The 46,177-nt window shown below is 69.4% G+C and carries 33 protein-coding genes and 1 pseudogene; 23 read left to right on the top strand and 11 right to left on the bottom strand.

What is annotated here, in order from left to right; genetic code table 11:
• The 3 genes from KRR26_RS33090 to KRR26_RS33100 all read left to right on the top strand — a co-directional run.
• Positions 1 to 595 (top strand): tetratricopeptide repeat protein (locus KRR26_RS33090; protein WP_217081776.1); only part of this gene is annotated, 595 nt, incomplete at its 5' end.
• A 14-nt stretch (positions 596 to 609) separates the two neighbouring features.
• Positions 610 to 1,590 (top strand): serine/threonine-protein kinase, encoded by a 981-nt coding sequence (locus KRR26_RS33095; protein ID WP_321202777.1) that lies wholly within the window; start codon positions 610 to 612, stop codon positions 1,588 to 1,590.
• 95 nt (positions 1,591 to 1,685) lie between these two features.
• On the top strand, positions 1,686 to 1,859 hold the full coding sequence (locus KRR26_RS33100; protein ID WP_199723805.1) for a hypothetical protein: 174 nt from the start codon (positions 1,686 to 1,688) through the stop codon (positions 1,857 to 1,859).
• A 28-nt stretch (positions 1,860 to 1,887) separates the two neighbouring features.
• Here the strand turns inward: KRR26_RS33100 and KRR26_RS33105 are convergent, their stop codons facing one another.
• The 7 genes from KRR26_RS33105 to KRR26_RS33135 form a co-directional block, all read right to left on the bottom strand.
• Positions 1,888 to 3,054 (bottom strand): cysteine desulfurase family protein, encoded by a 1,167-nt coding sequence (locus KRR26_RS33105; protein WP_217081777.1) that lies wholly within the window; start codon positions 3,052 to 3,054, stop codon positions 1,888 to 1,890.
• Positions 3,051 to 4,172 carry a DHH family phosphoesterase gene (locus KRR26_RS33110; RefSeq protein ID WP_120206845.1) on the bottom strand — a complete coding sequence of 374 codons (1,122 nt, stop codon included), beginning with the start codon at positions 4,170 to 4,172 and terminating at the stop codon, positions 3,051 to 3,053. The genes KRR26_RS33105 and KRR26_RS33110 overlap by 4 nt, the downstream gene beginning before the upstream one ends.
• A 206-nt stretch (positions 4,173 to 4,378) precedes the next feature.
• On the bottom strand, positions 4,379 to 5,218 hold the full coding sequence (locus KRR26_RS33115) for a Fic family protein (protein WP_120206844.1): 840 nt from the start codon (positions 5,216 to 5,218) through the stop codon (positions 4,379 to 4,381).
• A gap of 120 nt (positions 5,219 to 5,338) precedes the next feature.
• Positions 5,339 to 6,676 carry an ATP-binding protein gene (locus KRR26_RS33120; RefSeq protein ID WP_120206843.1) on the bottom strand — a complete coding sequence of 446 codons (1,338 nt, stop codon included), beginning with the start codon at positions 6,674 to 6,676 and terminating at the stop codon, positions 5,339 to 5,341.
• A 54-nt stretch (positions 6,677 to 6,730) separates the two neighbouring features.
• Positions 6,731 to 7,678 carry a branched-chain amino acid transaminase gene (locus KRR26_RS33125; protein WP_217081778.1) on the bottom strand — a complete coding sequence of 316 codons (948 nt, stop codon included), beginning with the start codon at positions 7,676 to 7,678 and terminating at the stop codon, positions 6,731 to 6,733.
• 94 nt (positions 7,679 to 7,772) lie between these two features.
• Positions 7,773 to 9,188 carry a patatin-like phospholipase family protein gene (locus KRR26_RS33130; protein WP_328707251.1) on the bottom strand — a complete coding sequence of 472 codons (1,416 nt, stop codon included), beginning with the start codon at positions 9,186 to 9,188 and terminating at the stop codon, positions 7,773 to 7,775.
• Positions 9,189 to 9,215: 27 nt separating this feature from the next.
• Positions 9,216 to 10,157 carry an AAA family ATPase gene (locus KRR26_RS33135; protein WP_217081779.1) on the bottom strand — a complete coding sequence of 314 codons (942 nt, stop codon included), beginning with the start codon at positions 10,155 to 10,157 and terminating at the stop codon, positions 9,216 to 9,218.
• A 218-nt stretch (positions 10,158 to 10,375) separates the two neighbouring features.
• Here KRR26_RS33135 and KRR26_RS33140 point away from each other — a divergent pair, with 218 nt between their 5' ends.
• Positions 10,376 to 10,570, top strand: coding sequence for a hypothetical protein (locus KRR26_RS33140; RefSeq protein ID WP_233577073.1), 195 nt, complete (start codon positions 10,376 to 10,378; stop codon positions 10,568 to 10,570).
• A gap of 117 nt (positions 10,571 to 10,687) precedes the next feature.
• Here the strand turns inward: KRR26_RS33140 and KRR26_RS33145 are convergent, their stop codons facing one another.
• Complete coding sequence (locus KRR26_RS33145) at positions 10,688 to 14,974, bottom strand: response regulator (protein ID WP_217081780.1); 4,287 nt, start codon at positions 14,972 to 14,974, stop codon at positions 10,688 to 10,690.
• Positions 14,975 to 18,067: 3,093 nt separating this feature from the next.
• Positions 18,068 to 19,438 (bottom strand): annotated as a pseudogene (locus KRR26_RS37905) (glycosyltransferase); the annotation flags it as partial.
• A gap of 225 nt (positions 19,439 to 19,663) precedes the next feature.
• Between KRR26_RS37905 and KRR26_RS33155 the strand changes: the two are divergent.
• The 3 genes from KRR26_RS33155 (at position 19,664) to KRR26_RS33165 (ending at position 24,229) form a co-directional block, all read left to right on the top strand.
• Positions 19,664 to 21,019 (top strand): DUF4912 domain-containing protein, encoded by a 1,356-nt coding sequence (locus KRR26_RS33155; protein ID WP_217081782.1) that lies wholly within the window; start codon positions 19,664 to 19,666, stop codon positions 21,017 to 21,019.
• A gap of 26 nt (positions 21,020 to 21,045) precedes the next feature.
• Complete coding sequence (locus KRR26_RS33160; RefSeq protein WP_120206837.1) at positions 21,046 to 22,638, top strand: glycoside hydrolase family 57 protein; 1,593 nt, start codon at positions 21,046 to 21,048, stop codon at positions 22,636 to 22,638.
• 100 nt (positions 22,639 to 22,738) lie between these two features.
• Positions 22,739 to 24,229, top strand: coding sequence for a Do family serine endopeptidase (locus KRR26_RS33165; RefSeq protein WP_120206836.1), 1,491 nt, complete (start codon positions 22,739 to 22,741; stop codon positions 24,227 to 24,229).
• A 93-nt stretch (positions 24,230 to 24,322) separates the two neighbouring features.
• Here the strand turns inward: KRR26_RS33165 and KRR26_RS33170 are convergent, their stop codons facing one another.
• Positions 24,323 to 26,239, bottom strand: a complete 1,917-nt coding sequence (locus KRR26_RS33170; protein ID WP_120206835.1) for a GGDEF domain-containing protein — start codon at positions 26,237 to 26,239, stop codon at positions 24,323 to 24,325.
• Between the two features lie 184 nt (positions 26,240 to 26,423).
• Here KRR26_RS33170 and pgeF point away from each other — a divergent pair, with 184 nt between their 5' ends.
• The 8 genes from pgeF (at position 26,424) to KRR26_RS33210 (ending at position 35,184) form a co-directional block, all read left to right on the top strand.
• Complete coding sequence (pgeF, locus tag KRR26_RS33175; RefSeq protein ID WP_120206834.1) at positions 26,424 to 27,188, top strand: peptidoglycan editing factor PgeF; 765 nt, start codon at positions 26,424 to 26,426, stop codon at positions 27,186 to 27,188.
• A gap of 73 nt (positions 27,189 to 27,261) precedes the next feature.
• Positions 27,262 to 28,092 carry a tetratricopeptide repeat protein gene (locus KRR26_RS33180; RefSeq protein ID WP_217081783.1) on the top strand — a complete coding sequence of 277 codons (831 nt, stop codon included), beginning with the start codon at positions 27,262 to 27,264 and terminating at the stop codon, positions 28,090 to 28,092.
• 29 nt (positions 28,093 to 28,121) lie between these two features.
• On the top strand, positions 28,122 to 29,333 hold the full coding sequence (locus tag KRR26_RS33185) for a LysM peptidoglycan-binding domain-containing protein (protein WP_120206832.1): 1,212 nt from the start codon (positions 28,122 to 28,124) through the stop codon (positions 29,331 to 29,333).
• 138 nt (positions 29,334 to 29,471) lie between these two features.
• The gene (locus KRR26_RS33190; RefSeq protein ID WP_217081784.1) at positions 29,472 to 30,596 is read left to right on the top strand and encodes a DNA-processing protein DprA; all 1,125 of its coding nucleotides are present in this window, start codon (positions 29,472 to 29,474) and stop codon (positions 30,594 to 30,596) included.
• A 22-nt stretch (positions 30,597 to 30,618) separates the two neighbouring features.
• Positions 30,619 to 33,165 (top strand): type I DNA topoisomerase, encoded by a 2,547-nt coding sequence (topA, locus tag KRR26_RS33195; RefSeq protein ID WP_217081785.1) that lies wholly within the window; start codon positions 30,619 to 30,621, stop codon positions 33,163 to 33,165.
• A 162-nt stretch (positions 33,166 to 33,327) separates the two neighbouring features.
• Complete coding sequence (locus KRR26_RS33200) at positions 33,328 to 34,071, top strand: MotA/TolQ/ExbB proton channel family protein (protein ID WP_120206830.1); 744 nt, start codon at positions 33,328 to 33,330, stop codon at positions 34,069 to 34,071.
• A 7-nt stretch (positions 34,072 to 34,078) separates the two neighbouring features.
• Complete coding sequence (locus tag KRR26_RS33205; RefSeq protein ID WP_120206829.1) at positions 34,079 to 34,597, top strand: ExbD/TolR family protein; 519 nt, start codon at positions 34,079 to 34,081, stop codon at positions 34,595 to 34,597.
• A 2-nt stretch (positions 34,598 to 34,599) separates the two neighbouring features.
• Positions 34,600 to 35,184, top strand: a complete 585-nt coding sequence (locus tag KRR26_RS33210; protein WP_120206828.1) for an ExbD/TolR family protein — start codon at positions 34,600 to 34,602, stop codon at positions 35,182 to 35,184.
• A gap of 40 nt (positions 35,185 to 35,224) precedes the next feature.
• Here the strand turns inward: KRR26_RS33210 and KRR26_RS33215 are convergent, their stop codons facing one another.
• A complete protein-coding gene (locus tag KRR26_RS33215) occupies positions 35,225 to 35,620 on the bottom strand; it encodes a TraR/DksA family transcriptional regulator (RefSeq protein ID WP_120206827.1) in 396 nt (131 codons plus the stop codon).
• Positions 35,621 to 35,890: 270 nt separating this feature from the next.
• Here KRR26_RS33215 and trmFO point away from each other — a divergent pair, with 270 nt between their 5' ends.
• The 8 genes from trmFO to KRR26_RS33255 all read left to right on the top strand — a co-directional run.
• Positions 35,891 to 37,267, top strand: coding sequence for a methylenetetrahydrofolate--tRNA-(uracil(54)-C(5))-methyltransferase (FADH(2)-oxidizing) TrmFO (gene trmFO / locus KRR26_RS33220; protein ID WP_120206826.1), 1,377 nt, complete (start codon positions 35,891 to 35,893; stop codon positions 37,265 to 37,267).
• Complete coding sequence (locus KRR26_RS33225; RefSeq protein ID WP_217081786.1) at positions 37,264 to 38,895, top strand: gliding motility protein; 1,632 nt, start codon at positions 37,264 to 37,266, stop codon at positions 38,893 to 38,895. The genes trmFO and KRR26_RS33225 overlap by 4 nt, the downstream gene beginning before the upstream one ends.
• 60 nt (positions 38,896 to 38,955) lie before the next feature.
• The gene (locus KRR26_RS33230; RefSeq protein ID WP_217081787.1) at positions 38,956 to 41,193 is read left to right on the top strand and encodes a kinesin; all 2,238 of its coding nucleotides are present in this window, start codon (positions 38,956 to 38,958) and stop codon (positions 41,191 to 41,193) included.
• Positions 41,194 to 41,206: 13 nt separating this feature from the next.
• Entirely contained in the window at positions 41,207 to 42,109 is a 903-nt protein-coding gene (locus KRR26_RS33235; protein WP_217081788.1) for a tyrosine recombinase XerC, read from the top strand.
• A 70-nt stretch (positions 42,110 to 42,179) separates the two neighbouring features.
• Positions 42,180 to 42,707, top strand: a complete 528-nt coding sequence (hslV, locus tag KRR26_RS33240; protein WP_120206823.1) for an ATP-dependent protease subunit HslV — start codon at positions 42,180 to 42,182, stop codon at positions 42,705 to 42,707.
• A 10-nt stretch (positions 42,708 to 42,717) separates the two neighbouring features.
• A complete protein-coding gene (hslU, locus tag KRR26_RS33245; protein WP_120206822.1) occupies positions 42,718 to 44,115 on the top strand; it encodes an ATP-dependent protease ATPase subunit HslU in 1,398 nt (465 codons plus the stop codon).
• Positions 44,116 to 44,160: 45 nt separating this feature from the next.
• Positions 44,161 to 45,375: an aspartate aminotransferase family protein gene (locus KRR26_RS33250; RefSeq protein ID WP_233577070.1), complete on the top strand. Its 1,215-nt coding sequence runs from the start codon at positions 44,161 to 44,163 to the stop codon at positions 45,373 to 45,375.
• A gap of 100 nt (positions 45,376 to 45,475) precedes the next feature.
• On the top strand, positions 45,476 to 46,177 hold a 702-nt coding region (locus KRR26_RS33255; RefSeq protein ID WP_217081789.1), incomplete at its 3' end, for a J domain-containing protein.

Below are 46,177 nucleotides of genomic sequence, written 5' to 3' on the forward strand. Positions count from 1 at the left end.
CAAGGCCGCGCCCCGAGGGGCCGCCCCGCCACCGGCCGAGGCGCCGCCCGCGGGTGCGCCCGCCGCCGCGCCGGCCGCTCCGAGCGGTGGTGGCGCGGGGCCCGCGTCCTCCGTGGCGGGGCAGCGCAGCAAGACCGAGGTGCAGGTGGCGCTGGCGTTGGAGCAGGGCCACCGGGCGCTGGCAGCGCAGGATGCTCGCTCGGCGTTGGCGCAGTTCGAGTCCGCGCTCCAGGCGGATGACCGGAACCTGTCCGCGATGCTCGGGCGCGGCGCGAGTCAGTTGGCGCTGGGGAAGGCGGCCGAGGCGCTCTCGACGGTGGAGCGCGCGCGGGCGTTGAACCCCCGGCATGCGGACCCATACTTCTGGTTGGCGTGCGCGCAGCTTCGGCTGAACAAGCGGGCCCAGGCGCTGGAGGCGCTCAAGGGCGCCGTGGGCCGCGGCTGGGCCGCGCCGGAAGGACACTGGCTGGTGGATGCGGAGCTCAAGCGCCTGTCCGATGCGGGCGCGGAGTTCCAGCCGCTGCTCAAGCAGGCGCGCAGCCGCAAGCGGCCCGCGAGCCGCGAGCCGCAAGGATTCGGAAGCGCCAGCCCGTGAACCCGACGCCCCCCGTGTCGAAGCCTGTGCGGGTCTTCGGCAACTACGAGATCCTCTCGGTGCTCGGCAAGGGAGGCATGGCCGAGGTGTATCGCGCGCGGGTGCGCTCCGGCCCTTTCGAGGGCTGGACGGTGGCGCTCAAGCGGCTCTTGCCCTCGCTGACGCGAGACCCCGCTTCGGTGACGCTCTTCGCTCGCGAGGCCCACCTGTCCCGGCAGTTGGATCATCCCAACATCGTGAAGGTGCTCGACGCGGGGATGCTCGAGGGCGTCTCGTTCATCGTGATGGACCTGGTGGACGGACGGGACCTGGGGCAAATCCTCCGCCGCTGCAAGGTCCGCGGCATCCCGCTGCCCATCGACTTCGCGGTGTACCTGGGCAAGGTGCTCATGGAGGCGCTCGCGTACGCGCACACCGCCACGGGGCCGGGCGGCGAGCCGCTGGGCATCGTCCACTGCGATGTGTCTCCCTCCAACCTGTTCATCTCGCGCGTGGGGGAGATCAAGCTGGGCGACTTCGGCGTCTCGCGCGTGCTGGTGGATGGCCAGCTCCAGGGCGGCGAGGTGCTCGGCAAGCCGTACTACCTGTCGCCGGAGTCTCTCCAGGGCGCGGTGAGCCCGGAGGCGGACCTGTGGGCCGCCACGGTGGTGCTGTACGAACTGCTCACGCTGCATCGCCCGTTCACCGGCGCGACGCCCGAAGAGGTGTTCGCGGGCATCCTGTCTCGGAACTACCAGCCGCTGCGCAGCCTGCGCCCGGACATTCCGGAGGCGCTGGAGGACGTGGTTGCCCGCGCCTTCTCCGAGCGCATCGAGGACCGCTTCCCCTCGGCGGAGGCGTACGCGCATGCCCTCGCGCCTCACTACGACGAGCGCGTGGGGACGCCGCTGGCCATCGCCGCGGTGGTGCGCGGCCTGTTCGGCGCGAGTGATGACACCGCGGGGGCGGCCAGCGCCGCGGGCGAGTCCCAGGGCCCCGGCAAGGGCGTGGGCTGAGCAGGGGGCGGTATGGCTCCTTGGTCTCGGTTGGAGGTCCACGTCTGGATGCGGACCTTTCCTTCCGCGTGCCCGAGCGCGCGTGGAGGAGAGCGATGGCAACCGAGCCCCGTCCCGACACCCCCGAGGTCGAACCCGAGCGAACCGTGAGGCCGCCCGGCTTCGAGAGGCATCCTCCCAAGCCCGGTGAGGCGAAGGAGGGCATCCCAGGCTACGGACAGCCCGACGAAGAGGTCCGCGAGCAGAAGCTCCCAGAGCAAGACTGGTAGGTGGGGCACGCCGTCCCGGTCGGACGGCTCAGGCGCTCCGACTGACCGGAGCCTCCGTCACGGCGCGGACGCGGGGCACATGGGTTCGCAGCGCGCGCACCACGTGCTCCACCTCCTGCCGGGTGGTGCCTGGCCCCACGCTGAAGCGCACGCTCGCGCGTGCCTGGGTGGGGGAGAGCCCCATCGCCAGCAACACGTGCGAGGGTGTCAGCGTCCCGGACGAACACGCCGCGCCCGACGACGCGCAGATGCCCTCCAGGTCCAAGGCCATCAGCAGCGTCTCCGCTTCGACACCCTCGAAGCGCACGTTGCTGGTGTTGGGAACTCGCGGAGCTCCGCCTCCGTTCACGATGACGCCCGGCAGGCAGGTGCGCAGCTCCCGCTCGAAGAGGTCCCTCAGCGCGCCTTGCTGCTCCGCGCACTCGCGTTGCTCGGTGGCCGCCAGCTCCAGGGCAAGCGCGAGGGCCTCCACGGCGGGCACGTTCTGCGTGCCGCCTCGGCGGCCTCCCTCCTGGTGGCCCGGGACGAGCGCGCGAAGGTCCACGCCCTTGCGCACCACCAACACGGCCGCGCCTTGCGGACCCCCGAACTTGTGCGCCGACAGCGACAGCAGGTCCGCGTCCACCTCGCGCAGCGTCAGCGGCACCTTGCCCGCGGCCTGCACCGCATCGGTGTGGAAGAGGATGCCTCGCTGACGACACGCGCGGGCCAGCTCCGCCACGGGCTGGAGCACGCCCGTCTCGTTGTTGGCCCACATGAGCGAGCACAGCGCGGTGTCCGGAGTGAGCGCCTCGAGCAGTGCCTCCAGGGGAACGTGGCCATCGGCGCGCGGGGCCACGCGAATGACCTCCGCGCCTTCTCGCTCCAACTGCGCGAGGGCGGCCAACGTCGCGGGGTGCTCGATGGTGGAGGAGACCACGCGGCGGCGCTCAGGATTCGCCCGCGCCGCGAAGGCGCCTCGGAGCGCGAGCGCGTTCGACTCACTGCCAGAGGCCGTGAAGCAGACCTCCTTCGGCTCACATCCCAGGACTCGCGCTACGCGCGCGCGGGCCACGTCCAGTTGCGCGCGGGCCTCGCGTCCCGCCGCGTGCACGCTGGAGGCATTGCCGAAGCCGCCCTGCGAATAGGTGTGCGCGAGCAGCTCGCTCACCTCGGGGCGCAGGGGCGCGGCCGCGTTGTAATCCCAGTAGATCACGTGTCCTGCGCCGACAGCAGCGCGACGGGCCGCTCATCCGAGACGCCGAACGACTCGAGGAAGCGCGCCACCAGCTCGCGCTTCAGGGCCTTGCGCTTGTTGATGTTGCCGGACAGCGGGAGCCGCGCGCCGGCCATGCTGCCGTGACCACCCGACGAGCCGCCGAAGTCCTCGCAAATCTCCCGGATGAGCCGCCCCGCGTTCATGCGCCGGTCCTTCACGCGCAAGCTGAGGAAGAGCTGGTTGCGGAAGGTGCCGTACGCGAGCGACCACTTCATGCCCTCGAGGAACATGAGGCGCTCGGCGACCTCGGCCACCATGTCCGGGGAGTAGATCTCCTCCAGGTCCGTGATGACGGCGGTTCCGTACACCTTCGCCCGCTCGATGGCCGTGTGGTACATCTGGAAGTAGCGCGCGGGCAGCTCAGGGTGCTCGATCTGCCCCAGCAGCGACTTGTCGCAGCGCGGGAACAGCCACAGGTAGCTGTCCACGTCCGTCTGGGTCGTCTCGCGGCCCAGGTCCCGCGTGTCCGCCTTGATGCCGTAGAAGAGGCCCGTGGCCACCTCCACCGAGGGCTCCAGGCGCGCGGCGCGCAGGTACTCCACCAGCATGGTGGACGTGGCGCCGAAGTCACCGCCCACGTCCGCGAAGGGCGCCTGCAGGCTCTCGTCGCGCAGCGGGTGGTGGTCCACCACGATGTCCGCGCGCAGCCGGGACGGCAGCGAGTGGTTGGCCACGGGCGGCTGCGTGTCCACCAGACCAAACAGGTCGTATTCGGTGAAGTCGATCTGCGACACGTGCGACACGGGCAGCCGCAGCACCTTCACGAAGGCGATGTTCTCGGCGCGGCCGATGATGCCGCCGTAGCCCACGTGGGCCTCGATGCCTGCCCGGCGCTCCAGCAGGTGAGCGAGCGCCACGGCGGCCGCGAGCGAATCCGGGTCCGGGTTGTCGTGCGTGAGGATGAGGGCCCGGTGGTGTCCCTTGGTCACTCGAAGCAGGCGCTCCAGCTTGTCGCGGGCGGGAAGATGGGCGAGCCGCGCTGGCGGGGGCTCCGTCAGCTCGCCGCCGGAGGCAACCGGAGCGCGACGGCTGTGGAGAGAGTGGGTCACGGGCATGGGTGCTCTTCTTTACTTCCTCCGGCTCGCGGTTTCGAGCCGTCGGATGTCCTCCCGATGACATTCGGGAAGCGGGTCTCTGGCACCTCAATGGTGTCGACGCGCCGCCCGACCTTCACCAGGAGCCCGACCGGCAGGGGCCCGGGTGCCCCCACGCCGGGCGGGCGACACGTCACCCCGAGTGGGGGGACATGTCGCCCCGTCGCCTACTCGATGGCCTTGTACTTGCGATTGAGGTCGCGGAAGTACTTCACGCCGTTGTCGAGCGAGTTCTCCATCGCGTCCATCAGCACCGTGCGGAACGCGGCCACGGGGCCCCGGAAGGACTCGTAGTAGCGCTGGCGATCAATGGAGTGGATGACGGCGGGCATGTAGCCGTTGCGCAGCAGGATGAGGTTGCTGCACATGCGCCCCACCTTCCCGCTGTGCTCGGTGAAGGGGAAGATCTGCAGGAACTCGTGCTGGACCGTGGCGGCCTGTTTGATCGGATGGAACTCGCGGAACTCGGCGCCGGCCGTGTAGTCCACGAGCTTCTCCAGCCGGGCCTGGATCTTCGCGGGCTGGGTGATGTCGTGGAAGTAGGTGCGGTGCAGCGGCATGTCCTTGCGGAAGCCGGCGCGGTCGCGCTCCTTGGCCAGTTCCTTCTCCGTGCGCTCACGGCGCTCCATGCGCGCGCGCTCGGTGAGGGCCTCGGGCGTGTTGCCGAGGAAGAGGTCGTGGATCCGCTTGATGGTGGTCAGCGTGATGGCGGCCTGCTTCTTCGCGCCCTGGGACTCCTCGCGGATGTAGTCGCAGGCGGCCTTGTGGTTCCGGACCTCCAGCACCACGGGGATCATGGAGGCTTCGGCACTGGTGCGCGCGGGGAACAGCGCCGCCATCAACTCCTGATGGGTGTAGACCACGCCCTCCAGCGCGGCGTCGTGGTAGATCCACGACATCTCGAACTTCTCGAGGAACTCGCGCGCGGGCGCCTTGTCCTTGTAGATGTCGAGGTACTCGCGGAGCGCCTCGTTCTTCTCGTCGATGTCCTGGTAGCGTTCCTTCACGGACTGCGGCTCCTTCTTGCTCCGGGCCTCCGCGGGCGCTGTCCGGGAGCGTGCGCCGGGCGGTACAACGGCACGCGGATTCTAGAAATTCCAAGCGTTTGGAACAAATAAATCCCCACACTACAGGTTGACGAGGAACACCTCGCACGCCTGGTCGAGCAAATCCTTGGACAGGGCGGGGGGGAGCTGGCGGTAGCGGGCGGCGTCCTTGATGAGGGACACCAGGTCGCGGGGATGGCAGGCGCGCAGGTGCATGCTGCGGGGCTTGTAGTAGTGCTCCAGCAGGTAGGTGACGGCCTGCTCCACGTAGGGGATGCCCGCGGCCTCGCAGACCCGGCGGAAGATTTCCCGGTACGTCTCCTCGTCCGGGTCGCCCACCTCAATCTTGTACTTGATGCGGCGCAGGAAGGCCTCGTCCACCAGCTCCTTGGGGTCCAGGTTGGTGGAGAAGACGAGGAGCTGATCGAACGGGATCTCGAACTTCTTGCCCGTGTGCAGGGTGAGGAAGTCCACCCGCTTCTCCAGCGGGACGATCCACCGGTTGAGCAGGTCCGTGGGGTGCACCTTCTGCCGGCCGAAGTCGTCGATGAGGAGCATGCCGCCGTTGGCCTTCACCTGGAACGGCGCCTCGTAGAAGCGCGTGCCCTCCGAGTAGATGAGGTCCAACGTCTCCAGCGTCAGCTCACCGCCCACCACCACCGAGGGGCGCCGGCACAACAGCCACCGGTGATCCATCTCGAAGGTCTGCCGGCGGCCGGATTGATCGCGTCCCATCTCCAGGGGCACGGGCGTGTGGATGAGCCGGTCGTAGACCTTGATGATCTGGTTGTCGATCTCCAGGCAGTGCGGGACGAACACCTCGCCACCGAACATGTGGGAGATCGCCTCGGCCAGACTCGTCTTGCCGTTGCCCGGCGCGCCGAACAGGAACAGTGAGCGGCCCGAGTTCACCGCGGGGCCCAGCTTGTCCATCAGCTCCGCGGAGACGGTGAGGTGGCTGAGCGCCATCACCAGGTCCTCCTGGCTGACGACGGGGGTCTCCTCGGTCTGGCTGCTGATGAGCGCGTTGTATTGCTCGATGGGCACCGGCGCCGGGCCCACGTACGTGCTGCGCGTGAGCGCGTCGCGCGCGTACTCGCGGCCCTTCTCGGTGAGGATGAACTCCACGGAGGCGCGGCCGAAGCCCTTGCCACCCCGCAGGTCCACCAGCTTCTCCGTCGCGAGGAAGTCCACCACCTGCTCGACGACGCCCGTCCACGGCAGGCGCATCTCGTCGGCGATGCCCATGCCCGTGCCGTTTCCCGTGTAATACAGGTACTTCAGCGCGATATCGGACAGCAGGCCCATCTTGAGCCCCGTGTCCTCCAACGACTTCGGCTCCCCCGGAGCGATGTCGAGGATGGCTGGGTTCTCAAGCTTGAATGGATTGTCTTCGAACGAATACCCGGCGGGAGGCATCGGGTGGGGTTGTACTCGATTTCCCCCCGCCGCCGGGATGTCACGGGGATGTCGTCAAACGTAGGTGAGCCAGTCGGCGTACTTCGGCTCCTGGCCGCGGACGACGCGGAAGTACGTGTCCTGGACGAACCGGGTGATGGGGCCGGGCTTGCCGGCGCCGACCTGGCGGTCATCCACCTCGCGCACGGGGGTGATTTCCGCGGCGGTGCCGGTGAAGAAGATCTCGTTGCAGATGTAGAGGGCGTCGCGCGTGAAGGTGACCTCCTCCACGGGGCGGCCGCTGTCGCGCAAGAGGCGCAGCACGGTGTCGCGGGTGATGCCGTCCAGGATGGGGGAGGAGAGGGGCGGCGTCTTGATGATGCCCTTCTTGTTCACCATGAAGAGATTCTCGCCGGAGGCCTCGGCGACGAAGCCGCTGATGTCCAGCATGATGGCCTCGTCGTAGCCGGCGAGCACCACCTCGTGTTTGGCGAGGATGGAGTTGACGTACTGGCCGGTGATCTTGCCGCGCACCATGTTGACGTTCACGTGCATACGGGTGAACGAGCTGACCTTGGCGCGGATGCCCTCGCGAATGCCCTTGTCACCCAGGTACGCGCCCCAATCCCACGCCGTGATGGCGGCGCGGGTGGGGTTGACCGCGCCCAGGCCCATGGCGCCGTCGCCCATGAAGACGATGGGCCGCAGGTACGCGCCGTTGGCGAACAGGTCCCGCTGCCGGCGCAGGAGCTCCAGCGTGGCCTCGACGAGGTCGTCCTCGCTGTACGGCAGCTTGAGCATGCAGATGTGCGCCGAGTCGAGCAGGCGCTGGATGTGCTCACGCAGCCGGAACACGGCCAGCCGCCCGTCGTGCGTCTTGTAGGCCCGGATGCCCTCGAAGACGCCGAGCCCATAGTGGAGCGCGTGCGTCATCACGGGGACCTGGCCCTCGTCCCAGGCGACGAACTTCCCGTCCAACCAGATGTGATTCGCGCGCAACGTGCTGTTGCTGGTCGAGCTCATGGGGGTTCCTTCCAGAGGGGAGGGGGAGGACCGCGCGACATCTTTCCCCGACCCATCAGGGAGGTCAAAGCGTGAAAGTCCCTCGTGGGGACATTCAGGCAATGGGTGGAAGCGGGGCGAGCATCCGGCGCAGGAAGGGCATGTCCTCGGCCAGGGCCTTGCGGCCGAAGTGCAGCGCCTTCGAGGCCAGCTCGACCGAGGGCACCACGTCCAGCGGTGACAGCGTGCGCGTGAACTGTTTGACGTGGTGGGCGTAGGGCAGGTTGGGCCCCACCGTCATCGCGGCCAGCCGCTGAAGTGGAATCCACAGGGGCGTGGCGAGTCGAGGCGCGAAGCCATCCAGCGCGAGGATGAACGCGTTGCGCGTGCCGATGCGGCCCTTCGCCACCGCGCGCCACGCGGCCTTGGCGGGCAGGTTGTCCACCAACCCGCCATCGATGAGGCGCGCCACGCCGTGCTGGGCCATGAGGCCATCCAGCAGGCCGTGCATGTGCGGATCCTCTCGCAGCACGTCGTAGTGGATGACGCCGGGCAGCGCGGACGAGAAGCCCGCGGCGTCCAGCGCGTCGAAGTCGGCCGTGTCGTCGTCCGCGCCCAGGTGCAGGCGCAGCGTGATTTCTGGCCGGGTGAACAGCTCGGAGATGGCGCCGACCGCGGCCTGGAGTCGCCGCGCGACGCTCGCGGGGTTGAGCAGTCCCAGGGGGCTGGGGCCCAGCAGGCGCTCGTAGTACTCGAGCGGGCGGGGGAGCATGCCGCGGCGGATGCCTCCCACGGCGATGAGCGTGGGCACCGGCAGATCCTTGAGCCGCATGCCGCTGCCCTCGGGCCCCGCGCCGAAGAAGCGGCCCAGGCCCGCGCGCAGGAACAGCCGGAGGGCCGCGGGCACGCCATACCGGCTCTCGGTGGAGATGAAGCGGAAGAGCTTCCGGAACGACAGCCCCCGGACGATGTTGATCATCTCCGTGGGGTCGAACCGGGACATGCGCGAGCGCATCAGCGCGAGGATGGCGCCCATGGACGTCCCCGCGAGCAGCTTGGGCTCCAGGCCGTGCTCGGCCAGGAGATTCATCGCGCCCAGGTAGACGAACGCGGTGCCGCCTCCGCCCCCCGCGACGAGCACGAGCGACTTGTGGCGGACCTCGTGGTCGATGGCCTCTCCTGACACGCGCGCGCGCATGCGGCGCACCAGCGCGTCTCGGGCCTGGAGGCTCTGCTCGCGCAAGTCCCTGACGTGCGGGACGAGCCGGTCGCGGGTGATGGGCCGGCTGCCCTTCAGGATGGGGCCGAGCCGACGCTCCACGTCCTCGCGAAAGGGCGTGAGCTGCGCGCCGACGCCCACGTCACATCCCTCGCTGCGGACCTTGTAGAGTCGCGCGAGGGACAGGGCCGTGCGCAGGATGGCCTCCTCGCGCGCGTCGAGCAGGCCGGGGCTGGCGAGCGATGCCCGCACGAGCGCCAGCTCCATCTCCTCGAGCGGCCGCGTTATCTGGAAGCGTTCCTTCAGGAGCACGGAGGGGCGTTCACCAAGAGGCCGTGCTCACGCCTGGGCGATCTGCGACAGGTTCGCGCGGGCCTTCTCGATGTCGCCCTCGTACTTGAGGACGAGGTTCAGCGTGGAGGCCACCATGTCCGCGGTCAATGACTCGGCGTTGAGCAGGGCCAGGCTCTGCGCCCAGTCGAGCGTCTCGCTGATGGACGGGGCCTTCTTGAGGTCCAGGGCGCGGATGGCCGCCACCGCCTCGATGACCTGCTCGGCGAGCGTCTGCGGCACCTGCGGCAGCCGCGCGCGGACGATGCGCAGCTCGCGCTCGCGGTCCGGAAAGTCGATGTGCAGGTGCAGGCACCGGCGCTTGAGCGCGTCGGAGAGCTCCCGGGCGTTGTTGGACGTCAGCACCACGCGGGGGATGTGGCGGGCCTTGAAGGTGCCCAGCTCGGGGATGGTGACCGCGTTGTCGGAGAGGACCTCCAGGAGGAAGGCCTCGAACTCGGGGTCCGCCTTGTCGATTTCATCCACCAGCAAGAGGGCAGGGCGCTCCGAGAGCTGGGCGCGCAGGATGGGGCGCGGCAGGAGGAAGCGCTCGGAGAAGAACACCGCGTCGCCGCTCGCGAGCCGGTCCGCCGCCTCGGCGAGCGTCCGGGCGCCCTCGGTCATCTCGCCAATCTTGTCCTTCAACAGCTGGGTGTAGAGCAGCTGCTTGGCGTACTCCCACTCGTAGAGGGCCTTGGCCTCGTCGAGCCCCTCGTAGCACTGGAGACGGATGAACTCGCGGTCCAGCGCCGTGGCCAGGGCCTTGGCCAGCTCCGTCTTGCCCACCCCCGCTGGGCCCTCCACGAGGATGGGCTTGTCCATCCGGTCCGCGAGGAACGCCGCGGTGGCGATCTCGGAGGAGGACAGGTATCCCACCTGCTCCAGCCGGCTGGAGGCGTCTTCCACGCTGGCGAACGGGCGGGTGGCGGTCGTCGGATTCGAGGGGTTCACGAGCGGACCTTAACCGAGGGGTTCCTTTGAAACTGCGGCAAAAATGCCAGGGTCTTGGTCGGAATCTCCACGCCCAGCCCGTCCTGCCGCCCTGCAACCCTTCGGAATTTGGGTGAGAAATATTTTTCGCACCCTGGGCACGCACTGTGCATCTCTATGCGCGCACCCAAGAAACAGCAGCGAGGTCGGCAGTCATGTGGGCGTGGTTGAGGATGGCGATGGCGGTGGTGGTCGTGTTCATGCCGGGCGGCTTTCCGCTGCTCCTGGCATACATCGCGGCACGCACGCTGCGTGCCCGGTGGCGCGAGGCCCGGATGGCCGCTCGCGCGCACGGCCGCAGCCTGTCGGTTCGCGACGTGGTCGCGAACCTTCACTTCAAGGACCTGATCCGCGAAGCCCGCGCGGCGCTGTAGGCGCCGGGAGTCCGGCGGGTGCCGGATGTCCGTCAGCGGGCGGACCGTGGATGAGGTGAAGCATCAACGCAAGGGGCCCCGCTCGGTTGGTCGAGCGCGGGCCCCTCGCTTTTCTGGCTACTTGTCCAGCTCGTCCACCAGGGCGGTCCAGTCATCCTCTCCGGCGGCGGGGCTGGTGGGCAGCTGCATCACCACCGTGCGGTCCGACGGCTCCTCCAGGTCCTCGCCGAGCGGTACGGGCTGCGGCGGGGGCTGAGGCGCGGCCTTCTTCGCCGCCGGGGCCGCCGCGGGCTTGGCGGCGGCGGGCCTGGCGGGCGCCTTGGCCGGGGTGGGCGCAGCGGCGGGGACCACCGGGTTGAGCTGGGTGCGCAGCTCGGCATCGCCCTCGTCCGGGACGGGCGCGGGCGTCTTGCTCACGGCGGCCTTGGCGGCCGGGGCGGGCGTGGCGGCAGCGGCGGGGGCCTTGCTCTTGTAGCGAGCCAGCTCCAGCTCGGCGACCTTGAGCGCCTTGCTCTTCTCCTGCACGGACTGCTGCAGGCGCGCGACCTCCTGGGCCTTGATGGCGTCGCGGCGCTCCAGCTCCGCCTTCTGCTTGGCGGACTGCTCCTCCAACTCCTTGAGCTGGCGGGCCTCCAGGTCCTTGCGCTCCTTCTGTGCCGTGGCGAGCCGCGCGGCGGTCTCCGTGGCCTTGCTCTCGGCGGCGGAGACGCGGGTGGTCAGCTCCTTCTCGACGCGGACCTTGCCGCTCTGCGCGTTTTCGACGGCCAGCTCCAGGTCCTGGATCTTCTTCACGCGGGCCGCGAGCTGTCCCTGGACGTCCTTGAGCTTGGTGTCGGCCTCGGCGGCGCGAGCCTGGGCCTCCTGGCCGAGCTGCGCGATGCGCTGCTCCGCCTTGGCGAGCTTCGCGGCGAGGTCATCCGCGTGCTTCTTCGCCTCGCCAGCGGCGGCCTGGGCCTGCTGCGCCTGCTGCTGGCTGCGCGCCTCGGCCTGCTGGAGCTGGCCCGCGATGCCGTCGCGCTCCGCGACCAGCCGCGCCTGGGCCTGCGACGCGCCCTGGAGCTGCCCGTCGCGCTCGGCGATGACCTTGCGCGCGGTGTCCAGTTCGCCCGAGACGCCCGAGAGCTGCTGGCCCATGGCGTCCGCGTGCTTCTTCGCATCGGCGGCCTGGGCCTGGAGCCTTCCCTCGAGCTGCTTGAGCTGCTCGGTGCGGGTGGCCACCTCGCGGTTGAGCACCTCGCCCTGGCGCATCTTCTCCTGGGTGACCTGAGTGAGCTTGCGGAGCGTGTCGGACAGCTCCTTGCCCTTGGTGGTCAGGTCGTTCTGGAGCAGCTCCTCTCGGCGCTGCGACTCGTTGGTGAGCGCGTGGTGGCGCTCCTCGAGGTCGTGACGCGCGTCCTCGGACTGGGCCAGCGAGGAGGTGAGGCGCGTGACCTCGGCGACGCGCTCACCCAGTTCGTGCTTGGTGACGATGAGCTGCTCGGCCAGGTCCTCGCCGTGGGCCTGGGCCTCGGCGAGCTGTCCTTCGAGCGCGGCCTGGGCGCTGGCGGCCTGCTGACGGGAGGTGACGTGCGCCTGCTGCTCGTGGGCCAGGGCGTCCCGCGTGGCCGCGAGCTGTCCCTGCGTCTCGGCGAGTTGGCGCGACGTGGCGTCCAGCTCGGACACCAGCCCATCGCGCTCGCCCGTGAGGGCCTGGATCTGAGCGCTCGTTTCTTCCGCCAGTCGGGCGTGCGCGGCCCGTTCGGCCTCGTAGTTCCCCTGCGTCTCCGACAGCTCGGCGCGAAGCTGACCGATCTGCCCGGTCAGCTCCTGCTCCAGCTCGTTCTTCGCCTGGCCGAGCGCCTGCAACTCGGCGATGCGCGCGTTGCGCTCCTGGGTGGTGCGCGCCAGGGAGTCGTTTGTCTCCTGGAGGGCGCCGCGCGTGTCGTTCAGCTCCGCGTCCAGCGCGTCCCGCTGCTGGGTGGTGGTGGCGAGCTGCTCGCGGGTCTGCTCCAGCGCTCCCTGGGTCTGCGCCAGCGTCTGGCTGGTGGCGTCCAGCTCCCCGCGCGTCTCTGCGAGCGTCGCTTCCGTGCTCGCCAGGGTGGCCTGGGTGTCCGCCAGCGTCTGCTCGGTGCTGGCGAGCGTGCCCTGCGTCTGTGCCAGGGTGTGCTCGGTGCGGGAGAGCGTCTCCTGGGTCTGCGCCAGCGTCTGGCTGGTGGCGTCTAGCTCGCCGCGGGTGCTGGACAGCGCCTCCTCGGTCTGGCCCAGCCGGGTCTGCGTCTCCGCGAGCTGCTGGCTGGTGGCCTCCAACTCGCCGCGTGTCTCGGCGAGGGTGGCTTCCGTGCTGGAGAGCGTGGCCTGGGTGTCCGCCAGCGTCTGGCTCGTGGCTTCGAGGTTGCCGGTCAGCTCGGCGATGCGCGCGTCGCGTCCGGCGACGTCCGCCTGGAGCCCCTCGACGGTGGCGTCGCGCTGGGCGACGGTGTCCTCGAGCGAGGCCACGCGCGCCTGGAGCTGCTCACCCTGCTGCTGAGAGGCCTCGAGCTGCTCGGTGAGCGCCTGGATCTGTCCGGTGAGGTCGGCCTCCTGGGCCTCCTTCGCCGCGCGCAGCTCCTGGAGCTGGCCCGTGAGGTCCTGCTCCAGCGCGTCCTTCGCATCCTGGAGCGCCTGGAGGCGGCCCTGGAGGTCTTGGATCTGCCCGGTGAGGTCCTGCTCCAGCTCGTTCTTCGCCTGGCCGAGCGCTTCCAGCTCGCCCGTGAGTTCGGCCTCGCGGTCCGCGAGGTGGGCCTTGATGGCCTCGACCTCGCCCTCCAGCTCGCCGATGCGCTCCAGGTGCTGCTGGATGGTCGAGTTGAGGTCGGCCTCGTGGTTCTCGTTGCGGGTGATGGTCTCCGCCAGCTCGCGCTCGAGCGAGGAGATCTTCGAGTCCCGCTCCTCGACGCGCTGGGTGAGCTCCGCCTCCTGCGCGTCCTTGTCCAGCTTGAGTTGATCGCGCTCGCCCGTGGTGCGAGACAGGTCGCCCTCGAGGTCCGCGACCTGCTGCGTGAGGCGCTGCTCGAGCGCGGCGCGCTCGGCATTGAGGCGTTCGATCTCCGCGTCGGAGCGAGCGGCGTGCTCCTCGGCGGTGGCCGAGCGCGTCTCCAGGCCGCGGACCGTGTCGTCGCGCTCCTGCTCGGTGCGCCGCAGCTGCTCCTGCACGGCCTGCAACTCGCCGGTCAGCTCGGCGTAGCGCTGATCCCGCTCGCCGATGGTGCGACCCAGCTCGGACTCGAGCCCATCGCCGCGCTCGCGCAGGCGGGCGATCTCCGCCTCATGGGCGCGCCCGGTCTCCTGGAGACCTTGCTCCTTGACCTCGAACTCGAGCGTGACGACGCCGAGGTGCTTCTCCAGCTTGTCGTACTCGCCATTGAGGCGGTCGATCTCCGCGGCCCGGCGCCCGAGTTCGTCGTCGCGGTTGTGGACCTCCTTGCGAAGGACGTTGATGTCCTTCTCCTTGGAGGCGACGACCTCGATGAGGTCCTTCTCCGCGGAGAACTTCTGCAGGAGCAGGTCGTCCACCGTGGCGCCGTGCTCGCGCTCCTTCTGGACGATGGACTGTTGGGCGTCGTTGAAGCGACGCAGCAGATCATCCACCTGCATCTTGAGGCCCTGCAGCTCCACGTCCTTCTCGTGGAGGCGGTCCTCGACGGACAGGAGCTCGCGCTCGCGCACGCTCCAGATCTCCGAGAGGCGAGCGAGCTGGGCCTCGCGCCCCTTCAGCTCGTCGCGGAGGATCTGGATCTTCCCTTCCGGCGTGCCCATCAACTCGCGGCGCGGGGGCGGGCGCTTGAGCTGGCGCGACTCGGCGAGCAGCTCCGCCTTGCGGTCCGCGATGGACTGGAAGGCGCGGTCCATGAACGCGCGATCCTCGTCGGTGATCGCGCTGCGGCGCTCGCGCTTGGGCAGGCGAGGGGGGCCGCCCGCGTTGGTGCGCAGCGGCGGCGGCATGGGCGGCGGAGACTCGCGCGGGGCGTTCCCGTTGAGCGCCGCGTCCAGCGAGTCATCCGACTCCTCGCTCCCGGGCGTGACGATGCCGGCACTCATCGAGGCCAGCTCGCCCATCTCGAAGGGGATGACGAGGTAGCCGTCGGCCGCGCCTTGCGTCTGACGGTGTTGGTTCAGCCCCTCCACACCCGTATCGGAGGAGAGCAGGAGGACCTTGAGGTTCTGGCCCCACTTGCCCTTCTTGATCTGCCCGCAGAGGGTGAACCCGGACTGATCCGGCAGCTCCGCGCGAACGACGACCAGATCAGGCCGGCGCTTCTCCAACTCGCGTTGAGCGTCCGCGGACGTCGCCGCCATGGCCGTCTGGTAGCCCGCGCTTTTGAGCACGGTGGCCATGCTGAGGGCGAAGTCGTTCTGGCTTTCGACGATGAGGACCCGACGCTCCATGAAGCCCTTGACCCAGCAAAAAGTGCAGTGAAAACCGGAACATCCTACCGGCCGGCAGCAAGCCTTGGAAAGTTTCCAAGCGTCGCTCGGTTGGCTGCCTCACGAGTTGCGGCCACGGACCGGACCTTCAGGGCCGGGATCCGAGGCGCCCCGAGGCGTTTGCGGGCCGTCATCCCGCCCGGGGAACGTCGTGGGCGGGGTGTGCCGAGCAAAGCGGGTTCCCTCAGGAGGGCAGTAGCCGTGGGCGAGCTGGGCGAACCAGGCGTTGAGGGCCGAGGGTGGAGGCTCGGGCGAAGGCCCTTCGTCATCCAGCTCGGCGTCCTCGTGCGTGGCGTCGGCCTCCAATACCTCGTCGGCGCTGATCTCCTCGGGCTCGTCGCCTCGGCCGCGCGCGGACAGCGGGGAGACCTCGTCGAGCTCCTCATCCTCCAGCGGTTGGGCGTCTGACGACGAGATCTCCTCGGGCTCGTCGTCCGCGGGCGTGTAGGTGCGCAGCGAGGCCTTGAGGACCGGCGGAGTGGCGGGACGGGACGACAGGTCCACCGGCGAGAGCCGGGGAGGGGGCTGGCGGGGAGGAACGGGCGGCGGTGCCGTGGCGCGCGGGGGGAGCGGGGGCGGGCGATCCGTGTCCGAGAGACTGCCGCCTCGGATGGGGGCCTTGCCCGACTCGAAGAGGACGGGGATGCGGGTCGAGGCCGTGCGAGGGGGCTCCGCGACGGGCAGTCCCCCGCGAATGGGCGGTCGGTCCGTGTCCGACACGGTGTTCAGCCGAGGCGGAGTGGGGCGCTCCGTGTCGGTGACGCGCGCGGGATCCGGGCTGCGCGGTGGAAGGGCCGGGAAGGCCCCGGTCGAAGCGGTTCGCGGCGGCTCCGTCTTCGTTGTCCCGCGGCTCGGCACGAGGGAGCGCATCGGGACGATGGGGGTCGGGGCCGGCGGCTCGTGGTCGTCGACCCACGCGGCCGAGGGGCGCTCAGGCGTCGTCGGACCGCGGGCGGGCGACGGAGGCGGCGGCTCGTCGCGGTCCGAGGGGCTTGCTCGCCGAGAAGGGGGCTCGTCGCCACGCTCCAGCGAGGCCGGCCGGCGGACGATGGGCGTGGGGGAGTCCGCCTCGCGCTCCGCGGAGCCCGGCTTGCGGACGATGGGGGTGGGGGCGGGCGGCTCCTCGTCTCGCTCGATGGACGGAGACTTGCGCGCACCGGTGTCCTCCGCGTTGCGCGCGGCGATCTCGGGCGGCGTCGGTCGACGAACCGTGAGTGCGTCGTCGTCGCGCTCGACGCGGCTGGGCGATGCGGTTCTCCGAGGCGCGTCGTCTTCGCGTTCAGGTCGGCCTGCGGTGGTCAGCCCGCGAACGGCACCATCTTCGTCACGCTGCGAATCTTCGAGACCCAGCGGGCGCCGGACGATGGGCGTGGGCGACGGCGCGTCACCTTCGCGTGCCGCATCGTCACTGGAGTTCGCGCGTCGCCTGCTGCTCGTGGCCTGCGAGGTGTCGCGGTCCTCTGGCGGGTCTTCGAGCCCGAGCGGTCGGCGGACGATGGGGGTCGGAGACGGCGAGTCCTCCTCGCGCTGCGAATGATCCGTCCGCCTCCGACGGTGCCCGTTCGAGAGAGACGAAGCCCCGGGCTCGCGCTGCGGCTCATCGAGACCCAGAGGCCGGCGAACGATGGGCGTGGGCGACGGCGATTCCTCGTCGCGAGATGCGCTGCTTGAGGAGCGCGAGCGGTGGTTGCCGCTCCTGGGCGATAGGCCCTCGCGCTCGCTCGGCCGATCCTCGAGGCCGTGGGGACGGCGAACGATGGGAGTCGGGGAGGGGGCCTCATCCTCGTGCGCGGAGGTCGTGGTGCTCAGCGCGCTTCGCAGCTGCGCTGCATTGGCGGGGACCTCATCCTCGTGCCCAGAGCCCGAGTCATTCGGTCCGCTTCGCTGCTGCGCTGCATTGGCGGGGACTTCATCCTCGTGCCCAGAGCCCGAGTCATTCGGTCCACTTCGCTGCGTCGCTGCGCGGGCTGGCGCTTCACTGTGGCTCAGGGATTCCGCGTCATTCAGCGCGCTTCGCTGCGGCGCAGCACGGGATCGACCTTCATCATCGCTCGGGGCAGCTGCAGTGGTGTTCGCGCTTTGCTGAACCGATGACTGGGACGAGGCTTCGTCGTCCCTCAGGGATGCGGTGTCATTCAGCGCGCTTCGCTGGGTCGCAGCGCGGGTGTGAGGTTCATCGTCGCTCGGAGCGGCTGCGGTGGTGTTCGCGCCTCGCTGACTCGCTGAACGGGACGAAGCCTCGTCGTCTCGCTCAGCGAGCCCAGGTTCCTCGGATTGCCGAGCGATGCGCTCGGATGCTTGCGCCGCATCCTCACGGTGGAGGGTGTTCGTGGAGTCAGCGTGCTGGCCGTCGTTCGCGAGTGACGCTGCGGCCTGTTCGTTCCGCGCGTCTTCGGAGTTCGATGAACGCTGAACCGTGGACGGAGGCGATCCTGCTTCGTCGCTGTGCTCTTGGTCGTCTCTGCCGTGCGTCCTAGGGGGGAGCGACGCGTCATCCTGGAGTTGCGCACGCTCGCCTGCGGCGTCCTGCGAAGAGGCCGACGCGTCCTCGTGTTGTGCGCTCTCTCCACTGTGTGACTTCAGGAGATTCGCGGCAGCGTCGCGGGTCTTCGGGTTCGTCCCCGCATCGCTGGCCTGTGCCCGCGCGGTGGAGCCGGAGGCGTTGTCTTCTGAGGTCGAACCCAGACGCTCAGGCAGCGGACGCAAGCTGGTCGCGGGTGCCTCGGCCGAGGCGTTGCCGGGAGCTGTGCCGGCCACTGTTCCGGTGTCGACTTCTCCACGGTGATTCGTGGCGACAGCGCCGTTGTTGTCCGGGGCCGCTGCGGTGGTTGGCCCGAGGGTGCTTGCCTTGGGCTCGCTGCTCCCTGGCACGGCAGGAAGCTCCACCTTCGACGTCGTGCGCGCGGAGACGGCGACATCGACTGCGGACGCGGTGCGTGCCGGGGCCGACTTCGGCGCGGTCGGCTCCTCGACGAGCAGGCTCGCGTCGCGCGGAGTCTTGTCCGGTGCGGTGGGAATGGGGCTCACCGTCGTGGCGGCCTCATCGGAGGGTTCCTCCCTGAGCGGGAGCCCCATCACGACGGGCGGCTCGGCCGGGCGGGCGTCTGGCTCCGTCTTCACGAGCCGACGATCGAGGCGCTCCTCCACCACCTGACCCACCACGATGGGCGCGGCCTCGCGTGCCTCCTGGGCCGCATCCAGGGTCTGGTTTCGCGGCGCGGCGGGGCTGGGCGCGGACGACTCGACGGAAGGCTCCGAGACTCCCAGCAGCGCCAACCGGTTGGTGGGCGTCCCCGTCATCGTGACGTCGGGGAGCGACTCACTGGAGTCGCCGGTCGGGCGCGGCCCGCGCTTCTCCAGCAGCCCGTCGTAGAGATCGAGGAGCCGGCCTCGGATGCGCCCCGCTTCCAGCGCGGTCTCCGCATGCGCTCGTGCCGCTCGGCCCAATGCCAGCCGCCGAGGAACATCCCGCGCCAACTCGATGATCCGATCCGCCATCGCGCGGACATCCCCAGGCGCGAAGAACACAGCCGCGCTCGAGGGGATGAGCTCGCGAGTGACGGGCAGCTCCGCGGCGATGACCGGGCGCCCCGCGGCCAGGTACTCGGACACCTTCGCCAAGGGCCCGCCCTGCATCCGGTTGCGCTCGGAGTCGTCGAGCGGCAGCACGCCCACGTCCGCCAGCGCGAGCACCTTGGCCAGGTCGTCATGCGCGACCGGTGGCTGGAACTCCACGAGGTCCTGGAGGCCCTGCTCCCGCACCAGATCCTCCAGGTGCGGTTTCCAATCCGGATGCTGGGCGCCCACCAGCGTGAGGCGCACGGGCTCCTGCTTCGCGGCGAGGGCCGTGGCGCGCAGCAGCAGGGGCAATCCCTGCCAGCCCACCTGACTCCCCAGGTACATCATGCGCAGCGGCTTGCCGTCCGGGAGCCCCACCACGCTCGGGGCATACGGCGTCAGGTCCACCGGCGCGCGGAGGACCCGGACCTGCTCCTCCGCCGCACCAAGCCCTTGGATGAAGCTCCGAGTCGTCTGCGAGCCGGTGATGACGAGGTCGGCGTTCATCAGGCAGAACAACTCCTGACGCCGCACCTTGGAGAGGAAGCGCCGATCGCCCTCCAACTGCGGATGGGTGAAGCGGAGCTCCTGCGACGGGAACGTCTGCGCCTCGTAGATGAGGCGATAGCCGTAGTCGCCCTTCAGCTCGCACAGCGCATAGCCGCCGAAGGGGTCCGTGAAGTGGGCGAGTGCGTAGTCCTCGCTCTCCAATTGGCGGCGTACCGCGCGCTCGAAGGCTTGGATTCGCGACGCGAGGTCCCCCGAGCCCACCGGCACGCGCAGCAGCCGCGCGCCCTGGTACTTCTCGATGTGGGAGTGGTCTGGCGTCTTGGCGGAGAGCACGACCACGGTGAAGCGGTCGGGCAATGCCTTGAGATACTCCGTCAATCGACGCGAGGAGCCCGACGGACCCGGAATCACGTCGAAGCTGCACAGGAGGAGTCTGGGCAGGTCGCTCAAGCGGGGCGCAGGATACCGGGACGTTTCCTAGGTGTCATGGGGGACGGATGAAGAAGCGGGGTCCGCAGACCAACACATGTAGTGCTGACACGTTGACCCTCCGCGTGCCGCGACCTAAAGGCGAGGGTGTCCATGGACCACCTCAAGCGTGTCACCGTGAGCTACCTTCGAGAGCTGGCTCGGAAGCACCTCGGCCCTGGCCACCGCAAGAAGAACAAGCAGCAGCTCATCGCGGCACTCGCGGCCTATGTCCCGGTCCTGGCTCGGCTGGTGCGCAGTGCCGGAGGGAGCCTCCTGCCGCGGCTCGAAGCGGCCAGGGACGCCATCCGCCGCAAGGCCCGAAGAAAGTCCCAGAAGCGGACCGATGCCTCGTCACAGAGTGCCGGGGCTGGTGAGACCCAGGACCTGGACAGCACGGCGGAGCAAGACTCCGGTTCCACAGGCGGTGTCGAGAAAGCGCGGACGCAGACCGACACGGCTCGTGGCGTCGCGACCACCAAGCCGGCCCACGTCGTGAATTTTCCACCCAGGCTGCGCGGGCATCCCACGGCATCGGGCGCCACGCGTGGGCAGGAGTCCCTCTCCGCGACTGAAGAGGTCGCCGCGCAGGTCGCTGCCGTGGAGCCGCCACAGCACCCAGCCGAGCCCTTGGTGGAGGGCTTCTTCGTCGCGCGAGTCGCGGGCGAGCGCGAGGCGCGTCGGCATCATCTGTTGGAGGAGCAGGCCAGGTGGTTGCCGCCCGCGGACCAGTCCTCCGAGTACGACGAGCATCTGGGCGAGCTGCCGCTGGACTACGAGGACGATACGGCGCTGCTGATGCCGCGCGACCCTCATACGCTGTTCGTGTTCTGGGACTTCAGCGCCGCCACCCGCGCACGCGCCTTGGAGGGCTTGGACGCTCCCCGCGCGGTGCTCAAGGTGTTCGAGGGTGAACAGCTCGTGCGCGAGGTGGAGTTCGCCCTGGAGTCTCGCAGCTTCTACATCCACGGGCTTCCTCCGGGGCGGCCCTATCGTGTGGAGGCGCACTTCATCGCGAAGGATGGCAGTGGGCGCCGGATTGGGGGCTCGACGAACCGCGTGGTGCTGCCGCCCTCGGGGCCGTCCTCGGACACCTCGGTGCGCTTCCTGCGCATGCCGACGGGCTTCGAGGCCGCGCGGAGTGACATGGCGGAGACCGCGGCCACCGCGCACACTCGCACCGCCGAGTTCGAGGAGCGCGAGTACATCCGCTGGCGCCGAGTCCAACTGCCCGGCAGCTCGGGGGCGCTGGACATCCCCGAGCTTGAGCGGGAGCGCATCGCGCGCGCTGTCCCACCGCAGTCCTCCGGTCCCGGTGTGCCCACCGAGTCGATGCCTCGTGGACCGGGCGCATCGGATCAGCGCTACCTGAGCGGCGTCGCGCGGCCTCCCGGCGCGTCGGATCAGCGCTACGCGCGCTCCGAGAAGGAAACCCCCGAGCCAACGCCCTCTGGGCGTGGCCGCACGTGAACCTCCAAGGACACCCAGAACGACCTATGAGCCCGGGCTCCCTCGCGCTGGTCCTGCACGCGCACCTTCCCTTCGTTCGCCATCCCGAGCACGAGAACTTCCTCGAGGAGGACTGGCTCTACGAAGCCATCTCCGAGACGTACCTCCCGCTCTTGAGGGTCTTCGACTCGCTGGCCGACGAGGGCGTTGCGTTCCGTCTCTCGATGACGCTGTCGCCCACGCTCGTCACCATGCTGCGCGACGAGTTGCTGATGTCGCGCTACGCCCGGAAGCTCGACCAGCTCTGCGAGCTGGGCGCTCGGGAAGTGCACCGCACGCGCGATGACCCCACGTTCGGTCGACTGGCTCGCTTCTATCGCGACCACTTCGAGTCCCTGCGCGTCCTCTTTCGCGAGCGCTATCGGCGCGACCTCGTGGGCGCGTTCCGTCGACTCCAGGACGCGGGCCACCTGGAGATCCTCACCTGCAACGCGACCCATGGGTTCCTGCCGCTGATGCAGCAGACGCCCGAGGCCGTGCGCGCGCAGGTGACGGTGGCGGCCAATCACTATCGCCAGACGTTCGGCAGAGATCCCGCGGGCATCTGGTTGGCGGAGTGTGGTTACTTCCCCGGGCTGGAGCGCGTGCTGGCCGCCGAGCGCATCCGCTACTTCTTCGTGGACACGCACGGCCTCACGGACGCCACGCCTCGACCGCTGCATGGGCCCTACGCGCCCATCTTCACCGAGGCGGGAGTCGCGGCCTACGCACGCGACCCCGAGAGCTCCCAGCAGGTCTGGAGCACCGAGCACGGGTATCCGGGCGACCCGGACTACCGCGAGTTCTATCGCGACATCGGATGGGACCTGGACCTGGACTACGTCCGGCCCTTCATCCAACCCACGGGCGAGCGGAAGAACACGGGCTTCAAGTACTACCGCATCACGGGCAAGACGAACGACAAGCGCCCCTATGAGCCCGACGTCGCGCGCCAGCGTGCCGCCGTGCACGCGGGCAACTTCCTGTTCAACAGACAGCGCCAGATGGAGTACCTCGCCACGCGAATGGGAGGACGCACGCCCGTCGTCGTCGCGCCGTACGATGCGGAGCTGTTTGGCCACTGGTGGTTCGAGGGACCGCACTTCATCGAGGCCCTGCTGCGTCAGGCCGTGCACGCCCGCGAGCAGGTGCGGTTGGTGACACCCTCAGATGACCTGCGAGCGCATCCGGAGAATCAAGTGGCCACGCCGCCGCTGTCCTCCTGGGGGGCGGGGGGCTACGCAAACATGTGGCTGGATGGCTCCAACGATTGGATCTACCGCCACCTGCACCACTGCTCGCGCAAGATGGTGGCGCTTGCCCGAGACTTCCCCGATGCGTCCGAGTTGCGCCGACGCGCGTTGAACCAGGCCGCGCGTGAACTCCTGCTGGCGCAGTCCTCCGACTGGGCCTTCATCATGAAGACCGGGACCATGGTGGACTATGCGGTCCGGCGCACGCAGGAGCACCTGCTGCGTTTCCTGCGCCTGCATGATCAGGTGCGCTCGGGCGCCATTGACGAGGGGTGGCTGGCGCACGTGGAGGGGCGGGACAACTTGTTCCCGGAGCTGGACTACCGGGTGTACCGGCCCGCGGGGTGACGGATTCGGGAAGAGGCGCGCGCGCGAGGTGTTCGCTGGATGGCCCCTGGAGCAATGGACCGGGTTGCGGGGCCCATTTCAGGTCTAGGTTGGACATCCTATGAGCTCATTTTCGCCGCCGTTCCGTCGGAAGATCCTGGGCGCCGTGTTCGTGCTCGCCGTGCCGTCCATGGCGCTCGGACAGACACCTTCCCCCGCCGCGTCCTCCAGTTCGACGGGGCAGAACAGCAACCTCCAGCCCGCCACCGCCGCGGCGCAGGCGCTGCCGTCACTGGCTCCGCTCGTCGAGTCGGTGAAGTCCGCGGTGGTGAACGTGGATGTGCAGACGCGCGCGCAGCTGCCGTCGGGCCTGGAGGACAACCCGTTCTTCGATCGTTTCTTTGGCAACGGTGGCCAGGGCAAGGGGGACAGCCGTCGCCGCGAGCATGAGCAGCTTCGCCAGGGGGCGGGCTCAGGGTTCATCATCGAGCCCAAGGGCGTCATCCTCACCAACAACCACGTGGTCGAGGACGCGGTGTCCATCACCATCCGACTGGACGATGGACGCACCTTCACGGGGGAGACGGTCGGGAGGGATCCGCTGACTGACGTCGCCGTGGTGAAGCTCAAGGAGAAGGTGGACAACCTTCCCACGGTGAAGCTGGGGGACTCGGATGCGATGCGCGTGGGCGACTGGACGCTCGCCATCGGCAACCCGTTCGGGCTCGCGTCCAGCGTGAGCCTGGGCATCCTCTCGGCGCGCGCGCGCGACATCGGCGCGGGGCCCTATGACGAGTTCCTCCAGACCGACGCGGCCATCAACCCGGGCAACTCGGGCGGACCGTTGTTCAATCTCCGCGGCGAGGTGATCGGCATCAACACGGCCATCGTGGGCGGGGGCACGGGCATCGGCTTCGCGGTACCCAGCAACCTCATCAAGGCGCTGGTGCCGCAGCTGGAGAAGGAGGGCACCGTCACGCGCGGTTGGTTGGGCGTGGGCATCCAGGACCTGACGCGGGACCTGTCCAAGGCGATGGACCTGCCCGTGACCGAGGGCGCCATCCTGACGCAGGTGAATCCCGGCTCGCCCGCCGCGAAGGCTGGGCTCAAGTCAGATGACGTGGTGGTGGCGCTGGATGGCCAGAAGATCGGGACGAGCAACCAGTTCACGCGCATGGTCGCGCTCAAGCGTCCGGGCAGCACCGTCACGCTGACCCTCTATCGCGAGGGCAAGAAGCAGGACGTGAAGGTGGCGCTTGGCACGCGTCCGGACCTGGAGGGCGTGGGCAAGAAGAAGCAGGAGACGGGGGATGAGCAGGAGGGCTCGCGGCGCGTGGGCCTGTCGCTCGACAACCTGGATCCGCGGACCGCGCAGCAAGCGGGCTTCACCGAGCGGCAGGGCGCGCTCATCACCGATGTGGTGCCGGGCTCTCCCGCGGATCGCGCGGAGCTGGCCGCGGGCATGCTGGTGGTGGAGGCGAACCGAAAGCCCATCACGAGCGCGAAGGACCTGGCGGCGGTCATTCGCGGCGCCGCGGCGGGCAGCACGCTGCTGTTCCGCGTGGCGACCCCAGGCGGTGGCCGACTGCTGCGCGCGCTGAAGTTGCCGTGAGGTGAGGGGCCTCAGCGCGCCGAAGTTGTCGTGAGGTGAGGGGCTTCAACGCCCGGAGGTGCCGTCTCGCGAGCGCGGGACGGCGCCCAGCGCTCAGGCCTTGGCGATGCCGGAGGGGAGGGGGGGCTCGGCGGGAGGTGCCTGCGGCCCGCGCTCTCTCCCGGGATGCATCTCCATCCCAGCCGCGTACGGCGTGGTGCGGTTTCGCCCCGTGCGCTTGCTGCAATAGAGCGCCGAGTCCGCGCAATCCACCAACGTCTCCTGGCTGGTCGCGTCGGTGGGGAAGTGCGCCACGCCCACCGAGACGGTGATGTGGCCGCCCGGCAAGCCTGGCTGCGCGAGGTCCGGAGCGTCCGCCACCGCGCGGCGCAGCTTCTCCGCGACCTCCGTGGCGTCCTCCTTGGTCACCTGCGGCAAGAGGAGGACGAACTCCTCGCCGCCATAACGTCCCAGCGTGTCCACCTTGCGCGCGCGCAGGCGCAGCACGTCGCAGACCCGGCGAAGCGTCTCGTCACCCGCGCGATGGCCCGCGAGATCGTTGAGCCGCTTGAAGTGATCCACGTCCACCATCAGCAATGCGAGCGGAACACCGAAGCGCTGCGCCCGAGCCATCTCCAGCTCCAGCCGCTGGAACAGGTGGCGCCGGTTGGGCACGCCCGTGAGCGCGTCCGTGAGCGTGAGTGTCACGGTCTCCGCATGCAGCCGCGCGTTCTGCACCGCGGTGGCGGCCTGCTCGCCCACGGAGGTGAGCAGCTCGATCTCCTCGGCGGAGAAGGCGGCCGGCTGGGGGCGCAGGAAGTTGATGACGCCCAGCAGCGTGTCCACGTGCACCATGGGCACGGCCAGCAGCGAGCCCTCGTCCTTGCGGCCGTTCACCAGGGCGCGGCGCGCGTAGACGCTGGTGCGGTCCGCGAGGTCGGGGATGTAGACGGACTTGCGAGTCTGCGCGGCGCGGCCACACGCTCCCTCGCCCATCGCGAAGGTCATTCCCTCGGCGCCGCTGCCATCCGGCCACGCGCGGCGAACTTCCAGCATGCCTTCGGCGTTGACGAGCATGATGGAGAAGTCGGGGATGTGGAGCCGCTCCACCACGAGCTGGGTGATGCGCCCGAGCAACTCGTCCAACTCCAGCGTGGAGTTGAGTGAACGGGCCACGTCGAAGAGGAGCGACAGCTCGCGCAGGCGCTCTTCCAATTCGTCCTTGAGCGCCAGCTTCTCCTTCACCAACGCGAGGTCTCGGTGGGTGTCGATCTCCTCCACCTTCATGGACGTGAGGCGCGCGAGCATCTGGTTGAAGGCGGCGCCCAGCCGGGAGATTTCGTCGGTGCCACGTGCCTCGGCGCGCACCAGGAGGTCGCCGGCCTCGGCGCGGCGCATGACCTCGCTGAGCCGCTTCAGTGGGCGCGTGAGGACGAAGCGCAGCGCCAGCCACGTCACCAGCCCGAGCATCGCCGCGAACAGCGCCATGGCGCCCAGCGCGCTGCGGAAGACCTGCTGGAGCTGGCGGTAGAGCACGGGCTCCGTCATGCGCACCTGGAGCACGCCTGCGTGCTGTCCTCCCTCGCCCGTGTGGCAGCCGGTGCACTCGGGGCCGCCCAGCGGACGCACCACCTCGGTGCCATGCTCGCTGGAGCGCGCCGCCTCGGGGCCCGGGGCCGTCAGCCGCGTGGCCTCGGGATGCAGATGCCCTTGCTCGCCCGCGCGCCGGCTCCAACGGATCCGCCCGTCGGGCGTGAGGACGCGCAGGTCCTCCACCGAGCGGAACAAGCGCGCGTCCGACGCGAGCACCTCCGCGACCGCGCCGTGCGGAGGCGCGCCGGGGGCCTGGGGCAGGGTGAAGGTGGACGCGACGAACTCGGCCAGTGCGAGGGCTTCCAGGTGGGTGCCTTCGCGAACGGCCTGCCGCGCCTCACGGCCGAAGTGGGCCACGCCGACCAATGCCACCACCAGCCCGGGCAGGGCGATGCTCCACAACAACTTCCTACCAATCGTGTCGGGACCCAGGGCCATGCGCGCGGCAAACCGTTCTCACCGGGGGGCTGGTTTACCGCCAGTTGCCGAAGAGTTGACGAATTGTCAGTCCGGTAACGCGCACTGTCAAACGGACTCGCACCGAATCTGTGTGACGAAACGGGGTCGCCCATCGCACGGGTTGCGTGCGAGGTCGCGCGGGGGCGTTACGCTGGTGGGACCGATGACGCTGCCTTCTTTCGTGACGTCCTCCCTGCTGCCCGTTCCGCATGGTTTCTCGACCCGAGAGGGTGGGGTGTCCGAGGGCCCCTATGCCTCGCTCAACCTGGGGTTCGCGGTCGGCGACGCGCGCGAACGCGTGGAAGAGAATCACCGAAGGCTCGCGCAGGCGGCCGGGGCTGCGTTGGGCGCGCTGGGCAGAGTCTCCCAGGTCCACGGCGACCGCGTGCTCGAAGCACGCGGTCGCCCGGACGACGGGGGGCTGCGCCCGGTGCTGGGCGAGGCGGATGCCCTCTGGACCGAGGAGGAGGGGGGCTGGGTGGCGGTGGGAACGGCGGACTGCGTGCCGGTGCTGTTGGTGGATCCCGATGGCCGGCGGGTGGCGGCGGTGCACTCGGGTTGGCGCGGGACGGATGCGGACATCAGCGCGCGGGTGGTGGAGGTGCTGGTGGCGCGCGGGGCACGGCCGGACCGACTGCTCGCGGCGGTGGGGCCCTGCATCCAGCGCTGCTGCTACGAAGTCTCCCCAGAGCTGGCCGAGCGGTTCACCCGCCGTTTCGGCCCGGACGTGGTGACCCCCCATGCCACGCACCCCCATCTGGATCTGCCGTTCGCGGTGCGGCGCACGCTGCTCACGGCGGGGCTGCTGTCCGCACATGTGGACGTGCTACAGGCCTGTACGGCGTGTGACGCGGCGCGGTTCTTTTCGCATCGCCGCGATGCGGGACGCACTGGCCGTCACCTCAACTTCGTGGTGCGGCGCTTCTAGGCAGGGCCGATTTCTTGACGCTCTCGGACGGGGCTTCCTATCCTCGGGAGCAGACCTCTCTCGACCCAGGCCCGTGCTGGAGCGCTCCTTCCTCTTCCGTTTGCTGGCTGCCGTGGCGCTGAGCGCGCCCTGCGCCTGCGCCACCCCCTCCGCTTCGTCGGCGGAGCTTGTGGCGTTGCAAGCCGAGGTGCACACGCTGCGCGATACGCAGGCCCGGCTCCAAGAACGCCTGCAGCGCTTGGAGGATCGCGACGCCGTCAGCCGCGCCCCCCGAGCCGCCGCGCCGGTGTCCGCTTCCTCCGCGCCCCCCGCCGCGGGAGAGAACTCGTCCCTGAACCTGCCGCCGTCGGAGTTGGCGGTGGTGCGACTCAAGCCCCGGAATGATCCCGCGCCGCGCATCCCCACCGCTGTCTCCGTGGTGGAGCCGGACTCCGATCAGATGGAGATGTTCATCTCCCCGGTGGACGAGTCCTCGGCCGCCTCCGTCACGCCGGTCCGTGAGTCGGGCCTCCCGGAGCGCGACCCCGCGGTGCTCGACGCGGAATACGAGCACTCCGTCTCGCTGCTGCGCACGGGCAACGTGGAGGGCGGCGTGGAGCGGCTGGCTCGCTTCGCCGCCGAGAACCCGCGCCACCCGCGCGCCGACAACGCGCTGTACTTCAGCGGGTTGGGCCAGGTGGGGTTGAAGGACTATGCCGCCGCCGCGAAGACGTTCGAGCGGCTCATCGAGACCTATCCCGCCGGAGATGCCATGCTGGACGGCATGCTTCGGCTCGCGGAGTGCCGGGTGCGGCTGAACCAAGCCGCGCAAGCCCGTGCACTCTACACCCGCGTCGTCACCCAGTTCCCGGGGACGGCCGCCGCCACGCAGGCGGAGCAGCGGCTCGCCGCGCTCTCGCCTTGAAGCCCTTTTCGTCGAAAGGACGTCGTCCGATGCGCACCCGGATCCTCGCCTCGCTGCTCGTGCCACTCGCCGTTGCACCCGTCTGGACGGCCCGCGCTCAGCAGCAGGATGGCGCCGAAGACGAGGCCTCGCAGGGCGGTGAGACGGAGGGCGCGGAGGTCGCCGACGAGCCCGAGCGCCCCACCCGCGTCGCAGTTCCCCCCGGCACCCAGGGCCGCGAGAGCGCGCCGGGCGAGGTCCACACGGTGGAGTCCGGGGACACGCTGTGGGACCTGTCCCAGCGCTACCTCGGCAGCCCCTGGTACTGGCCCAAGGTCTGGTCCTACAACCCGGAGATCGCCAACCCACACTGGATCTACCCGGGCAACCAGGTCCGGTTCTTCGCCGCGGGCGAAGAGGTCCCCTCGCGCGTCGAGGCGGGAGCGCCCGTGGATGTCGCGCCGGCCACGGAGATTCCCGAGGAGACCAACGCGGTCACCGTCAGCGGGAAGATTGGCTACGACGGCTCCAGCGCCACCACCGTGACGACGCAGGGCTTCGTCACCGCGCGCGAACTGGACGAGGCGGGCCGCATCGAGGGCGCGTCCACGGGCTCGGTGATGCTGTCCGCGCCGGATCAGGTCTACGTTCGCTTCAAGCGCAACAAGGCCGCCAAGGTGGGCGACCGCTACGTCGTCTTCCACACCCAGCAAGAGGTGAAGCACCCGGTGACGGGGGCTCGCGCGGGCTACCTCACCCAACTGCTCGGCTCGCTGCGCGTGGTGGCCCTGAACGATCAGGTCGTCACGGCGCAGATCATGGAGACGTGGGACCCCATCTCCCGCGGTGACCTGGTCGGCCCCTACGGCGAGCACCTCACCACGAAGGTCTCGCCCAAGCCCAACGCCAAGGAAGTGCTGGGCGTGGTCCTCGTCCCCATGGTCCCGTACCTGACCATGGTCGCGGAGAACTACTTCGTCGTGGTGGACCGGGGCAGCGCCGACGGCGTCCAACTGGGCAACACCTTCACCATCGAGCGCAAGGGCGACCCGTCCAATGACGTGCTGGGCAAGCCGCGCACCAAGCCCGGCGAGGTGGCCAAGAACGACCGCGTCTACCCCTGGGAGCGCATTGGCCAGTGCATGGTCACCGAGCTGCGCGAGCACTCCGCGAACTGCCTCCTGAGCCGGACGCTTCAGGAGATTGGACCGGGCGACCGGGCGGTGATGCGGGTGGGTGGTTCTCCCACCGCGAGTCGCTGAAGCACGGCAGGAATCCTGCACGCCCCGGACGCACGGAGGGGCTCAGCGCTTGACCGCTGCCAGTCCGGTGTTTATGTGTCGCGCCCCTCCTGACTGACCCATCCTCTATATAGGTGGGTAATGCGTGGGGGGGCGGGTATGGCGGACGCGGCGACGAACCATCTCTTGGCGGAACAACAGGCGTGTCTGGCGCTCTGGGCCATACCGGGTCTGGGGCCTCGGACGCTCGCGGGGCTTCGTGTGTTCGCGCAAGGAGACCTGGGCGCGCTCGCGCTCGGCCCGGTGAGCGCGTGGTTGGCTGGAGCGCCTGTCCCGGCGTCCGTGCGAGAGCGGCTGGCCCGCGTCGACTCCCTGCCCTTGTTGGCCGAGCGTCTCTGGGGGGCCTGTCAATCGTCTGGGACCCGAGTGGCCTTCGCTGGGGAGCCCGCGTACCCCGAGCGGTTGCGAGAGGTGGCGGATGCTCCGCCGCTGCTCTTCTATCGCGGCGAGCCAGGGCCGCCCCGGCGCCGCGTGGCCATGGTGGGCAGCCGCCATCCGGACCAGGGATTCCTGCCCTTTGCTCGCACCTTCGCCCGCCGCGTGGCGGAGGCTGGCGTCGGGGTGGTGTCAGGCGCGGCGGCGGGGGTGGACCGGGCGTGCCACTGGGGCGCGCTCGACGCGGACGGGGAGACGTGGGCCTTCCTCGGGTCCGCGCTGGATGCGTTGGACCCTGCTCAAGCCCGGTTGCTGCCTCACTTCCTGGGGCGCGGGGGCGTGTTCTTCAGTGAACTTCCGCCGGGCGTCCGTGCGAGCACGACGACCTTCCCGCGCCGCAACCGGCTCATCGCCGGTGCATCGGATGCGGTCCTGGTGCTCCGGGCGGGCCTGTCGTCCGGCAGTCTCTATACGGTGGAGGCCGGGAGGACTCAGGGCCGGCCGGTGCTCGCCTTGCCTGGCGACGTGTGGCAGGAGGCGGCGGCGGGTTGCAATGCCCTGCTGCGGGACGGGCGGGCACAGGCGTGCACGTCTCCTGAAGACGTGTGGCGGGCGGTGGGCATCCATCCCGGGCGGGCCGTACCTCCTGGAGAGGACGCTTCATGGTGGGAGGCGCTTTCCACGGAAGCACGCGGGGCCTACCGGTTGTTGGGCAAGGTTCCCCGCTCTTTCGATGACGTCCTGGCGGGCGGCCAGTTATCGGTGGCGGCCCTGACGAGCGCCTTGGTGGAGTTGGAGTTGTCGGGGCTGGTGGTTCAGCACCCGGGAAAGCTGTACGAGAAGGTCTGAGGTAGTTCGAGGTAGGAGAGTCATGGCCACGCGGACGAAGAAGAAGGCGAGCGACACGGAGGCGGCCGAGGAGACGACCGCCCGCAAGACGGCGGCGCGCAAGTCGCCGGCCAAGGCGAAGAAGCCTGCGGCCAAGGCCAAGGCCAAGAAGACGGCGACCCGTCGGAAGTCTGCGGCTCAGTCCGGCGAGCTGGCCTCCGTCGAGGCGGACGCCGAGGTGGAGCCCACTCCGCGCGGCAAGGGCCCGCATTACCTGGTGGTGGTGGAGTCGCCCGCCAAGGCGAAGACCATCAAGAAGTACCTGGGCAGCGGCTACACCGTGAAGGCCTCGGTGGGCCACGTGAAGGACCTGCCCAAGAGCAAGATGGGCGTCGACGTGGAGCACGGCTTCCAGCCCCAGTACGAGGTCATCAAGGGCAAGGAGAAGGTGCTCAACGAGCTGAAGAAGATGGCCAAGTCGGTGGACAAGGTCTTCCTGGCCACGGACCCGGATCGCGAGGGCGAGGCCATCGCCTGGCACATCAAGGATGAGCTGGCGCACCCGGACTCCATGCGGGTGACCTTCAACGAAATCACGAAGAAGGCCATCCAAGAGGCCATCGCGCACCCGCGCGAGCTGAACCAGGACAACTACGACTCGCAGCAGACGCGGCGCATCCTGGACCGGCTCGTCGGCTACCAGATCTCGCCGCTGCTCTGGAAGAAGATCCGCCGCGGCCTGTCCGCCGGGCGCGTGCAGTCCGTGGCGGTGCGGCTCATCGTGGAGCGCGAGGAGGAGATCAAGCGCTTCATCCCCGAGGAGTATTGGTCCCTGGACGCGCTGCTGGAGGGCCCCGCGGGCCCGCCGCCGTTCAAGGCCAAGCTGTCCAAGGTGGACGGCAAGAAGGTGGAGCTGAAGGACCGCGCGACCACCGAGGCGCTGGTCTCCGAGCTTCAGCAGGCGGATTTCGTGGTGTCCAAGGTGGACCGCCGCGAGCGGCGCCGCAACGCGCCCGCGCCGTTCATCACCTCCAAGCTCCAGCAGGAGGCCGCCAACCGCCTGCACTTCACGGCCAAGAAGACGATGACGCTGGCCCAGAAGCTCTACGAGGGCGTGCCCCTTGGTGAGGAGGGCCAGACGGCGCTCATCACGTACATGCGTACGGACTCCACGCGTCTGTCCGACGACGCCGTCAAGCAGGTGCGCGAGTTCATCGGCACGAAGTACGGCGCGGACATGCTCCCCGAGGAGCCGGTGGTGTACCGCAGCCGCAAGGGCGCCCAGGACGCGCACGAGGCCATCCGGCCCACGTCGCTGGAGTACCCGCCCGAGCGCGTGCGCGCCCACTTCGAGGCGATGGACGAGCTCGACATGTTCAAGCTGTACGAGCTCATCTGGAACCGGTTCGTCGCCTGCCAGATGAAGCCCGCCGTCTATGATCAGACGGCCGCGGACATCGCCGCGGGCCGGGCCACGTTCCGCGCCTCGGGCAGCACGCTGAAGTTCCCGGGCTACCTCGCGGTGTATGGCGCGGGCCTGACGCCCGAGGAGGAGGCCGAGAAGGAGAAGGCCAAGGCCGCGGGTGACGAAGGCGCCGAGGACGCCGTCGGCGAGCTGCCGCCGCTCAACGAGGGAGAGAAGCTGGCCCTCCAAAAGCTCCTGCACGAGCAGCACTTCACCCAGCCGCCCCCGCGCTTCAGCGAGGCCACGCTGGTGAAGGAGCTGGAAGAGAAGGGCATCGGCCGCCCGTCCACCTACGCCGCCATTCTCTCCACCATCCAGGACAAGAAGTACGTGGAGAAGTTGGAGGGCCGCTTCCGGCCCACGGACCTGGGGCAGATGACCAACGAGATGCTGGTCAAGCACTTCCCCCACGAGATGGACGTCACGTTCACCGCGAGCATGGAGGAGAAGCTGGATCAGATCTCCGACGGCGGCGCGAGCTGGAAGATCGTCCTCAAGGACTTCTACGGCCCCTTCAAGGAGACGCTGGAGAAGGCCGAAGCGGAGATGCGCGACGTCAAGCGCGAGGAGATCAAGACGGACATTGCCTGCGAGAAGTGCGGCAATCCGTTCGTCATCAAGTTCGGGAAGATGGGCCACTTCCTGGCGTGCTCGAACTACCCCGACTGCAAGAACACGAAGGACTTCAAGCGGGACGCCGAGGGCAAGATCGTCATCGTGGAGGAGGAGACCACGGACGAGAAATGCGAGAAGTGCGGCAAGCCCATGCTCGTCAAGCGCGGCCGGTTCGGGCGATTCCTGGCGTGCTCGGGCTACCCGGACTGCAAGACGTCCAAGCCCATCTCCATCGGCGTGTCCTGCCCCGAGTGCAAGCAGGGCTACCTGACCGAGCGCCGCAGCGGCCGCGGGAAGATCTTCTTCGGCTGCAACCGGTACCCGGACTGCAAGTTCGCCGCGTGGGACCGTCCGCTGGCCGAGTCCTGCCCCCAGTGCCAGTCGCCATACCTCCTCCAGAAGTTCTCCAAGCGGGACGGTGCCTACATCGCCTGCCCCAACAAGGAGTGCGACTACCGGCGCGAGATCAAGGAGCAGCCGGGAGAGGCGGGCCCGTCCTCGGCCGCTTGAGTTGGAAAGTCCCAGTCATTCCGGGACCCTGGGGCGCCGCTGTCTTGACACGCTCGGCGGCGGCGCCCTAGAAGTCCAGGCTGCTCCCTCCTGTGGCAGCACCTGGCGCCCCGGTCCGGATGGGCGCCCGCGGGGGCGGGTGGCGAAAGGATCCTGGGCGCAATGATTCCGTCGGTGAGCGAGCTGCTGGACGTGGTGGTCGCCAATACCCCCGCGGAGGCCGGCCACTCCGGTGGCCTCGTGGATTTCATCGTCAGTGCCTTCAAGGCGGGCGGACCCTTCATGTACGTGAACCTGTTCTGGTTCGCGTGCTCGGTGGCGGTGGTGCTGGAGCGGGCCATCACCTTGTTGTTCCGCTACAACCTCAACGCGCCGCCCTTCGTCGAGCAGATCAACAAGCTCGTGCGCAGTGGCAACCTGGATCGCGCGGTGAAGCTGTGCAGCGCGGCGCCGCACTCGCCGCTGGCGAAGGTCATCCGCGCGGGGCTGGCCAACGCCAACCGCGGGGAGATTGAAGTCGCCAAGGCCATTGAAGAGGCCATGGCCGAGCACTCGCCGCACGTGTCGCGCCGCATCCCCTGGCTGTGGTCGCTGGCGAACATCGCCACGCTGGTCGGGCTGGTGGGCACCATCTACGGCCTCATCAACACGTTCCGCGCGCTCGGCAACGTGCCGGCAGAGCAGAAGCAGGCGCTGCTCTCCAACGGTATCTCCGAGGCCATGTACAACACGGGCTTCGGGCTCTCCATCGCCGTCATCTGCATCATCTCGCACCTGTTCCTCACCAACTACGCGAAGAACATGGTGGAGACGGTGGAGCTGCATGCGCTGAAGCTGGAGAACCTGCTGTCGCGGCGCGGCGGCGCGGACCCCGCGACCACGGAACTCGAGGCCCGCGCGTCCTGAGGGCCTCATGGCGTTCTACTACTCGCGGCGCAAGCTGAAGCCTCGTGAGGAAGAAGAGACGGGCGAGCTGAACATCGTCCCGTACCTCGACATCCTCATGAACCTCATCATCTTCATGCTGCTGTCCATCACCGGCCTGGCCGCGTTCGGCACGCTGAACGTCAACGCGCCCAACTACGGGGCTCCCTCGGCCGGGGTGGCGCAGGAGAACGCGGATCAGCCCAAGCTGACGCTCTCCGTGCTCATCTCCAAGAAGGGGCACTACATCAGCAGCGAGAACGCCATCCTCGGTGAGGAGGGCGCGCCCTCGGTGCCCATGAAGGCGGACGGCAGCTACAACTTCGACGAGCTAACCGCGCAGATGGTGAAGATCAAGGGCGCCTTTCCCAAGGAGACCAAGGTCATCGTGGCGGCGGAGCCCGAGACGCCCTACGAGGTGCTCATCCAGACGATGGATGCCATCCGCGAGACGCAGGGCACGGGCCGGCAGTTGCTCTTTCCGGATGTCACGTTGGGGACGCTCTGACCATGGCCGAGCCCACCACGCCCGCCCCACTGAGCGCCGTTGAAGAAGAGCAGCTCGCGCGCATGCGCTACCGCCGCGCGCTGGTGCGCAAGAAGCGCAAGGAGCGCGAGGCGGCTGGGGAGATCAAGGAACTCAACATCACCGCGATGATGGACATGATGACCATCATCCTGGTGTTCCTCCTCAAGTCGTTCGCCTCGTCGTCGGCGGCGATCACCGCCTCGGAGGATGTGCGGCCTCCGGTGTCCACGACGCGGGCCACGCCCAAGGACACCGTGGCGGTGACCATCACCCCCAAGAACATCATGGTGGGGGACAAGGAAGTCGTCCGCCTGAAGGAAGGGCGCATCCCCGCGGAGCAGCTCCAGGGGCGGCTGGTGCCCGCGCTCGACGTGCAGCTCAAGAAGGAAGTGGAGAAGCTGAAGTACATCGCCTCGCGCAATCCGGCGGCGCCCTTCAGCCACGAGCTGTCTGTCATCGCGGACAAGAAAGTGCCCTACGACATGCTCCTCACCGTGCTCTACACGGCGGGGCAGAACGAGCTGGAGAACTACCGCTTCGTCGTGCTCAAGAAGGGCGACGACTGAGGGCGCTCCCTCGCGTGGCGAGGGAGCACCCGCGGAGTCCCTAGAGCGTGGGCGCGGCGGTGGTGTGGCCCCCGCGCATCTCCAACTCATGACGGGTGGCGTCCTCTTCGCAGCGGATGGCGAAGGGCAGGGCCTCCAGCCGCTCGATGGGGATGTCCGCGCCGCAGTCCACGCACGTCCCGAAGACGCCCATGTCCATGCGGCGCAAGGCCGCGTCGATGAGCATCACCTCGCGGCGCTGGGACTCCACCAGGCTGGACAGGGTGTAATCCGCCAGCTCGGATTGGGCGTTCTCCTCGTACTCGGGATCGCGCTCCTGTTCCTTCAGGGCGCTGAGTTCCCGGTGAGCGCCGTCGCTGGCGCTCAGCAGCTCGCGGCGGCGCCGCTGGAGGATGGCGCGGATCCGCATCAGGTCTTTCTCTCGGCTCGTGGCCATGCTCGCCTCCGTGTGGGAGTGGACTGGCGCTCGCCCGGACGCTCACCGTCGTCCGAGCTGAGACCGGGGAAAGGTGGGGACGTGGCCCGAGGAGGGGAACCACGCCCTGGCCCAGCGGGCTGAGTCGGGCTGGAGAGGGGGCGGGCGGCCTGGGCCCGAGGGCGTGGGCCTGGGGGTGACGGGAGTGGTTTCGCGGCTGGGAAACGGCCGTGGCTTCCTGCTAACAGGAGGGCGACGGGCCGTGCCTCTGCGGCGAGCCCGGGAGGACTCATGTCGGACGTGAAGCAGCAGCGGGTGACGGTGGTGGGCGCGGGATTGGCGGGGACGGAGTGCGCCTATCAGCTCGCGCGCCGTGGGGTGCCGGTGGTGCTGCGCGAGATGAAGCCCCACAAGCGCTCGCCCGCGCACAAGTCCGACTCGCTCGCGGAGCTGGTGTGTAGCAACTCGCTGCGCTCGGACAACCCGGAGAGCGCCATTGGCCTGTTGCACGCGGAGCTGCGCGCGCTGGGCTCGCTCGTGCTGGGCAGCGCGGACGCGAACCGCGTGCCGGCCGGAGACGCGCTGGCGGTGGAGCGCGAGCGCTTCTCGGCCACCATCACCGAGCGGCTGCGCCAGCTGCCCAACGTGGAGATGGTGGCGGGCGAGGTGGAGCGGTTGCCCGACGAAGGTCTGATGGTGGTGGCCACGGGGCCGCTCACGTCCGACGCGCTCACCGCCGAGCTGGAGCGGCACGTGGGCCAGAAGCTCTATTTCTACGACTCCATCGCGCCCATCGTGTCAGGTGACTCCATCGACATGAACGTCGCGTTTCGTCAGAGCCGCTACGGCAAGGGCGGAGGGGATGACTACCTCAACCTGCCGATGACGAAGGACGAGTACTACCGCTTCATCGCCGAGGTGAAGGCGGGGCAGAAGCTGGTTCCGCACGCGTTCGAGGAACCCAAGTACTTCGAGGGGTGTCTGCCCATTGAAGTGATGGCCGAGCGCGGAGACGACACCCTGGCCTATGGGCCCATGAAGCCGGTGGGCCTGCGGGACCCGCGCACCGGGTTGGATCCGTACGCGGTCGTCCAGCTGCGCATGGAGGACACCGCGGGTACGGCGTGGAACATGGTGGGCTTCCAGACGCGCCTGACGTGGGGCGAGCAGAAGCGCATCTTCTCCACTTGCATCCCCGGGCTCCAGCAGGCCGAGTTCCTGCGCATGGGCCAGATCCACCGCAACACGTTCATCGACTCGCCGCGGTTGCTCGCGCGGGACTTGTCGCTCAAGTCCGAGTCGCGGCTGTTCTTCGCGGGGCAGATCACCGGCGTGGAGGGCTACGTGGAGAGCGCGGCGTGCGGCTATCTGGTGGCGCTCGCGGTGCACGCGCGTCTGCGCGGCGTGGAGTGGACGCCGCCGCCCGCGACCACGGCGCTGGGCTCGCTGTACCGGCACGTGACGGGTGAGGCGCACCCGCCGGACCATCCGCACCAGCCCACGAACGTCATCTTCGGTATCTTTCCGCCGTTGGCAGGGCGGGTGAAGAAGGCGGACAAGCGCGCGGCGTACTCGGCGCGCGCGAAGGATGACCTCACGGCCTGGCTGCCGAGCGCGGGCATCCCGGGCGCCGAGTCCACGGGGCACGACGAGCAGAGGAGCGCATGATGCGGCTTCGGAGAGTCTGGACGGCGGGCCTGCTGGCCGCCCTCGCGGTGTCGGGGTGCAAGCGCAACAGCGAGGAGCGAGGCACGACCGCCCGCGGCGGAAGCAAGGCCGCGGGAGACACGGTGGCCAGCGCCGCGCGTGGTGGACCCAAGGTGGGCGGGATGGGGACGCTCCTGGCCGCGGGCAAGGCCTCGGACCTGCGCGTCTCTCCGGATGGCCAGTTCGGCGCGTTCCTGATGAACGGCCAGAAGCCGCATCTGGACGGCATCCCGCCGCAGATGCTGGTGGGCTCGTTGTTCGTTGTTCCAGTCGAGGGCGGCAAGCCGCGCGAAGTGGGCGCCGGCGTGACGAACGTGCCGGGCGGTCTGCTCTTCGCACCGGACTCTCGGCACCTCTTGTTCCTCACGGGCTACAACCCCGCCGTGCAGTCCGGGGAGTTGCACGTGCTTCCGCTCACCGATGCCACGGCCGAGCCCGTGACGCTGGGCTCGGCGGTCACGTACATGCTGCCCAGCCCGGATGGGACGCGGCTGGCGTTCGTGGATGGCGGCGTGTTGAAGCTCGGTCCGCTGCCCTCGGGGCCGTTCCAGAGCGTGGCGGGCGAGGTGAGCACCGCGCAGTTCACGCCAGACAGCAAGACGCTGTTGTTCAAGCGGCGGCTCACGGCCGCGGGCGGGCTGGCGGCGGTGCGAGTGGATGCGCCGGGAACGCTCGTGAAGCTGGCGGACCAGGTGGGGGACTACCAGGTCTCGGTGGACGGCTCTCGCATCGCCTACCAGGTGCGCAGTGAGTCCGCGCGCGGCATGTATGACTTGTTCCTCGCCGATGCCGCGTCATTGAAGGGGCAGCGGCTGGCGGTGGGCTCGAAGGCGTTCGCTTTCTCCCCGGATGGGAAGTGGTTGGCGCGCACGGAGAACGGCAAGCCCGAGCAACTGGGCGACCTGCACGTCGGGCCAGCCGCGGGCGGCTCGGGGCGAAAGGTGGGCGAGGCGGTGGAGGAGTTCTCCTTCGCGCCGGACTCGAAGGCGGTGGGCTTCCTGGAGAAGTACGACCAGCCGGCCCGCGCGGGCGCGATGACCGTGGCGACGCTGCCGGACGGAGCGCCGCGACAGGTGGGGTCGCGCGTGCCGAACTTCGTCTGGGGCACGGACAGCCGCTACGTCGCGTTCCTCTCGCGTTTTCTGCGGCCGGTGTTCTCGGTGGACTTGATGCTGTACCCGGTGGGCGGCGAGAAGGCGGAGAAGGTGGGCCGCGGCGTCTTTGGCTACGGCTTCATGCCCGGCAACGAGGCGGTCATCTTCCGCACCAACTGCATCCGGGATGGACGCGCGTGTGACTTCAAGGCGCTTGACCTCCAGGACCGGGCCACGGAGCCGAAGACCTGGCTTCAGGGCATCTACACGTACAAGGTGTCGGGGGATGGCGGGCGCGTGCTCGCGACCTACGCGCGCATGGACTCGGACACGTACGACGTGGCCGTCTACGACGTGAAGTCCCAGGCGAGGAAGACGCTCGACCAGGGCGTGCAGGTGCCGGCGTACTTCGCGGGCAAGAATGACTCGCGGGCGCTGTACATCATCACCCAGGGGACCAATCCCGGCGTCTATGCGGCGGTCGCGACGCCCTGACGGCGCGGCGCGTCTGGAAAGGTGCGGCGCGCGCGGGGGTGTGCTGTGTTCCCCGGCGGAATGACTTCGCTCGTCTATCGCCGCTATGGCGGCTCGCTTCAGGTCGACATCCCGACCTTCGATGTCCTCACCGAGGCCGTTCGCATCCCGGCCACCCAGTGGATCGCCACGGCCTGCCCCCTGGAGGGCCTGAGCTGTGATGCGCGCTTCCTCAAGTTCGTGGACTCGGATGGCAATGGCCGCATCCGCGTCGAGGAGGTTCGCGCCGCGGTGGAGTGGATCGCGCAGCGGCTGAAGGATCGCCGTGGGGCGGACGCTTCCAGCGACGTGTTGGAGCTGGGTGCTGTTTCGGACACCGGCGCGGCGCTGAAGGACGCGGCGCGGATGATCCTCCAGACGCTGAACGCGCCGGACGTGACGCGCATCTCGCTGGAGCAGGTGCGCGCCAGCGACAAGGCGCTGCGAGAGGCGGGGAAGAACGGGGATGGGCTCGTGGCCCCCGCGTCGCTGCCCGAGCGCCTGCGTCCGCTGGGCGAGGCCATCCAGTCCTCATTCCCCGAGGTGAAGAACCGCGCGGGGAAGCCCGGCATCGACGTGGCCGCGGTGCAGCGGTTCCGCGAGGCACGCACGGCGTTGCTCGCGCATCTGGATCAGCGCGCGGGCCTCTTTTCATGGGGGGAGGCCAGCCTGGAGCGGGCCCGGCGCGTGCGCGAGGTGGCGCCGCTCCTGGACGGCTACTTCCTGCAGTGTCGGCTGGTGGCCGCGCAGCCCGAGGCGGCGGCGAGCCTGCGGCTGCGCGCGGAGCGAGTCGAGGGCGCGCTCGGAGATTTGACCGCGTTGGGCAAGGCCGCGGACGAACTGCCCGTGGCCCCGCCGGAGTCCTCGGGCGTGCTCACCTGGGCGAAGCTGTTCCGGGGGCCCGCCTACGAGCGCCTGGAGTCCTTCCGCCGCGACGTGGTCGTGCCGCTCCTGGGCGATGGCGAGCGCCTCACCGACACGGCGTGGCGCGAGCTGAGCGCGAAGGCGAGCGCTGTCCTCGCGTGGAATGACACGCTGGAGGCGAGCCCACTGAAGAAGCACGTGGAGCTGCTGCCCGGCGTGCGCGACGAGGACCTCGACGCCATCGAGGCCGCGAGCCGCGAGGACCTGGCGCTCCAGGGCACCCTGGGCGCCATCGATGAGCTGGAGCGGATCATCCTGTACCAGCGCTGGCTGCTCGTGTTCGCCAACAACTTCATCAGCATGCCCGACCTGTACCTGCCGAAGCGGCGGGCGCTGGTGGAGAAGGGCACGCTCATCATGGCCGGCCGCAAGTACATGCTGTCGGTGCTGGCGAAGGATCGCGCGCAGCACGCGGCGCTCACGGGCCAGGGCACCACCTGCATCCTCTACGTCAGCGTGGCGCCCAAGGAGGGCGGCGCCAGCTACGAGGTGGCGGTGCCCGTCACGCGCGGGCGCAGCACCGAGCTGGGGGTGGGCAAGCGCGGCGTCTTCTACGACGTGGATGGCAAGGAGCACGACGCCACCGTCACGCAGGTCATCCGGCAGCCCGTGTCGCTGTGGGAGTCCATGACGATGCCGTTCGCGCGCATCGGCACCTTCATCACCTCGAAGGTGGAGGGACTCGCGTCCACGGGGGAGAAGACCTTCGATGCGACGCTGGAGAAGGGCTACACCCAGACAGTGGCCGCCGTTCCGCCGCCCCCGACTCCGGCCGCGCCCGCGGCGGCTGCTCCGGCGGGAGGCGTGGCGGGCGTGCTCGCGGCGGGAGGCATCGCGTTCGCGGCCCTGGGTTCGTCGCTGGCCTTCATCCTGACGCAGGTCAAGGCGCTGACGCTGGTGGACCTGGTCACCGCGGTGACGCTCATCGCCATCGTGGTCATGGGGCCCGCGGGGCTCCTGGGGTGGCTGAAGTTGCGCCGCCGCAACCTCGCGCTGTTGCTGGAAGGTTCAGGGTGGGCGCTGAACGATCGCTTGATGCTGACGTCGGACTTGTCGGCGCTCGTCACGCGCAGGCCCAGGCTTCCGGCGCAGGCCCGGGTGGATCACCTGGACGTGGTGCGCAGCGCGCTGCACCGCGATCCCGAGGACGATGAGCGCGAGGGCATGTCGTGGTGGGCTCGCGCGGGCCTGACGTTGGCCATCCTCTTCGTCTTGTTGTGGCAGGTCCGCGAGCCGCTCACCGCATACCTGTGCACGCATGGCTGGCTGTCCGAGGACATGTGCCGCGCGTTGTTGCCGCAGCAGATGCCGCCCGCGCCGCCGCTCGTCGCGCCTCCCGCGGCGCCCAAGCCGTAGCTCGGAGTCCGCCATGTCGAACCTGTCGCCGCTGCTCGAGAAGTTCCGCGCCCATCTGGAGGACGAGAAGGGCGCGTCGCCGCACACCGTGCGCAACTATCTCATCGACCTGGTGGACTACGAGCGCTACCTCGTCGAGCGCATGAAGCTGTCGCTCCTGGCCGGCTCGCATGCGGCCATCCGCGGCTATCTGGGCACGCTGAGCGTGGACCATGCACCGTCGAGCCGCGCGCGGCGGCTCGCGAGCATCAAGTCCTTCTACAAGTACCTGGTGCGCCAGAAGCTGCTGTCGGCGAGCCCCGCCAAGTTGGTCAAGAGTCCCAAGCTGCCCAAGACGCTGCCCAAGGTCCTGCCGGTGGAGGAGGTGTTCGCCATCCTCGACATGCCGGACCTCGCGTCCGTGCTCGGGCTGCGCGACAAGGCCATCCTGGAGATTCTCTACGGCGGCGGCCTGCGTATCAGCGAGCTGTGCGGCCTGGACCTGCTCGACGTGGACCGCAGCAGCCGCATCGTCCGGGTGATGGGCAAGGGCAGCAAGGAGCGCCTCGTGCCGCTCAACGCGCAGTCCATCCGCGCGCTGGAGGCCTATCTGGCGCGGCGGGGCGAGCTGCTTGCGTTGCCTCGGCCCGCTCAAGCGCCGGACGCGATGTTCCTCAACTTCCGGGGGGGGCGCCTGACGCCTCGGAGCATCGCCCGCCACCTGGACGACTACGTGCTCCAGTGCGCGCTGGCTCGCCGGGTCAGCCCGCATGCCATGCGCCACTCCTTCGCCACCCACCTGCTCGGCGGAGGGGCGGACATCCGCAGCATCCAGGAGCTGCTGGGCCACGCCAGCTTGTCCACCACCCAGAAGTACACCCACGTCACCTTCGAGCAGTTGCAGGAGGTCTATGACGCCGCGCACCCTCGCGCGTAGGGTGCGCGAGCGGACAGCGGCTCGGTGTTTCCTGGTAGCGGACGGGGTGGCTTGTTAGATCCCCTGGACCATGTTCCACGGCACCACCATTCTTTGTGTGCGGCGCGACGGAAAGGTCGTCATCGCGGGCGACGGACAAGTCAGCCTCGACAAGACCATCATGAAGAACACGGCGCGCAAGGTGCGCCGCATCGGAGAGGGGCAGGTGCTCGCGGGCTTCGCGGGCAGCACCGCCGATGCCTTCACCCTGTTCGAGCGCTTCGAGGCCAAGCTGAAGGAGCACCAGAAGAACCTGGCGCGCGCGTGCGTGGAACTGGGCAAGGACTGGCGCACCGACAGGTACCTGCGCCGCCTGGAGGCGCTGCTCATCGTCGCGGACCGGGAGAAGACGTTCATCCTCTCGGGCGCGGGCGATGTGATCGAGCCGGACCATGGCATCGCCGCGGTGGGCAGCGGCGGCTCCTATGCGCTGTCCGCGGCCCGCGCGCTGTTGGATCACACGAAGCTGCCCGCTCGCGATGTCTGCACGCATGCCATGGCCATCGCCGCGGACATCTGCGTGTACACCAATTCCAACGTCACCTACGAAGAGCTCTGAGAGGTCTCCCGTGGCAGAAACGCGCAAGATGTCCGCCTTCACGCCCCGCGAGGTCGTCAGCGAGCTGGATCGCTACATCGTGGGCCAGAACGCCGCCAAGCGAGCGGTCGCCATCGCGCTGCGCAATCGCTGGCGCCGTCAGCAGGTCCCCGACGACCTGCGCGATGAAATCTATCCGAAGAACATCATCATGATCGGGCCCACGGGCGTGGGGAAGACGGAGATCGCCCGCCGCCTGGCGAAGCTCGCGCAGGCGCCCTTCGTGAAGGTGGAGGCCTCCAAGTTCACCGAAGTGGGCTACGTGGGCCGCGACGTCGAGTCGATGATCCGCGACCTCGTGGAGGCAGCCCTCGCGCTCGTGCGCGACGAGGAGACGGAGAAGGTCAAGCCGCGCGCGGAGGAACTGGCCGAGGACCGGCTGATGGAGCTGCTCCACAACGGGGGCTCGGCCCCGCGTCCCGCCTCGCCTCCGCCGTTTGGCTTCGCGCCGCCGCCTCCGCCCGCGCCCTCGCGCCTGGGGGAGTCCGAGCGCGAGAAGCTGCGCGCGCAGCTCCGCGCGGGCACGCTGGATGATCAGTACGTGGAGGTGGAGACGAGCGAGTCCTCGCCCACGTTCCTCAAGGGCTTCTCGGGGCAGGGGATGGAGGAGATTGGCGTCAACCTCCAGGACCTGTTCAAGAACATGCCGGGCATGAAGAACACGCGGCGGCGTCGCGTGCGCGTGCCCGAGGCGCTCCAGGTGCTCAAGGCCGAGGAGGCGCAGAAGCTGGTGGATCCAGACCGCGTCCAGCGAGAGGCGCTCATCCGCGCCGAGTCCAGTGGCATCGTCTTCATCGATGAGATCGACAAGATCGCCAGCCGCGAGGGCTCGAAGGCGGGCGGGCCGGACGTGTCGCGCGAGGGCGTGCAGCGCGACATCCTGCCCATCGTCGAAGGGTCGACCGTCAACACCAAGTACGGTCAGGTGAAGACGGACCACATGCTGTTCATCGCGGCCGGCGCGTTCCACGTGTCCAAGCCCGCGGACCTCATCCCCGAACTGCAAGGGCGCTTCCCCATCCGCGTGGAGCTGGAGCCGCTGTCGGGCGAGGACCTGGTGCGCATCCTGCGCGAGCCGAAGAACTCGCTCTTGCGGCAGTACACCGCGCTGCTCGCCACCGAAGGCGTGCGCCTGTCCTTCACCGACGACGCCACGACGGAGCTGGCGCGCATCGCCCAGCAGGCGAACGAGCGCACGCAAAACATCGGCGCTCGCCGTCTGCACACCGTGCTGGAGCGACTGTTGGACGAGGTGTCCTTCACGGCCAGCGAGATGGGGCCTCGGGATTTCCAGGTGGACGGCAACTATGTGCGCGAGCGGCTGGGCGCCATCGTCCAGGACGAGGACCTGTCGCGCTACATCCTCTAGCGCGCTAGCTTGCGCGCCTTCCCGTCCGCATCGAGGAACGAAGCCTTGTCGCAAGCCGAAGCCACCGCCAACGACTCCCTCATCCAGAAGGCGAAGCGTCACCTGCTGCAGAACTACAAGCAGCAGCCGCTCGCGTTGGTGCGTGGCCAGGGCACGCGCGTCTGGGACGCGGATGGGCGCGCGTACCTGGACTGCATCGGTGGCATCGCGGTGTGCGCGTTGGGCCACTGCCATCCGGAGGTGACGGCGGCGGCGAAGGCGCAGCTCGACACGCTCTGGCACGTCTCCAACGCGTTCTATTCGCAGCCGCAGATTGACCTGGCCGCGATGCTCACCGAGTTCGCGGGCCTGCCGCGCGTGTTCTTCTGCAACTCGGGCGCGGAGGCCAACGAGGCGTTGCTGAAGCTGGCGCGCAAGGTGATGAAGGACCGAGGCACGCCCGAGCGCTTCGAGGTCATCTCCTTCGAGAAGAGCTTCCACGGCCGCACGCTGGCCACCGTCACCGCCACCGGGCAGGCCAAGTACCACGCGGGCTTCGAGCCGCTGCCCGCGGGCTTCCGCCACGTGCCCTATGGCGACCTGGAGGCCGTGCGCCGCGCCGTGGGCCCCAGCACCGCCGCCATCCTCGTGGAGCCCATCCAGGGAGAGGGTGGGGTGCGGGTCGCGCCGCAGGGCTTCCTCGCGGAGCTGCGCGCGCTGTGCGACGCGCACGGGTTGCTGCTGCTCGTGGATGAGATCCAGACGGGCATGGGCCGCACCGGCAAGCCCTTCGCCTTCATGCACGAGGGCATCCAGCCGGACGCCATCAGCGTGGCCAAGGCCCTGGGCAATGGCCTGCCGATTGGCGCGATGTTGTGCAAGGAGGCGCTCGCGCCGAGCCTCGCGCCAGGGACGCATGGCACCACGTTTGGTGGCAACCTGGTGGCCGCCGCCGCCGCGCAGGTGGTCGTCCGGACGCTGCGCGAGCCGTCGATGCTCCAGTCCGTCGCCGAGAAGGGCGAGTACTTCCTGGCGCGGGCGCGGGCGCTCCAGGCGCGCCTGCCCGCGGGCCGCATCCAGGCGGTGCGAGGCCGAGGCCTCTTGATGGGCGTGGACGTGGGGCAGGAGTCGGGCCCCATCATCGCGCGGCTGCGCGCCGAGGGCCTGCTGGTGAACGCCGCGGGCGAGACGACGGTGCGCTTCGCGCCGCCCTTCATCATCACCCACGCGGAGCTGGACGAGGCCCTGGGCATCCTCGAGCGCGTCCTGGCGGCCCTCTGAGCTGGGGGGATAGTCCTCGGGGGCGAGGGCCTGGGTGTTTGACGCCCCGCGTTCCGGACTCCTACACTCTGCGACCCGGCAAGCTGCCTTGGATCCTCACTTGAGCGAGCCCAACTCGATCGTCGGCCTGGGGGCCCGAACAGACCACGTGGCCACGGTGCCCCACCTGGATACCGCTCGCCTCCAGCTCACGCAGGAGGAAGGGCTGGTGCTCGGGCTGGTGGGCCGTGTGGAGCGCATCGACTCGGTGCTGGCGCGCTCCAGCCTGGGCGAGGCGCACACCATCGCCGCGCTCCTGTCCCTGCGCGCCAAGGGCGCCATCGTGCCCGCGCGCATCGTCCCGCGAGCCCAGCCCGCGCCCACGGTGGATGCCGCCATGGCCGAGCAGGTGGACCTGGAGCCCGAGCGGAAGAAGGAGATCATCGAGCTGGAGCGCTCGCTCGACACGATGGATCACTTCGCCGTCCTCGGCATCGCGCCCGGCGCCACGGCCGCGGACGTCAAGCAGGCCTATTACACGGCCTCGCGGCGTTTCCACCCGGACCGGTACTTCGGCAAGAACCTGGGCAGCTTCCGCGCGCGGATGGAGCGAATCTTCCGCCGCCTCACCGAAGCCCACAACGTGCTCAGCCAGGATGAGCGCCGCGAGGCATACCTGCGCGCGAATCCCGCCCTCGCCGCGGCCGCTGCGCCGCCTGCCCCGGCCCCTCGTCCCACGGCGGCGGTCGCTCCCGTGGCCACGCCTCCGCCGCCCCGCGCTCCCGCCGCGCCTGCTCCGGCGGCGCCCGTGCCCGCCCGCCCC

Origin of the sequence: Citreicoccus inhibens (genome assembly GCF_019039035.1) — a bacterium.
In the GTDB taxonomy this organism is placed as follows: domain Bacteria; phylum Myxococcota; class Myxococcia; order Myxococcales; family Myxococcaceae; genus Citreicoccus; species Citreicoccus inhibens.

Bases quoted from the DNA above. Each gene is read 5' to 3' on its own strand.
- KRR26_RS33155 (WP_217081782.1), top strand. From the start codon at position 19,664: ATGGACCACCTCAAGCGTGTCACCGTGAGCTACCTTCGAGAGCTGGCT.
- KRR26_RS33120 (WP_120206843.1), bottom strand. From the start codon at position 6,676: ATGCCTCCCGCCGGGTATTCGTTCGAAGACAATCCATTCAAGCTTGAG.
- KRR26_RS33140 (WP_233577073.1), top strand. From the start codon at position 10,376: ATGGCGGTGGTGGTCGTGTTCATGCCGGGCGGCTTTCCGCTGCTCCTG.
- KRR26_RS33205 (WP_120206829.1), top strand. From the start codon at position 34,079: ATGGCGTTCTACTACTCGCGGCGCAAGCTGAAGCCTCGTGAGGAAGAA.
- KRR26_RS33190 (WP_217081784.1), top strand. From the start codon at position 29,472: ATGGCGGACGCGGCGACGAACCATCTCTTGGCGGAACAACAGGCGTGT.
- KRR26_RS33235 (WP_217081788.1), top strand. From the start codon at position 41,207: ATGTCGAACCTGTCGCCGCTGCTCGAGAAGTTCCGCGCCCATCTGGAG.
- KRR26_RS33170 (WP_120206835.1), bottom strand. From the start codon at position 26,239: ATGGCCCTGGGTCCCGACACGATTGGTAGGAAGTTGTTGTGGAGCATC.
- pgeF (WP_120206834.1), top strand. From the start codon at position 26,424: ATGACGCTGCCTTCTTTCGTGACGTCCTCCCTGCTGCCCGTTCCGCAT.
- KRR26_RS33100 (WP_199723805.1), top strand. From the start codon at position 1,686: ATGGCAACCGAGCCCCGTCCCGACACCCCCGAGGTCGAACCCGAGCGA.
- topA (WP_217081785.1), top strand. From the start codon at position 30,619: ATGGCCACGCGGACGAAGAAGAAGGCGAGCGACACGGAGGCGGCCGAG.
- trmFO (WP_120206826.1), top strand. From the start codon at position 35,891: ATGTCGGACGTGAAGCAGCAGCGGGTGACGGTGGTGGGCGCGGGATTG.
- KRR26_RS33145 (WP_217081780.1), bottom strand. From the start codon at position 14,974: ATGGAGCGTCGGGTCCTCATCGTCGAAAGCCAGAACGACTTCGCCCTC.
- KRR26_RS33110 (WP_120206845.1), bottom strand. From the start codon at position 4,172: ATGCCCGTGACCCACTCTCTCCACAGCCGTCGCGCTCCGGTTGCCTCC.
- KRR26_RS33165 (WP_120206836.1), top strand. From the start codon at position 22,739: ATGAGCTCATTTTCGCCGCCGTTCCGTCGGAAGATCCTGGGCGCCGTG.
- KRR26_RS33210 (WP_120206828.1), top strand. From the start codon at position 34,600: ATGGCCGAGCCCACCACGCCCGCCCCACTGAGCGCCGTTGAAGAAGAG.
- KRR26_RS33215 (WP_120206827.1), bottom strand. From the start codon at position 35,620: ATGGCCACGAGCCGAGAGAAAGACCTGATGCGGATCCGCGCCATCCTC.
- KRR26_RS33185 (WP_120206832.1), top strand. From the start codon at position 28,122: ATGCGCACCCGGATCCTCGCCTCGCTGCTCGTGCCACTCGCCGTTGCA.
- hslV (WP_120206823.1), top strand. From the start codon at position 42,180: ATGTTCCACGGCACCACCATTCTTTGTGTGCGGCGCGACGGAAAGGTC.
- KRR26_RS33160 (WP_120206837.1), top strand. From the start codon at position 21,046: ATGAGCCCGGGCTCCCTCGCGCTGGTCCTGCACGCGCACCTTCCCTTC.
- KRR26_RS33200 (WP_120206830.1), top strand. From the start codon at position 33,328: ATGATTCCGTCGGTGAGCGAGCTGCTGGACGTGGTGGTCGCCAATACC.
- KRR26_RS33225 (WP_217081786.1), top strand. From the start codon at position 37,264: ATGATGCGGCTTCGGAGAGTCTGGACGGCGGGCCTGCTGGCCGCCCTC.
- KRR26_RS33230 (WP_217081787.1), top strand. From the start codon at position 38,956: ATGACTTCGCTCGTCTATCGCCGCTATGGCGGCTCGCTTCAGGTCGAC.
- KRR26_RS33125 (WP_217081778.1), bottom strand. From the start codon at position 7,678: ATGAGCTCGACCAGCAACAGCACGTTGCGCGCGAATCACATCTGGTTG.